General features: G+C 48.1%; 39 protein-coding genes and 1 pseudogene. 20 read left to right on the top strand and 20 right to left on the bottom strand.

The features are described from left to right. From EQY_RS0106570 to sstT, 3 genes and pseudogenes are all read left to right on the top strand, one after another. A pseudogene (locus tag EQY_RS0106570) lies at nt 1-417 on the top strand (gfo/Idh/MocA family oxidoreductase); the annotation flags it as partial. Between the two features lie 283 nt (nt 418-700). Continuing rightward, nucleotides 701-1666 (top strand): TerC family membrane protein Alx, encoded by a 966-nt coding sequence (gene alx / locus EQY_RS0106565; RefSeq protein ID WP_001098822.1) that lies wholly within the window; start codon nt 701-703, stop codon nt 1664-1666. Nucleotides 1667-2059: 393 nt separating this feature from the next. Beyond that, nucleotides 2060-3304 (top strand): serine/threonine transporter SstT, encoded by a 1245-nt coding sequence (gene sstT, locus EQY_RS0106560; protein ID WP_000211391.1) that lies wholly within the window; start codon nt 2060-2062, stop codon nt 3302-3304. Between the two features lie 3 nt (nt 3305-3307). Here sstT and EQY_RS0106555 read toward each other — a convergent pair whose 3' ends face one another. The 3 genes from EQY_RS0106555 to uxaC all read right to left on the bottom strand — a co-directional run bounded on the left by EQY_RS0106555 (nt 3308) and on the right by uxaC (nt 6856). Next, nucleotides 3308-3859 (bottom strand): YgjV family protein, encoded by a 552-nt coding sequence (locus tag EQY_RS0106555; protein ID WP_000128128.1) that lies wholly within the window; start codon nt 3857-3859, stop codon nt 3308-3310. 82 nt (nt 3860-3941) lie between these two features. Continuing rightward, a complete protein-coding gene (gene uxaA, locus EQY_RS0106550; protein WP_001199358.1) occupies nt 3942-5429 on the bottom strand; it encodes an altronate dehydratase in 1488 nt (495 codons plus the stop codon). Nucleotides 5430-5443: 14 nt separating this feature from the next. Further along, nucleotides 5444-6856, bottom strand: coding sequence for a glucuronate isomerase (gene uxaC / locus EQY_RS0106545; protein ID WP_000187442.1), 1413 nt, complete (start codon nt 6854-6856; stop codon nt 5444-5446). A 478-nt stretch (nt 6857-7334) separates the two neighbouring features. On the opposite strand from uxaC, the gene exuT reads away from it, so the two are divergent. Further along, the gene (gene exuT / locus EQY_RS0106540; RefSeq protein ID WP_024165155.1) at nt 7335-8633 is read left to right on the top strand and encodes a hexuronate transporter ExuT; all 1299 of its coding nucleotides are present in this window, start codon (nt 7335-7337) and stop codon (nt 8631-8633) included. A gap of 77 nt (nt 8634-8710) precedes the next feature. Here exuT and EQY_RS0106535 read toward each other — a convergent pair whose 3' ends face one another. The 4 genes from EQY_RS0106535 to EQY_RS0106520 form a co-directional block, all read right to left on the bottom strand. Beyond that, complete coding sequence (locus EQY_RS0106535) at nt 8711-9796, bottom strand: CblD like pilus biogenesis initiator family protein (RefSeq protein ID WP_024212442.1); 1086 nt, start codon at nt 9794-9796, stop codon at nt 8711-8713. Beyond that, nucleotides 9793-12477: a TcfC E-set like domain-containing protein gene (locus EQY_RS0106530; protein ID WP_000358690.1), complete on the bottom strand. Its 2685-nt coding sequence runs from the start codon at nt 12475-12477 to the stop codon at nt 9793-9795. Before EQY_RS0106530 ends, EQY_RS0106535 begins: the two co-directional genes overlap by 4 nt. Before the next feature lie 90 nt (nt 12478-12567). Then, on the bottom strand, nt 12568-13068 hold the full coding sequence (locus EQY_RS0106525) for a CS1 type fimbrial major subunit (protein ID WP_000708860.1): 501 nt from the start codon (nt 13066-13068) through the stop codon (nt 12568-12570). 29 nt (nt 13069-13097) lie between these two features. After that, nucleotides 13098-13814, bottom strand: coding sequence for a fimbria/pilus periplasmic chaperone (locus EQY_RS0106520; protein WP_000225830.1), 717 nt, complete (start codon nt 13812-13814; stop codon nt 13098-13100). Between the two features lie 295 nt (nt 13815-14109). Here EQY_RS0106520 and exuR point away from each other — a divergent pair, with 295 nt between their 5' ends. From exuR to EQY_RS0106470, 11 genes are all read left to right on the top strand, one after another. Further along, complete coding sequence (gene exuR / locus EQY_RS0106515) at nt 14110-14886, top strand: transcriptional regulator ExuR (protein WP_000406033.1); 777 nt, start codon at nt 14110-14112, stop codon at nt 14884-14886. A gap of 187 nt (nt 14887-15073) precedes the next feature. Further along, a complete protein-coding gene (locus EQY_RS27430; RefSeq protein WP_432758335.1) occupies nt 15074-15208 on the top strand; it encodes a hypothetical protein in 135 nt (44 codons plus the stop codon). Between the two features lie 21 nt (nt 15209-15229). Next, on the top strand, nt 15230-15892 hold the full coding sequence (yqjA, locus tag EQY_RS0106510) for a DedA family general envelope maintenance protein YqjA (protein ID WP_000422149.1): 663 nt from the start codon (nt 15230-15232) through the stop codon (nt 15890-15892). Nucleotides 15893-15895: 3 nt separating this feature from the next. Beyond that, nucleotides 15896-16279: an EnvZ/OmpR regulon moderator MzrA gene (gene mzrA / locus EQY_RS0106505; protein WP_001166774.1), complete on the top strand. Its 384-nt coding sequence runs from the start codon at nt 15896-15898 to the stop codon at nt 16277-16279. A gap of 146 nt (nt 16280-16425) precedes the next feature. Continuing rightward, nucleotides 16426-16794, top strand: a complete 369-nt coding sequence (gene yqjC, locus EQY_RS0106500; RefSeq protein ID WP_010346332.1) for a DUF1090 family protein YqjC — start codon at nt 16426-16428, stop codon at nt 16792-16794. A 37-nt stretch (nt 16795-16831) separates the two neighbouring features. Further along, a complete protein-coding gene (locus EQY_RS0106495) occupies nt 16832-17137 on the top strand; it encodes an ElaB/YgaM/YqjD family protein (protein WP_000031409.1) in 306 nt (101 codons plus the stop codon). A gap of 2 nt (nt 17138-17139) precedes the next feature. Beyond that, on the top strand, nt 17140-17544 hold the full coding sequence (locus EQY_RS0106490; RefSeq protein WP_000785727.1) for a phage holin family protein: 405 nt from the start codon (nt 17140-17142) through the stop codon (nt 17542-17544). Beyond that, nucleotides 17534-17833: a YqjK-like family protein gene (locus EQY_RS0106485; RefSeq protein ID WP_000015589.1), complete on the top strand. Its 300-nt coding sequence runs from the start codon at nt 17534-17536 to the stop codon at nt 17831-17833. The genes EQY_RS0106490 and EQY_RS0106485 overlap by 11 nt, the downstream gene beginning before the upstream one ends. Before the next feature lie 185 nt (nt 17834-18018). Next, entirely contained in the window at nt 18019-18411 is a 393-nt protein-coding gene (locus tag EQY_RS0106480; RefSeq protein ID WP_000732221.1) for a DoxX family protein, read from the top strand. A 138-nt stretch (nt 18412-18549) separates the two neighbouring features. Further along, nucleotides 18550-19536, top strand: coding sequence for a glutathionyl-hydroquinone reductase YqjG (yqjG, locus tag EQY_RS0106475; RefSeq protein ID WP_000531183.1), 987 nt, complete (start codon nt 18550-18552; stop codon nt 19534-19536). Nucleotides 19537-19828: 292 nt separating this feature from the next. Further along, nucleotides 19829-20197, top strand: coding sequence for a DUF805 domain-containing protein (locus EQY_RS0106470; protein WP_000384146.1), 369 nt, complete (start codon nt 19829-19831; stop codon nt 20195-20197). A 33-nt stretch (nt 20198-20230) separates the two neighbouring features. Here the strand turns inward: EQY_RS0106470 and yhaJ are convergent, their stop codons facing one another. Continuing rightward, entirely contained in the window at nt 20231-21127 is an 897-nt protein-coding gene (yhaJ, locus tag EQY_RS0106465; protein WP_001041002.1) for a DNA-binding transcriptional regulator YhaJ, read from the bottom strand. A gap of 104 nt (nt 21128-21231) precedes the next feature. On the opposite strand from yhaJ, the gene EQY_RS0106460 reads away from it, so the two are divergent. Further along, nucleotides 21232-21933 (top strand): pirin family protein, encoded by a 702-nt coding sequence (locus EQY_RS0106460; protein ID WP_000633570.1) that lies wholly within the window; start codon nt 21232-21234, stop codon nt 21931-21933. 22 nt (nt 21934-21955) lie between these two features. Then, a complete protein-coding gene (locus tag EQY_RS0106455) occupies nt 21956-22120 on the top strand; it encodes a protein YhaL (protein ID WP_010346326.1) in 165 nt (54 codons plus the stop codon). A 140-nt stretch (nt 22121-22260) separates the two neighbouring features. Here EQY_RS0106455 and cyuA read toward each other — a convergent pair whose 3' ends face one another. From cyuA to tdcA, 9 genes are all read right to left on the bottom strand, one after another. Beyond that, nucleotides 22261-23571: a cysteine desulfidase gene (gene cyuA, locus EQY_RS0106450; protein ID WP_000460496.1), complete on the bottom strand. Its 1311-nt coding sequence runs from the start codon at nt 23569-23571 to the stop codon at nt 22261-22263. Nucleotides 23572-23598: 27 nt separating this feature from the next. Continuing rightward, nucleotides 23599-24930, bottom strand: a complete 1332-nt coding sequence (locus tag EQY_RS0106445) for an SLC5/6 family protein (RefSeq protein WP_000401618.1) — start codon at nt 24928-24930, stop codon at nt 23599-23601. 277 nt (nt 24931-25207) lie between these two features. Next, nucleotides 25208-26572 (bottom strand): L-serine ammonia-lyase, encoded by a 1365-nt coding sequence (gene tdcG / locus EQY_RS0106440; protein ID WP_000622149.1) that lies wholly within the window; start codon nt 26570-26572, stop codon nt 25208-25210. Nucleotides 26573-26640: 68 nt separating this feature from the next. Next, entirely contained in the window at nt 26641-27030 is a 390-nt protein-coding gene (locus EQY_RS0106435) for an enamine/imine deaminase (RefSeq protein WP_000719986.1), read from the bottom strand. 13 nt (nt 27031-27043) lie between these two features. Then, nucleotides 27044-29338: a 2-ketobutyrate formate-lyase/pyruvate formate-lyase gene (tdcE, locus tag EQY_RS0106430; protein ID WP_000861699.1), complete on the bottom strand. Its 2295-nt coding sequence runs from the start codon at nt 29336-29338 to the stop codon at nt 27044-27046. A 33-nt stretch (nt 29339-29371) separates the two neighbouring features. After that, a complete protein-coding gene (gene tdcD / locus EQY_RS0106425) occupies nt 29372-30580 on the bottom strand; it encodes a propionate kinase (RefSeq protein ID WP_024212441.1) in 1209 nt (402 codons plus the stop codon). Nucleotides 30581-30605: 25 nt separating this feature from the next. Continuing rightward, nucleotides 30606-31937, bottom strand: a complete 1332-nt coding sequence (gene tdcC, locus EQY_RS0106420) for a threonine/serine transporter TdcC (protein ID WP_000107715.1) — start codon at nt 31935-31937, stop codon at nt 30606-30608. A 21-nt stretch (nt 31938-31958) separates the two neighbouring features. Continuing rightward, nucleotides 31959-32948, bottom strand: a complete 990-nt coding sequence (gene tdcB / locus EQY_RS0106415) for a bifunctional threonine ammonia-lyase/L-serine ammonia-lyase TdcB (protein ID WP_000548353.1) — start codon at nt 32946-32948, stop codon at nt 31959-31961. A 99-nt stretch (nt 32949-33047) separates the two neighbouring features. Further along, a complete protein-coding gene (tdcA, locus tag EQY_RS0106410) occupies nt 33048-33986 on the bottom strand; it encodes a transcriptional regulator TdcA (protein ID WP_000104199.1) in 939 nt (312 codons plus the stop codon). Nucleotides 33987-34299: 313 nt separating this feature from the next. Between tdcA and tdcR the strand changes: the two genes are divergently transcribed. From tdcR to EQY_RS26750, 3 genes are all read left to right on the top strand, one after another. Continuing rightward, nucleotides 34300-34518, top strand: coding sequence for a transcriptional activator TdcR (gene tdcR / locus EQY_RS0106405; protein ID WP_038808901.1), 219 nt, complete (start codon nt 34300-34302; stop codon nt 34516-34518). Nucleotides 34519-35349: 831 nt separating this feature from the next. Then, complete coding sequence (locus EQY_RS0106400) at nt 35350-36135, top strand: OB-fold protein (RefSeq protein ID WP_024212440.1); 786 nt, start codon at nt 35350-35352, stop codon at nt 36133-36135. Between the two features lie 95 nt (nt 36136-36230). Then, entirely contained in the window at nt 36231-36863 is a 633-nt protein-coding gene (locus tag EQY_RS26750) for a zinc ribbon domain-containing protein (RefSeq protein WP_001185565.1), read from the top strand. Nucleotides 36864-37231: 368 nt separating this feature from the next. Here the strand turns inward: EQY_RS26750 and EQY_RS0106390 are convergent, their stop codons facing one another. From EQY_RS0106390 to EQY_RS26480, 3 genes are all read right to left on the bottom strand, one after another. Next, nucleotides 37232-38461: a Shedu immune nuclease family protein gene (locus EQY_RS0106390; protein ID WP_000564859.1), complete on the bottom strand. Its 1230-nt coding sequence runs from the start codon at nt 38459-38461 to the stop codon at nt 37232-37234. Between the two features lie 283 nt (nt 38462-38744). After that, complete coding sequence (locus EQY_RS0106385; RefSeq protein ID WP_001177764.1) at nt 38745-39326, bottom strand: recombinase family protein; 582 nt, start codon at nt 39324-39326, stop codon at nt 38745-38747. A gap of 549 nt (nt 39327-39875) precedes the next feature. Further along, nucleotides 39876-41321 (bottom strand): primase-helicase family protein (locus EQY_RS26480; protein ID WP_000296019.1); only part of this gene is annotated, 1446 nt, incomplete at its 5' end.

Below are 41321 nucleotides of genomic sequence, written 5' to 3'. Positions count from 1 at the left end.
TTATTTGGTGAACCGAAAAGCGTGCAGGCAACCGCCAGTTTGCTGGCAAGCGGCGTGGATGCCCACGGCGTGGTGGTGATGGATTACGGTGATTTCAGCGTTACGTTGCAGCACTCAAAGGTCAGCGATTCTGTGCTGGCAAGCGAGATTCAGGGCGAAGCGGGATCGCTGGTGATTGAAAAACTTTCTGAATGCCAGAAAGTCTGCTTTGTGCCACGCGGCAGCCAGATGCAGGATCTCACCCAACCGCAGCATATTAATACCATGCTCTACGAAGCAGAGCTGTTCGCTACCCTGGTGGATGAGCATCTGGTGGATCATCCAGGGCTGGCGGTCAGTCGCATCACTGCCAAACTGCTGACCGAGATCCGCCGCCAGACTGGAGTTGTTTTTCCTGCCGATAGCGTAAATCTATAATTGTTACCGTAAAGCAGTGTAAAAGGCATGTAACAGACCATTGACTGGCTGAATGGTCTGTCATACTTTGTTACCTGCAAAGGGGAGTAACTTCATTGCCGGTCGATCGTCATTACGATGTGTGAAAAAACACATCCGGTCACCGGGCAACCCGAAAGGAATACGCAGACGTATTCCTTTTTTGTTGTAAGTGAGACCTTGCCGGAAGGCGAGGTCTATGCATAAAAAGCAGCGGCTGACGTCTTCCGACGTTGGCCGTTTTTTTTATGTGTAAGGAACTTCTATGAATACTGTCGGCACGCCGTTGCTATGGGGCGGATTCGCTGTTGTTGTCGCCATTATGCTGGCTATCGACCTGTTGTTGCAGGGGCGTCGTGGGGCACATGCCATGACCATGAAACAGGCTGCGGCCTGGTCGCTGGTCTGGGTGACGCTGTCGTTACTCTTTAACGCCGCTTTCTGGTGGTATCTGGTGCAGACACAGGGGCGCGAAGTCGCTGACCCGCAGGCGCTGGCCTTCCTCACGGGTTATCTGATTGAGAAATCGCTGGCGGTCGATAACGTCTTCGTCTGGTTAATGTTGTTCAGCTATTTCTCTGTTCCGGCGGCATTACAGCGCCGCGTGCTGGTGTATGGCGTGCTCGGGGCGATTGTTCTGCGTACCGTCATGATCTTCACCGGTAGCTGGCTGATTTCGCAGTTCGACTGGATCCTATATATCTTCGGTGCATTCCTGCTGTTTACCGGCGTGAAGATGGCGCTGGCTCATGAAGATGAATCAGGAATCGGCGACAAGCCGCTGGTGCGCTGGCTGCGCGGTCATTTGCGCATGACCGATACCATCGACAACGAGCATTTCTTTGTGCGTAAGAATGGCTTGTTGTACGCCACACCGCTGATGCTGGTGCTGATTCTGGTGGAATTGAGCGATGTGATTTTCGCCGTGGATAGCATTCCGGCTATCTTCGCTGTTACCACCGATCCGTTTATTGTGCTGACCTCAAACCTGTTTGCGATCCTCGGCCTGCGTGCGATGTATTTCCTGCTGGCAGGCGTAGCAGAACGTTTCTCGATGCTCAAATATGGTCTGGCGGTGATTCTGGTGTTTATCGGTATCAAGATGCTGATTGTCGACTTCTACCATATTCCGATCGCCGTCTCGCTGGGCGTGGTGTTTGGCATTCTGGTGATGACGTTTATTATCAACGCCTGGGTGAATTATCGGCATGATAAGCAGCGGGTAGAATGATTTTTAATCTGCCTGAGCCGTGTACCCTGTCATCAACATGAGCACCGTTTTCTCCCTCTCCCTTCCAGGGAGAGGGTCGGGGTGAGGGTAATTTTTCGCACCAATGCTGGCCTGTTCCCCTCACCCTCTCCCCAAAAGGGGCGAGGGGACTGACCGGGTACTTTTTTGACGTTGTCATCAGTCTGGAAGCCGCACGTTGGGCTTTATTTTTATGTCAAATAAATGTAACCATTAAGTTGCAAAACATGACCTCCCTTTAAAATCCAGCATTTTTCGCTTCCCGAAGCTGTAACTTTCCTTATACTCGACCTTGCAAACACTTTGTTACATCCTGAAAGATGCGTCGAAAGAACGTACCAGGGATGTACGACAACACAATGAAAGGATCGAAAAATGACTACGCAACATTCACCGGGGCTATTCCGGCGTCTGGCTCATGGCAGCCTGGTAAAACAAATCCTGGTCGGCCTTGTTCTGGGGATTATTCTGGCATGGATCTCAAAACCGGCGGCTGAAGCTGTTGGTCTGTTAGGCACTTTATTTGTTGGCGCCCTGAAAGCCGTAGCACCCATCCTGGTGCTGATGTTGGTGATGGCTTCCATCGCTAACCACCAACACGGGCAGAAAACCAATATCCGCCCTATTCTGTTCCTCTATCTGCTGGGTACTTTCTCCGCCGCACTGGCCGCAGTCGTTTTCAGCTTCGCCTTCCCTTCTACCCTGCATTTATCCAGTAGCGCAGGCGATATTTCGCCGCCGTCAGGTATTGTGGAAGTGATGCGCGGACTGGTAATGAGCATGGTTTCCAACCCCATCGACGCGCTGTTGAAAGGTAATTACATCGGGATTCTGGTGTGGGCTATTGGCCTCGGTTTCGCGCTGCGTCACGGTAACGAAACCACCAAAAACCTGGTCAATGATATGTCGAATGCCGTCACCTTTATGGTGAAACTGGTGATTCGCTTCGCACCAATCGGTATTTTTGGTCTGGTTTCTTCTACCCTGGCAACTACCGGTTTCTCCACACTGTGGGGCTACGCGCAACTGCTGGTCGTGCTGGTTGGCTGTATGTTGCTGGTGGCGCTGGTGGTTAACCCACTGCTGGTGTGGTGGAAAATTCGTCGTAACCCGTTCCCGCTGGTGCTGCTGTGCCTGCGCGAAAGCGGCGTGTACGCCTTCTTCACCCGCAGCTCTGCGGCGAACATTCCGGTGAATATGGCGCTGTGCGAAAAGCTGAATCTGGATCGCGATACCTATTCCGTTTCTATTCCGCTGGGAGCCACCATCAATATGGCGGGCGCAGCAATCACCATTACGGTGTTGACGCTTGCTGCGGTTAATACGCTGGGTATTCCGGTCGATCTGCCTACGGCGCTGCTGCTGAGCGTGGTTGCTTCCCTATGTGCCTGTGGCGCCTCCGGCGTGGCGGGGGGTTCTCTGCTGCTGATCCCACTGGCCTGTAATATGTTCGGTATTTCGAACGATATCGCCATGCAGGTGGTTGCCGTCGGCTTTATCATCGGCGTGTTGCAGGACTCTTGCGAAACCGCACTGAACTCTTCAACTGACGTGCTGTTCACTGCGGCTGTTTGCCAGGCAGAAGACGAGCGTCTGGCAAATAGCGCCCTGCGTAATTAATGTTTAACCCCTTTCGTCAACGGCGGAAGGGGTTTTCTCTACTTTAAATGGATCAATTCCCCTTTTCTGCATCCGCCAGAAACGAATGATATTCAGGCCATTCATTAGCAGAAAACTGCCCTCAATCATCGTGCCGCCAATCGACCCCGCCCAGAAGTTGTGAATCACCCAGCAACACGTTGAAAACCACATTACGCAGCGCATGGTCAGCCCTTTACAGCGGAACAGCGCCCAGGTACTGACAATCGTGCCAATAACCGGCAATAGTTCAACAGGATGATGGAACTTCGCCAGGCCGATTCCGCCAGTCAGCACAATAAATATCGCCATTACCCATAAGCTGCGCGTGCGTAAGGTAATCAACGTACGAATAGCATTAAGGATGGCACTGGCACCGGCAGGATAAGTGCCCAGGAGGAAAAAATGCACGCCAATAACGGCGCTATAGACCGAAAGCTGCTTTTTGAAGTGACGTTCGTCACGGTTAAAAAATGTAGTGATACCAATCAGAAAGGCGATGACACCCACGCCCTGGGCCAGCCAATACGCGGTCATGATAAATCCTTAACAGGTATGGAAAAGCAAACGGCGCTTCACATTATGAAACGCCGTTTTTTATTAACAACTCATTTCGACTTTATAGCGTTACGCCGCTTTTGAAGATCGCCAGTTCGCGGAAGTCGTTACGCTCGTTGCAAGTTTGCTTACCGTTGGCAAACTCAACGATGGTATCGATAAATTCTTCCAGCAACTGCGGCATCGCTTTTCCGTGAATCAACTGACCCGCGTCAAAGTCGATCCAGTGTTTTTTCTTCGCCGCCAGTTCACTGTTAGTGGCAATTTTCACCGTCGGCACAAAACCACCATACGGCGTACCGCGACCGGTACTGAACAGCACCATGTGACAGCCAGCGCCTGCCAGGGCGCTGGTCGCTACGGCATCGTTACCCGGCGCACTTAACAAGTTCAGCCCCGGCGTTTTCAGACGCTCGCCGTAACGCAGCACGTCAACCACTTCGCTGGAACCCGCTTTCTGAGTACAACCAAGTGATTTATCTTCCAGCGTGGTGATACCGCCCGCTTTGTTCCCCGGTGATGGGTTTTCGTAAATGGGCTGGTCATGAGCAATAAAGTACTGTTTGAAATCGTTGACCATGGTGACCAATTTTTCAAACGTTGCTTCGTCGCGGCAATGATCCATCAGCAACTGCTCTGCGCCAAACATCTCCGGCACTTCGGTCAGTACGGTAGTACCGCCGTTAGCAATCACGTAGTCAGAAAAACGCCCCAGCATCGGGTTAGCAGTAATACCAGAAAGACCGTCAGAACCGCCGCACTCCAGACCAAACTTCAGTTCGCTGAGTTTGCCTGGCTCGCGTTTATCGTTGCGCATCACGTTATACAGCTGATGCAAATGCTCGATCCCGGCTTCGATTTCATCGTCCTGCTGCTGGCAGATCATGAAATGGACACGTTCAGGATCGATGTCCCCCAGCGTTTCACGGAAGACATCGACCTGATTGTTTTCACAGCCCAGACCAATCACCAGCACCGCACCTGCATTCGGGTGGCGCACCATGTTTTGCAGCATAGTGCGGGTATTGATGTGATCGTCACCCAGTTGTGAGCAGCCGTAGGTGTGGCTGAAGAGGAACACGCCGTCAGTACCTTCAGCGTTGTTGGTCTCTTTCAGGAAACGGTTCTGGATCTGCCGCGCGATGCCGTTGACACAGCCCACGGTTGGCAGGATCCACAGCTCGTTACGCACCCCGACATCGCCGTTAGCGCGACGATAGATCTGCACTTCACGATCTGCCGCTTGTGCTGGCAGATCGTGAAAATCAGGTTGATAGCGATACTGATCCAGATCGCTCAGATTCGTGCGCGTATTGTGGGCGTGAACGTGTTCCCCCGCCGCAATATCCGCCAGTGCATAACCAATCGGCAGGCCATATTTGATGACGTTGGCCCCTTTTGCGATATCCGTTAACGCAAATTTATGTCCACGAGCAACATCCTGGCGCAGCGTAACGGTTTGGTTATCGACACTGACTTCTGTGCCTTCAGCCAAATCTGCTAAAGCAACCGCGACGTTATCCAGTGCATGGATCTTGATGTATTGCATATCAACCCCAGACCTTAGTTCAGTTCAATGGCGAAATAGTCACGCGCATTGTTAAAGCAAATGTTTTTCACCATCTCGCCCAGCAGGTTGATGTCCGCCGGTGCTTCGCCCGCTTCCACCCAGCGACCGATCATCTGGCACAGAATGCGGCGGAAGTATTCGTGACGGGTGTATGACAGGAAGCTACGGCTGTCAGTCAGCATACCGACAAAGCGGCTCAGCAGACCGAGCTGCGCCAGTTGGGTCATCTGACGTTCCATACCGTCTTTCTGGTCGTTAAACCACCAGCCGGAACCGAACTGCATTTTGCCCGGCATACCTTCGCCCTGGAAGTTACCGATCATGGTGCCCAGCACTTCGTTATCGCGCGGGTTCAGGCAGTAGAGAATGGTTTTCGGTAGCAGGTTTTCTTCGTTCTGTTTGCTCAGCAGTTTAGACAGCTCTTCTGCCATCGGACGGTCGTTGATGGAGTCAAAACCAACATCCGGCCCCAGCAGTTTGAACTGACGCAGGTTGTTATTACGCAGAGCGCCGATGTGGTACTGCTGCACCCAACCGCGACGTGCGTATTCGGCACCAAGGAACACCAGCACCGCAGTTTTAAACTGTGCCACTTCGTGCTCACTCAGGGTTTCGCCTGCCAGGCGGCGTGCCAGAATGCTGTCCAGTTCCGCTTCGTTCGCTTCAGCAAACATCACCACATCCAGCGCGTGGTCAGACACTTTACAGCCGTGAGCGGCGAAGTGATCCAGACGTTTGGTCAGGGCGGTTTGCAGGTCTGCAAAGCGGCGAATGTCGGTATCAGAAACTTCACCCAGCTTCGCCATATAGTCGTTAAAGGTCGCCTGTTCGATGTTGAAGGCTTTATCCGGACGCCAGCTCGGAAGCACTTTAATGGTGAAAGAGCCGTCTTTGGCGATCTCTGCGTGATGCTCCAGAGAATCGATCGGGTCATCGGTGGTGCCGACCATTTTCACGTTCATCTGCTGCATGATGCCGCGCGCGGAGAAGTTATCCTGCGCCAGCAGTTCGTTACATTCGTTCCAGATTTCATCGGCAGTCGACGGAGACAGCAGTTTGCCCGTGATACCGAATGGACGACGCAGTTCGAGGTGCGTCCAGTGGTATAACGGGTTGCCGATAGTGTGCGGAACGGTCGCCGCCCAGGCGTCAAACTTTTCACGGTCAGAGGCATCACCGGTACACAGGCGTTCAGCTACACCATTGGTGCGCATTGCACGCCATTTGTAGTGATCGCCTTTCAGCCAGATGTCATACAAATTCTTAAAGCGATAGTCTTCTGCAATCTGCTGCGGCGGCAAATGGCAGTGGTAGTCGAAAATCGGCTGGTCTTTTGCGTAGTCGTGATACAGACGGCGGGCAAATTCAGTATCTAACAGGAAATCTTCAGTCATAAACGGAGTCATTATCGTCTTCCTCTTAACGAGTGAGCTAGCTTGCTTATGGTGCGATGCTGACAAAGTTATCACACCAATTTCCAGAGCCAGAAGATATTTTCGTGAGTTAGATCAATAAACGTAGTTAAAAAAATTACTCTCAAAGTGGTAAATATCGCTGCAAGCCGCGCCGTTACTGGCCTCGCTATCATCGTGTAATGTCCCTACAAATATTCGCACATTTGTGATGGCTCTCACCTTTTAAAGTTGTATGACAAGTTATCTTTTTGCCGTCGCAAATAATAAGTCGACGGAATGCAAATTGCCGATTCATTCTCTGGATGGATTGGATTGACCGGTACGGAAGCCGAATTAGCACGAAACTTTCATGGCAACGTTCGGGGCGTGCCGGTTTTTTTTCGGTTACCCGGTCGTAAGTAACATCTTCAGCCTCTGGCGGGATGATGGCCGCGATTACTGCGGATATAACAAAACGATGAGGTTTTACATGCGTAAAATTAAAGGGTTACGTTGGTATATGATCGCACTGGTGACGCTCGGCACCGTGCTCGGTTACCTGACGCGTAACACTGTGGCGGCAGCTGCGCCAACTCTGATGGAAGAGTTAAACATCTCCACCCAACAGTATTCCTACATCATCGCAGCTTATTCTGCTGCTTATACGGTCATGCAACCGGTAGCGGGTTATGTACTGGATGTTCTGGGTACAAAAATCGGTTACGCGATGTTTGCCGTGTTGTGGGCTGTGTTCTGTGGCGCTACCGCGCTGGCAGGTAGCTGGGGCGGCCTGGCGATTGCTCGTGGTGCGGTAGGTGCTGCTGAAGCAGCAATGATCCCAGCGGGTCTGAAAGCCAGTTCCGAATGGTTCCCGGCGAAAGAGCGTTCCATCGCAGTAGGTTACTTTAACGTTGGTTCTTCAATTGGTGCGATGATTGCACCGCCGCTGGTGGTATGGGCAATTGTGATGCATAGCTGGCAGATGGCATTTATCATCTCCGGTGCGCTGAGCTTTATCTGGGCGATGGCATGGCTGATTTTCTATAAACACCCGCGCGACCAGAAACATCTGACTGATGAAGAACGCGAATACATTATTAACGGTCAGGAAGCCCAGCACCAGGTTGGCACGGCGAAGAAAATGTCCGTTGGTCAGATCCTGCGTAACCGTCAGTTCTGGGGTATCGCGCTGCCGCGTTTCCTGGCTGAACCGGCGTGGGGGACTTTCAACGCGTGGATCCCACTGTTCATGTTTAAAGTTTACGGCTTTAACCTGAAAGAGATCGCGATGTTCGCCTGGATGCCGATGCTGTTTGCTGACCTCGGTTGTATCCTCGGTGGTTACCTGCCGCCGCTGTTCCAGCGTTGGTTTGGCGTGAACCTGATCGTCTCCCGTAAGATGGTAGTCACGCTGGGTGCGGTGCTGATGATTGGCCCAGGTATGATCGGTCTGTTCACCAATCCATATGTGGCGATTATGCTGCTGTGTATCGGTGGTTTTGCTCACCAGGCACTGTCTGGCGCACTGATTACGCTCTCTTCTGACGTGTTCGGTCGTAACGAAGTGGCAACGGCAAACGGTCTGACCGGGATGTCCGCATGGCTGGCAAGTACGCTGTTTGCCTTGGTTGTTGGTGCTCTGGCTGACACCATCGGCTTCAGCCCGCTGTTCGCAGTGCTGGCAGTGTTCGACCTGTTAGGCGCGCTGGTTATCTGGACGGTATTGCAGAACAAACCGGCGATTGAGGTGGCGCAGGAAACACATAACGATCCCGCCCCGCAACATTAACGCTTAGCGTGAGTTTTAATGTCGAAGCCGCCTGTTCAGGCGGCTTCGTTGTTTATGCGTTTGTCCGGCCTGGAGGGTTAATTGATGGTTGGTAGAGATGGAGTAAAAATTACCGATAGTTTCCCCATGTAATACCCTGCCTGTTTATCCATCACGCTAAATTTATCGACCGCCAGGGTTAATGGCGTCGGCACACACATGACAGCGTAACGAATTCCTGGCAGCACAACCGGACGAACGCGCTTCAGGTTGATGCTGTTCCAGACCATATTTTCATTGTTGCGAACATCAATTTGCCCGCCCGTTTCCGGGTTATACATTTTTACCCGGTAATCAATGCGTTCTGAGGCATCTGTCGATGTTCCTCCCTGACGATAAATCGAGAAGTCGCCATCTCTTCGCCCGGCAGCCGGGCGACCTTCATCTTTAAGCTGGATTTCATAACTGATGGCGTTGCCGTTAAAACCATCGTACAGGCACATATCCAGCGTGGTCAGATCCTGAGCATAGTTACTGCCATTGACGCTCCCCGTCGGGTGTAGATCCAACTGTACCCGTGGCGTGGCGTGGGCAAACTCCGGAAAGAAGATATCGATATGGTTGGGATCGAGCGTATTAAGCGTGATATCCGCAAAATAATCTGCTCCAGGGTAGGTAAAATGCATTTTAACGGAACCTTCCCAGACGCCACCAATCGGTAATTTTTTCATTTCTGCTTGCTCAAGATAGAGCGTTAACAGTTTTACATTGGCATTATAAGCACCGCTATTAGCTATACATCGACGAGTAGTTGTACTATCTAAAGGGAATTGCGCCGACCAGCCATCACAGTCCCCTCCGGGATTGCGGACCACAAAATTCGTATATCCTTTAAGGTTAACTGGCCAACGCATACCACTGCGCTTTTCTGTCATATAAATTTTCACGTTTGAATAATTACCAGATGGTGTACAAATCTGCTGTCGATCAGGAAAATTGCACTGATAACTTGACCATGCGGTGTCGTAGTTTATAGCAGGGGGTTCTTCCTTGTTCCAGATGTAATAATCTGCCCTACCGACTGCCAAATCATAAGTAATTTCAGCCGTAACGTTGGGCGATGCCTGAACACCTGCAACCGAGCCCAAAAAGCAAAATAGTATGGCAATCAATCGCTTTCTCATGGTGCAACCTCCCTTTGCGCCGTTTGTACGCTCTCACGTAATTTAGGCTGTTTTAACTGCGCCTGAACCTGAATCGACTCTGGCAATTGCGAATAACTCACGACGCTACAAGTCACATCGCCGCTGTAACGAATGCTGGCGCGTTTCTTCACAACAGTCAGCGGACATTTAAGGAATTCGTGTCCGGAAAGCAGATACAATTCTTTATCATTGCCGCTAATTTCCAGCGTAAATCCGCCATCTTCAGCCACCAATAACATGGTGCTGTTCAGACCAATCAGCGGGAATTTCTCTACTGATGCTGGCAATAACAAGCGACCAATATAGTTGTAGTTAAAGCTGGCAGTGACTTCGCGATAACGTAACTTACCGGGCAGCAACATTAATTCCCGGTTTCCCGCGCCATTGATAATATTGGTTGTTCCCTGCTGGTTGCCCTGGTTGCTGTCCCTGACGTCAACAAAGCCCGACTGGAATCCAGCATAGGGGAACAACACACTGTCACTTTGACCAAGTTGCAGAGTTCTGCTGCCCGCAACCCGAGCTTCGAATTGCAGATCCTGGCTCTCTTCATCCTGTTCAGTAAATCCTTTTACATCGACTAATACAGCGCCGAGCAGATCATCTGTTCCACTGGCTCCCAGATTAATTCCGTAACGACTCACCGCCAGTGTGGAACTGTAAGACCCTGTAAAGGCAGAAAGATGATCATGGTTCTTGCGATCGTAACTGTCTGATACAGTTCCGTTGAGATTACCGTACTGCCCTTCCCAGCGACCGTTAACCGCGCTGTTTATGGTATCGGTGTTCAGACCACCGACGGTCACGCCAAGTTCTTTATGGCTGAATGAATCGTTATAAAAGGTATGCGATAACTGCCATGAAGTTTGGTCGCCATCCTGATCGCTATAGCGATAGTCAGTCGAAACATTGGTTGAGTGACTGTTATTATTGCTGTCCATCGTTGGTGTATCAGATAACGAAAACGATAAGTACAATCCGTTGTCGTCGTTATCTCCGCCGTTGTCGTTACGATGGAAAACCCCGACAGAAGTGCTCAAAATCCAGTCACGCATTACAAAAGCGCGAGACGCGCTAAGCTGTACGGTTTCAGAAATACTTTGCGCAGAAGTCTGGCGAAGATAGTTATTTTCAAAACTCTGCTGTTTGTCCCAGCGTAAGCTGTCGTCGGTGTTATTTTGCGTGCGGGTATAACCCAGCATCATGTTCCAGCCGATAAGATTCTGTGAAATCGTAGCGGATATGCTTTCATAACAGCTTAAGGCGTTGTAGCTATCTCTGCTGTCGGTTGTACAAGCATCTCCGTCGGAGTTGGTACGATAAAAGCCCAGCGTCGGCCATCCCGAATTACTCCAGTTAACCTGCTGCATATCACCTTTGCCGCCATCGTCATTGCGGAACAGACTGGCACCTATGGCAAGATTCCCCACCCCGCCTAAATCCGCCGTCCAGTTATTACCTAACTCGAAAGCATTCACATCATCGGCATTCGCCAGCCCTGCGTAGAGCTCATATTGTGGATGTAACGGCAGGCGAAAACCCAGTTGATAAGCTGAACTTTCGTCATCGGCAGCCTGGGAGGTGGTTTTACCGGCCTGTAAGAACCACTGCGCATTTCCGTCCGTCAGCCCCCCTGTTTTGGTAAAAGGGACAAGTTCAGTGCGGGTGAGTTGGTTGTTCTCATAAACTTTTAACGCCACGCTGTAGCTGCCTGGCGGAAAGGAACCAGTATCAATAAATTGCGAACCACTATTGAGATAAAACGATCCCAGAAGTTGTTCATTACGATAAGCGTCAACACGAGAATTGCGCGAAAGCAGGACCATTACTGGCGTTCCTTGCTGACTCTGCGCCTGGTTTAAATAACTGAGTGTTGACCCGATACGCATTCCATCGATTGCACCGAGTGGCAGAAAGTTAAAAGTAAAATTCCCGCCTTGTGCATTAAATAGCGTGCGGTTGTCCATTCGCCCCGCCTGCACATAATAACGACGTAAAAAATCATAACGATAATAGAGATCGCTGACATCAGCATTATTATCGCTGACATCTTCTGCCTCATAGCCATTGAAATTCCAGTGCCCGCCAATATAACTATTCTCTGTGACACCCAGCGCACCATTGCCCTGAATGGAGAACGATTGGTAATCATCCTGCACCAGCACGTTAATATCCTGCTGATGAATAAATGCATTAATCGCGTTTCTGTCTGGATTTAAATATAGCGATTTTGAATTTAACGAAGAACTCCATTGGGGATTCAGAAAGAGGGTGGCGGAACTCTCTTCATCATTAAAAATAATGTCAACAGAATCGGTATTGAGAAAGCCACATCCTGAATCGGTCTGCGCAAAACCACAAGCCAGTTCACCATGACGCGCCAGTGGTTGTGCCAGTCTCGCTTTTACGGCTTGAGTGATTTTTTGGTCTTTGGTATCCAGCTCCAGCTTATTATATAAACTTGCTGAATCCAGAAATGTTACCGCATCAAGATTAACCATTGCATAATATTTACCGAGACTTTTCCCGGCATAATAGACTTCAATATACTCCTGCTGTCCCTGTGCAATAACCTCAAACCCAGCGGGAATTTTAGTTAATGCTGCCTTTGCCGGGCTGAGACTCGCCAGGATCAAAAGAGCCAGTAATTTTTTATCCATGGCAACCCTGAAATCCATAATAACGACTAAAATAGTTAAAATAAGGGAGGACAAGCCCCCCTTTATTACGTATTAATTCTGTTATCCGGATTAGATATCCTGGGACAGATAGATGCTTACCACGCCACGGTAAATACCGGTTTCCAGTACACCTTTGGTGGTCTGAGCAAACATCAGGTTTTTAGCCAAAGAACCGTTGGTTAAAGCATCGGAAGCAAAAATTTTGGTTGCTTCAAAAGTGGTAGCGGCATCGGACTTGATTTCAGTACCACCCCAGGTCACAGTCAGCGGAACAGTTTTGCTGCCGTCCAGGTTATGAACCAGTTGCGCAGGGGAAACCAACTGCATTTTAATGTCTTTAGTCACATCGTTAGACCAAATTTTAGTCATCAACTGATAAGATTGCAGACCCTGACCCGGCAGATATTGCATTTCAACTGCTTTCGGCAGTGCGCTGTTATCGGTTTGCGTCATATCCAGAGCGGCATCAACGTTAGCTGTTACAGTAATATCTTTTTGTACTGCTAACGCGGAGCCTGCTACAGAGAATAACGCTGCTACCAGAAGAGATTTTGCAAATGCCTTTTTCATTACTATTCCTTCGTTTATGACAATGATAATTAATGGATCGCCAGCTCAAACTCGCCATTATCCTTAGTGATCCAGTTATTATATTTGACAACGATCTTGTCGTAGCCAGATATGCTTTCAAGATTTATTTCCTGACCAGGGAAGATATTTTTATTTACGGTCTGCATCTTACAATTATCTTTGCTATTATTTTTGCAATAAGCGATCGTTAAAAGTTTTAAACGTTGATTCCCTGCATTAAATAATTTTTTGGCAGGATTTACTTCTAACTTAGCAATAGGTTGTTGGGGTGGAACACTAACAACAATCCCCCAAATCAAGTTAACTGTTAACTGCATAGAGAGATCTTTTTTATCTGTGGCAACGTCATCAATACTGGGAACTGCTTCAAATTTAACGCGGTAATTTTTCTCTTTTTGCTCTGGTTCCATTGCGACAAAGCGCACGGTTTTGCTGCTACCGGCTGGTAAGGCGAATTTGGGTGGCATAACGACCAGATGATTTGCATCACCGGATTTAATCTCAACTTCATTTTCCTGAGGCGTCGATGGATTATCGATACGGAATACTGTCGCCTTGATATACTGAACTTCATTACTTTTAGATATTACACGAACGTTGCCTTCACCCTGACTATTAATAGAAACAGCCATAGGATAAACAGTCATATTTGACTGTGCAAAAAAAGGAGCGAACACGAATAAAAGCGGCGTAAGCCGTGATAAGAGTTTAATTTTCGCCACCATATAGAATTAATCTTACAAAATTGTTTCAAAAAAGTTAGTGCATTAGAAATGTAGATTTATTGTAAGTCAATATAAAAAAGCATTTTTAGTTAATATTAATTTAAAAAGCGAAAAATTAAGTTACTGAAACATAGTAATTTTCACAATATCGACGCTTAATTTTTAGGAATTTATAAATATTCACAATGTTAATTAAATACATTATTTCAATCACCATATCTATATATGAACAATGGCATACCCATAAATAAAGTGGTATGATAACTTTGTCCGCATTCCATTCCGGGAGACGCATATGGAAATCTCTGAACCACGCCGTTTGTACCAACAACTTGCTGCTGACCTGAAAGAGCGCATTGAGCAGGGCGTCTATCTGGTGGGTGATAAACTGCCCGCCGAACGTTTTATTGCCGATGAAAAAAACGTCAGCCGAACGGTAGTTCGTGAAGCCATCATCATGCTGGAAGTTGAAGGCTATGTGGAGGTGCGTAAAGGTTCAGGTATTCACGTGGTTTCCAACCAGCCGCGCCATCAGCAGGCGGCTGACGATAATATGGAATTTGCCAATTACGGCCCGTTTGAACTGCTACAGGCTCGCCAGCTTATCGAGAGCAATATTGCCGAGTTTGCCGCAACCCAGGTGACCAAACAGGACATCATGAAATTGATGGCCATCCAGGAGCAGGCTCGCGGTGAACAATGCTTCCGCGATTCCGAGTGGGATTTGCAGTTCCATATTCAGGTTGCCCTGGCGACGCAGAACTCAGCCCTGGCAGCCATCGTTGAGAAGATGTGGACCCAGCGTAGCCATAACCCGTACTGGAAAAAACTCCACGAACACATTGATTCCCGTACCGTCGATAACTGGTGTGATGACCACGATCAGATCCTTAAGGCGTTAATTCGCAAAGATCCCCATGCCGCTAAGCTGGCAATGTGGCAGCATCTGGAAAACACCAAGATAATGTTATTTAACGAAACCAGCGACGATTTCGAGTTCAACGCCGACCGTTACCTGTTCGCAGAAAACCCGGTTGTGCATCTGGATACGGCCGCCAGCGGCAGCAAATGAAATTCCCATCGGGCAGGCGCTACAACGCGCCTGTACGCTTTGTCAGTAAGCAAAAAGTATAAAGTGTCAGCCTGTGTAAATCCTCTCGCCACCCTCCCCTGCAATCAGCAAAATCAGACTCCACGGACATGTAATTTTGATAACGAACAACGTTGACCTTTGTTACAATTAGATTCAATTTGAATTTATGCTATTAAATGTTTTCTTATCTCACGTTTTAACAGGGAATAGTTCAGGCCGTGTTGGTGCTCCGACCCGCAATCCATACAAAAACAGCAATAATCTGGCGGGAGTGCATCATTTAAAACCGGCGTGGCGTTAACCGATTCACCAGGAATAATGAATGGAACTTTTGACCCAATTACTGCAGGCCCTGTGGGCGCAGGATTTTGAAACGCTGGCCAATCCGTCGATGATTGGCATGTTGTATTTTGTCTTGTTTGTAATTTTGTTCCTTGAAAACGGCTTGCTTCCGGCAGCCTTTTTACCGGGCGACAGCTTACTGGTGTTGGTCGGCGTATTGATTGCTAAAGGCGCGATGGGTTATCCACAAACGATTTTGCTATTGACCGTAGCCGCCAGCCTTGGCTGCTGGGTCAGTTACATACAGGGGCGATGGCTGGGCAATACCCGCACTGTGCAAAACTGGCTTTCCCATTTACCCGCGCACTATCACCAACGCGCACACCATCTTTTTCACAAACACGGTTTATCGGCGCTATTAATTGGTCGCTTTATTGCGTTTGTCAGAACACTGCTGCCGACCATTGCCGGGTTATCAGGGCTGAATAACGCACGCTTTCAGTTCTTCAACTGGATGAGCGGTTTGTTGTGGGTGTTGATCCTGACAACCCTGGGTTACATGCTCGGCAAAACGCCGGTATTTTTGAAGTACGAGGATCAGCTAATGTCATGCCTGATGCTGCTCCCGGTGGTACTGCTGGTATTTGGCCTGGCAGGTTCTCTGGTCGTGTTATGGAAAAAGAAATATGGAAATCGGGGGTAAAGGATGCAAATACCTCGCATGTCGCTTCGCCAGCTAGTCTGGTTCGGCGCTGCTTTATTGCTGGTCGGCACGCTGTTGCTGGCCTGGTCTGCGGTTCGTCAGCAAGATTCAACGCTGGCGATCCGTGCCGTTCATCAAGGCATGACGATGCCAGACGGTTTTTCCATCTGGCATCACCTTGACGCTCACGGCATTCCTTTCAAAAGCATTACCCCCAAGAACGACACTCTGTTAATTACGTTTGACTCCAGCGACCAGAGTGCCGCCGCAAAAGCAGTCCTCGACAGAACATTGCCCCATGGCTACATCATTGCGCAGCAGGACGATAACAGTCAGGCCATGCAGTGGCTGACCCGGCTGCGGGATAATTCTCATCGCTTCGGATAACTTCCTGTTATCCGAAACATATCACTCACTTTGGTGATTTCACCGTTACTGTCTATGATTAATGAGGCGGTGGTTAACACTACCGCTTCGTTGTCTGGACAATCGTTCCTTTGTAATAGGTTCGAGTCACAATGGAAGGTTCAAGAATGAAATACCGCATTGCTTTAGCTGTTTCTCTTTTTGCTCTTAGTGCCGGTAGTTATGCCACTACCCTGTGTCAGGAAAAGGAGCAAAATATCCTTAAGGAGATCAGCTATGCCGAAAAACACCAAAACCAGAATCGTATTGACGGTCTGAATAAAGCCCTGAGTGAAGTCCGGGCCAACTGTTCAGATAGCCAGCTTCGCGCCGATCATCAGAAAAAAATCGCTAAGCAGAAAGATGAGGTGGCGGAACGCAAGCAAGATTTAGCCGAGGCGAAGCAAAAAGGCGATGCGGACAAGATTGCCAAACGCGAACGGAAACTGGCAGAAGCGCAGGAAGAGCTGAAAAAGCTGGAAGCGCGCGACTACTAATTCACAATAGTCATTACTTACTCACCTGGAGAAAACTATGTCGAAAGAACACACTACGGAACATTTGCGTGCAGAGTTGAAATCCCTGTCTGATACGCTGGAAGAAGTACTAAGCGCCTCAGGAGATAAGTCGAAAGAAGAGTTGAGTAAGATTCGTAGTAAAGCAGAGCAGGCGCTAAAACAGAGCCGCTATCGCCTGGGTGAAACTGGCGAGGCAATTGCCAAACAGACTCGTGAAGCGGCGGCGCGTGCCGATGAGTACGTGCGTGAAAATCCGTGGACGGGTGTGGGCATTGGCGCTGCAATCGGTGTAGTGCTCGGCGTTCTGCTGTCGCGTCGTTAATTATGGCGGACACTCATCACGCGCAAGGGCCCGGTAAAAGCGTTCTGGGCATCGGGCAGCGAATAGTCACCATCATGGTCGAAATGGTGGAGACACGTCTGCGGCTGGCGGTGGTGGAGCTGGAAGAGGAAAAAGCCAATCTCTTTCAACTGTTACTGATGCTGGGCCTGACGATGCTTTTCGCTGCATTTGGTCTTATGAGCCTGATGGTGCTGATTATCTGGGCGGTTGATCCGCAATATCGCCTGAATGCGATGATTGCCACCACCGTGGTGTTGCTGCTACTGGCACTGATTGGCGGTATCTGGACGTTACGCAAGTCACGGAAATCGACACTGTTGCGCCACACGCGCCATGAACTGGCGAACGATCGGCAACTGCTCGAGGAGGAGTCCCGTGAGCGGTAAAGTCGAACGTGAACGCCGCAAGGCACAACTACTTAGCCAGATCCAGCAACAACGGCTGGATCTTTCCGCCAGTCGTCGAGACTGGCTGGAAGCAACAGGCGCTTACGATCGTCGCTGGAATATACTGTTGAGTCTGCGCTCCTGGGCGCTGGTTGGCAGTAGCGTGATGGCTATCTGGACAATTCGCCATCCGAATATGCTGGTTCGCTGGGCCAGGCGCGGTTTTGGCGTATGGAGTGCCTGGCGTCTGGTTAAAACCACCCTCAAACAGCAACAGCTGCGCGGTTAACGTCTTTCTGGCCGGAGCCATTCCGGCCTTATCCCTCAAAATTTTTGAAAAAATTTGACAGTTTTCCTTGCTAACAATCACCATTCACTACGTTTATGCTTCTCTCCATCGACAGCAACGACGCTAATACCGCGTCAATGCACAAAAAAACAATCAGCAGCCTGAGCGGCGCAGTGGAGAGTAAGATGAAAAAATTAGAAGATATTGGTGTACTGGTAGCGCGTATTTTAATGCCGATTCTGTTTATTACGGCAGGCTGGGGAAAAATTACAGGCTACGCGGGTACACAACAATATATGGAAGCAATGGGCGTCCCCGGCTTTATGCTGCCGCTGGTGATTTTGCTTGAGTTTGGCGGTGGTCTGGCAATTCTGTTTGGTTTCCTGACTCGTACCACGGCGCTGTTTACCGCTGGCTTTACACTGCTGACTGCGTTTTTATTTCACAGCAATTTTGCAGAGGGCATGAACTCGCTGATGTTTATGAAAAACCTGACCATTTCTGGCGGATTCCTGCTGCTGGCAATTACGGGGCCGGGCGCATTCAGCATCGACCGCCTGCTGAATAAAAAGTGGTAAGCAGAGACTATACTTAACGATATTTGTTGGTCGGATAAGATGCGTAAGCATCGCATCCGACAATCAAAAATGTGCACTTTGCCAGCAATCTGAAACGAGGAGAAACACTCCTCGTTTTTGCTATTGGAGGAGAGAAAAATGGGTCAACTGATTGACGGCGTCTGGCATGACACCTGGTACGACACCAAATCCACCGGCGGTAAATTTCAACGTTCAGCTTCCGCATTTCGTAACTGGCTCACCGCTGACGGCGCACCAGGACCTACCGGCAAAGGCGGTTTTGCCGCAGAAAAAGATCGCTACCATCTCTATGTTTCACTCGCCTGCCCGTGGGCGCACCGCACGCTGATTATGCGTAAACTCAAAGGTCTGGAACCGTTTATCTCCGTTTCCGTGGTGAATCCGCTGATGCTGGAAAACGGCTGGACCTTCGATGACAGTTTTCCGGGTGCAACCGGTGATACGCTCTATCAACATGAGTTTCTGTATCAGCTTTATCTCCACGCCGATCCACACTATAGCGGACGTGTCACTGTTCCCGTGCTATGGGACAAAAAGAACCACACCATTGTCAGCAACGAATCGGCGGAAATCATCCGCATGTTCAATACCGCGTTTGATGCACTGGGCGCGAAAGCGGGAGATTATTATCCTCCTGCGCTGCAAACTAAAATTGACGAACTTAACGGCTGGATTTACGACACCGTCAACAATGGCGTGTATAAAGCCGGTTTTGCTACCAGCCAGGAAGCCTACGACGAGGCGGTGGTGAAAGTGTTTGAATCGCTGGCGCGACTGGAGCAGATCTTAGGTCAGCATCGCTATCTGACCGGTAACCAGTTAACCGAAGCTGATATTCGCCTGTGGACCACGCTGGTGCGTTTTGATCCGGTGTATGTCACCCACTTCAAATGTGATAAGCACCGCATCAGCGATTACCTGAATCTGTACGGCTTCCTGCGCGATATCTACCAGATGCCGGGGATTGCCGAAACTGTCAATTTTGATCACATCCGTAATCACTACTTCCGCAGCCATAAGACCATCAACCCTACGGGGATTATTTCGATTGGTCCGTGGCAGGATCTTGATGAACCGCACGGGCGGGACGTTCGCTTCGGCTAGACAAAGGCACCCTTCGTGGTGCCTCTGATTGCTGGCTAAGTGCGTGTTGTTCATGTCGGATGCGGCTTGAACGGCTTATTTGACCTAAAAATATTGTACATTCAATATATTGCAGAGAACTCACAGGCCAGATAAGCGTAGCGCATCTGGCGATTTTGCGCTTGCCATCAGTCTGAAGTTCCGTTCATTGCACCTCATTAATTCACCGTGGTGATATTTACTGCCATTTCATTCATGTCTATTCTTAATTTGCTGCTTTAAAAACAAGTGATTGAGCAAAATTGAGGCAAAAATGGACTGGTATCTGAAAGTACTAAAAAATTATGTCGGATTTCGGGGTCGTGCGCGGCGCAAAGAGTACTGGATGTTTATTCTGGTCAACATCATCTTTACGTTCGTGCTGGGACTACTGGATAAAATGTTAGGCTGGCAACGCGCCGGTGGCGAAGGCATCCTGACGACAATCTATGGCATTCTGGTGTTTTTACCGTGGTGGGCAGTTCAGTTCCGCCGCCTGCACGACACCGACCGCTCGGCGTGGTGGGTACTGCTGTTCTTAATCCCGTTTATCGGCTGGCTGATTATCATCGTCTTTAACTGCCAGGCGGGTACACCGGGTGAAAACCGCTTTGGGCCAGACCCGAAACTGGAACAGGAATAATAATTAAGCACCTTGTGAAAGGTGCTTAATCGTTTATTTTCCGGCGAACAACTTTGGAATTTCCCGCAAACACCAGGATTTCGCTTCCCCCATACTGTCACGACGCCAGGCCATAATGATATCGATCTCGCTGGTCGATTCCGGGCTAACGACACGTAGCCGTCCTTCAGCAATATCTTTTTCCACCATCGGATACGGCATAGTTGCGACACCCAGCCCCGCCAGTAACGCCTGGCGTTTATCTTCAATGGTGCTGACCGTTAAGCGCGGCTGTTTGTCCAGCAACTGCACCGTCAATACCGGACGCTCACGAGCGGTATCCGCAACCGCAATTCCGCGATATTTCACGCGCGTCACCTCAGAAAGCGGTTCCGGCTCCTGGTGAATCGGGTGATCCGGCGCGGCAACGTAGACGTTCATTAAGGTATAGAGCTTGCGCGAGTTGATCTCCGACGAGGAACGAAAATGCATATCCGGCGCGATAACTATATCTGCTCGCCCCTGCTCCAGCCGCTCCCACGCGCCCGCCAGCACTTCGGTGATAATTGCCAGTTGGGTATTGGCTTTCACCGCCAGTTTGTCGATCAAAGGGAAAAAGGCAGCCGTCGGCACCAGCGCCTCGGTCACAATGGTGAGATGCGTTTCCCAACCGCGCGCGAGGGCTTCCGCATCAGTAGTCAGTTTATCTGCCGCTTCCAGCAGAACGCGTCCTCGCTCCAGCAACATACGCCCGACATTGGTGAATTTGGTGCGATGGCCAGAGCGGTCAAACAGTACCACATCCAGCTCTTCTTCCAGTTTTTGCATGGTGTAGCTAAGCGCAGAAGGCACGCGTCCCAGCTCATCTGCTGCTGCCGCAAAACTGCCACGGCGATCGATCGCGTCCATAACACGCAGTGCTTCCAGCGTTAATGCCCTTTCTTTGGCCATGTCGTTCTCATTCAGGAAATTTGAACATACCGGGCAGAATATCTGGCTAACAATGTAGCGTCTAGCCCCTTACCATAAAAGGAAGTAAAGAGAGGTCAATAATTATGATTACTACCCGAACTGCCAGGCAGTGTGGACAAGCAGACTACGGATGGTTACAGGCCCGGTATACTTTTTCCTTTGGACACTACTTCGACCCTAAATTGTTAGGCTACGCCTCCCTGCGCGTGCTCAATCAGGAAGTGCTGGCTCCAGGAGCCGCCTTTCAGCCACGAACCTATCCAAAAGTCGATATTTTGAATGTGATTCTGGATGGAGAAGCAGAATACCGCGACAGTGAAGGCAATCATGTTCAGGCCAGCGCCGGTGAAGCCTTATTGCTTTCTACTCAGCCGGGCGTGAGTTATAGCGAACATAACATTAGCAAAGACAAACCGTTAACGCGAATGCAGCTTTGGCTGGATGCCTGCCCGCAGCGAGAGAATCCGCTGATTCAAAAACTGGCGCTTAATATGGGCAAGCAGCAATTAATCGCCTCGCCCGATGGCACAGAGGGTAGCCTGCAACTGCGCCAGCAAGTGTGGTTGCATCATATTGTGCTCGCTAAGGGCGAAAGTGCGAACTTTCAACTTCACGGCCCGCGCGCCTATTTACAATCGATTCACGGCCAATTTCATGCAATTACGCATCATGAAGAGAAAGCGGCACTGACCTGCGGTGATGGTGCATTTATTCGTGACGAGGCTAACATTACGCTGGTTGCTGATTCCCCGCTGCGCGCTTTACTGATAGATTTACCTGTCTAGTTGTTTTTACAGGGAGAAGATGATGAGTAAAAAATCGGCGAAGAAACGCCAGTCAGTGAAGCCCGTTGTGGCGAAAGAAACCACTCGCGCAACTAAAAACTTTGGCTATGAAGAGATGTTGAGCGAGCTGGAAGCGATAGTAGCCGACGCCGAAACGCGGTTAGCCGAGGATGAAGCCGCCGCATAAAGACAGGTTGCCGGATGCGGCGTAAACGCCTTATCCGGCCTACAAAACCCAGCAATATCAATAAATTGCACCACTCGTAGGCCGGATAAGATGCGCCAGCATCGCATCCGGCTTCAGGTACGATACCCAAGACTCGCCGCTTATCTGGCCTTGCTCGCCATAATCTCGATAATCTGCCGATCCGTTTGCTGCATCGAATGGCTTGCCAGCGCACACAGATTGGCAATCGACTGCTCAACATCATGCGCCACAATCCCTTCATTGCCGGTCACGGCGGTATCATCCAGCGCCATTAACACCGCTTTCCACGCTGCCGAAGCACTGGTCGAAACCTTCATCGCACAACTGTTCGACGCACCATCGCAAATCATGCCGCTGACATCGCCGATCATACTGCTGATCGCCATAGAGATCGTTTCATAACGCCCATCCACCAGCCACGCCATCCCAGCGGCAGCCCCCATTGCTGCCGTCGTCGCCGCGCACAGCGCGGATAAACGCGGCAACTGGTTATGGATGTAAATCGCGCTCAAATGCGAAAGCATCAGCGCGCGTGCCAGCCGTTCATCATCCACCCCGAAGTGTTCCGCGACCACCACTACGGGCATTGTCGCGGTGATCCCCTGGTTACCAGAACCGGAGTTACTCATCGCCGGAAGCGTTGCGCCGCCCATACGCGCATCAGATGCCGCGCTGGTACGAATCACAATCGACGAGGAGAGATCCTTCGCCAACAAACCGCGCGCACACTGTTTTTCCAGCGTTGCGCCAATATGCAGCCCCCAGTTGCCACTCAAACCTTCCTGCGATAATGCACAGTTTAACTTCGCAGAATCGAGAATAAAGCGGATCGCCTCAAACGGGACTTCATTGACGAACTTCAGGATCTCGGCGAGCGTCGTTCTGGAGAGCACCGCCAGCGGCGACTCTTGCTCCCCCTCTGTCACACATGCCTGCTGGGCAAATACCACGCCATTGTGCGTCTCAATATGCACAATGTTGGTATGTCCACCGACGATGGTGACACACGCCCACTTCTCGCCGTTCCAGACTTTGGCGCGTGAGAAGAGGATCTCGTCGCAAGGTTCCTGGATCTTAACCGAGACTTTCCCCGCCGCCAGCAATGCTTTGGCATCGGCAATCGCCTGCGCAGTTGCGTCTTTCAGCACTTCCAGCCCGGCTTTGGCATTTCCACCTAACGCTCCCAGCGCCGCCGCAATCGGCAGTCCCACCATTCCCGTGCCGGGAACAGTAACGCCCAGACCGTTCTTCATCAGATTTGGCGAAACCCAGGCTTCTACACGTTCAACCGGACCTTCCAGTTCTGCCGCAGCAACCGCCGCTGCCAGCGCCAGTGAAATAGGTTCAGTACATCCCAGCGCCGGTTTTACTTCCTCCTGAACGGCGAGGATGTAACGCTGCCATAACGGATTTAAAGTCGAATCAAACATAATAAAAACCTTAAAATTTCAGGTAAATCAAGAAAATGCCAGGAACGGAGAAACGCAAAGCAACAAACCGGTGACGATAATCAGGTACAGAGACATCCCTTTGTATTTGTGCAATGCCGGTACTTTGTAAACCAGCCACGCCGGGATCAGGCACCCTACCATGCCGAATATCGGGCTACAGATAGAGGTGAAGCTCAACACCGGCGCGTTCAGTACGATGGCGCTCCAGGCCAGTAAAATGGCGAAAATCATGATGCCGCGCTGAACGAGAGTTTCGTTAATCTTCTCGGCCGGTATCTTGCGGCGCAGGATGTTCATTACGATCCCTTGCGTTGCTTCACGGAAGCCTAAATAGACGCCAAAAAACGCGGTCATTACGGCAAAGATATTGAGAATGACACTAACCACTTTTACCCACGCTGCACCGTCACCGCTAATAAACTGTGCGGCAATCGCCAGCGCGGAAATATTCTGCTCGTAGGCTTTTACCGCTTCGTCATGTCCCATCGCCAGCGTGAACGACACGGCGTAGAAAAAGACGGTAACAAACAGAATGCCGAACGCGATGTTCATTGCCCGCAACGCTTTATGCCGCGCTACTTCAATCGATTTTTCCCGCGAGCGATAGGAAATCACCATCGGGCTTAATGTCTGGATAAACAGAATCGACGTCAGGGTAAACGGCAGCGTAATAATGGCGTTTTTCACCAGTAGCCCCAGCGGCGGCAGCGAACCCACGTTATACAGATGCCACATTCCCACCATCGACACGCCCAGCGCCGCGACCACCAGTAGCTTGGTCAGAACCATGCCAGTCGAAATCTTGAATAACAGTTTCTCGCCGCGTGAGGAGATGGCTACCAGAATGCAAATCAGTACCAGTCCATAAAACGGATTGTCTGATAGCACGCTTTCCGTCACGCCAAAAGTATGTAAATAGGAGGCGCTATCGTTGGTGATGGCGGTGGAATAGACGAACATCCAGATCACCAACATCACGAAATAGAGTGCACCTAACAGGATGCCCCAGTTTTTACCTAAATAACCGCTGATGACGCTGGGGTAATCTTTACACTCCGGTGATTCTGCCAGCGTATTAATAAACAACCGCTGAAACAGATACATTGCCGGGTAACCAATCACTGATGAGAGCAAAAATACCCACAATCCCATCAAACCGACCTGTACCGGGAGAAAAACAATCCCCGCGCCAATCGCCATCCCGATACTCATAATCACCCAGCCGGTGTCGGTACTGTCGAATTTGATTGCTTCACGCCATTCACTTTCACTCATTCCAGCACGACCCGCCGGGGTCGAAGCGTCTGCAATAACGCCTTTATTCGTTGCAATTTCCATAATTTCTCGCTCAATATTTTGTAGGGCTTTTTATTTTTTTCGAGCCGCATCAAGGCGATACGCGGTCTACGTTTTTTTGCAGGCGAGTTATTAGAATGAAGAAATGATACGCGTGAGGTTAGAGAAAATCTTCACAATCAAGACTTTGAAATAGCAGTTATGGATAATAATTTTCTATCAAATAAATAGAAAAGAAACAATTATTCTCTATTTGCGGCAGATCACAATAAAAAAGGGTGCACATTTTGTGCACCCAAAGATAAATGCGGATGAAATATCAGCCGCAGACCACTTTTATCGCCAGTCCTCCGCGTGAAGTTTCGCGGTATTTATCGTTCATATCTTTGCCGGTTTCATACATCGTCTCGATCACTTTATCGAGCGAAACACGCGGTGCAGAGGTACGCCGCATTGCCATCCGCGCGGCGTTTACCGCTTTCACAGCGTTGATAGCGTTACGTTCAATACACGGAATTTGCACTTGTCCGGCAACCGGATCGCAGGTCAGCCCAAGGTTATGCTCCATAGCGATTTCCGCCGCATTGCATACCTGCGCCGGGCTGCCGCCCAGCAGTTCGGTTAACCCTGCCGCCGCCATAGAACAGGCCACGCCAATTTCGCCCTGACACCCCACTTCCGCACCAGAGATGGAGGCATTCATTTTATACAGCGCGCCAATAGCGCCAGCCGCCAGTAGAAAACGGGCGATGGATCGCTCATTGAGCGGACGGCGGAATTTATCGTAATAGGCCAGCACTGCCGGAATAATACCGCAAGCGCCGTTAGTTGGTGCTGTCACTACACGTCCGCCAGCGGCGTTTTCTTCGCTGACCGCCAGAGCAAACATATTGATCCAGTCGATGACGTTCATTGGATCGTTAGAGATATTGTCACTAGAGACCAGCAAACGGCGCAGCGCCACCGCCCGGCGTGGGACATTGAGCGGGCCAGGCAATACGCCTTCGGTATTCATGCCGCGTTCAATACCGTCGTGCATCACCTGCCAGATACGAGCAAACCCTGCATCAATTTCCGCTTTGCTGCGCAGCGCCAGCTCGTTATGCATCATCAGGCCAGAAATAGACAGGCCGTTGTAATCACACATTTTCAGCAGTTCGCCTGCCGAGTGGAAGTCATAAGGTACGGGTGTTTCGACATCGTGCGACAGGCCGAAGTGTTCTTCTTCAACGATAAACCCGCCGCCGACAGAGTAATAGGTTTTGCTTAATAGCTCTTCCTGCCCGTTCCAGGCAGTAATCCGCATCCCGTTCTCATGACGAGACAACATTTCGGGATGGAAGATAATGTTCTTTGCTACAGGAAAATCAACAATATGCGCACCAGAAGCCACCGGCAGTCGCCCACTGCGCGTCACAAGTTCAATAAATGCAGGGATCTCATCAATAACAACATCCTGCGGGCTGTTTCCTGCCAGTCCCATAATGATGGCGATATCCGTGGCATGGCCTTTGCCCGTCAGTGACAACGACCCGTAAAGATCGACCACAATATGACTTGTTGCAGTTAATAAGCCACTACTCACCAGTCGGTCGATAAAACTTTTTCCAGCATTCATTGGCCCCACGGTATGCGAACTGGAGGGGCCAATACCAATTTTGAAAATATCGAATGCACTAATCATAACCACACTCTCGGATTGCCATTCTGTGAAGAGGGCGGGACGACTCTGCAATCGCCCCGCTCCGGGCTTTACACGCTACGTACTGCGATAGCTTCAATTTCCAGCTTCACATCTTTCGGCAAACGCGCGACCTGCACGCAGCTACGGGTCGGGTAAGTCGCCTGATGCTCATCGAAGAACTGCTTATAGACTTCATTGATGGTGGCAAAGTCGTTCAGATCGGTGATGAATACCGTCATCTTGATGATATCGCCCACGGTGAGGCCAGCAGCAACCACGATCGCTTTGACGTTTTCAAGGCTTAAACGCGCCTGATCTTTCACATCAGCCGGGATCTCGCCAGTCTGCGGGCAAACCGGAATTTGTCCGGAGGTGAAGACCATGCTGCCTAAATCAACGCCCTGAACATAAGGGCCGATTGCGCCAGGGGCACGTTGCGTTTCGATAATCTTTTTCATACATCCTCCGGCGTCAGAGCGCCTGGGTAAAGGTACGTGAAATCACATCCTGTTGCTGTTCGCGAGTCAGCGCGTTAAAGCGCACAGCGTAGCCAGAGACACGGATTGTCAGGTTCGGGTATTTTTCCGGGTGCTCAATGGCATCCAACAACATTTCCCGATTCATAACGTTAACGTTGAGATGTTGACCGCCTTCGATGTCCGCTTCGTGATGGAAATATCCATCCAGCAGACCAACAAGGTTAGTTTTGCGTACCGGATCTTCTTTACCCAGCGCCGCCGGGACGATCGAGAAGGTGTACGAAATACCGTCTTTGGCGTAAGTGAACGGCAGTTTCGCCACGGAAGTCAGCGAGGCTACCGCGCCTTTGCGGTCACGACCGTGCATCGGGTTAGCGCCCGGCGCAAACGGCGTACCCGCGCGGCGACCGTCCGGTGTGTTACCGGTTTTCTGTCCGTACACCACGTTAGAAGTGATAGTCAGGATCGACTGGGTCGGCACGGCGTTGCGATAGGTTGGCAGTGCTTTAATTTTCTTCATAAAGCGTTCAACCAGGTCACAAGCAATACTGTCTACACGCTCGTCGTTGTTGCCGTACTGTGGATATTCGCCGTCGATTTCAAAGTCCACCGCCAGACCGTTTTCGTCACGGATGGGTTTCACACGGGCATATTTAATAGCGGAAAGTGAATCCGTCGCCACCGACAGACCCGCGATGCCGCAAGCCATGGTGCGATAGACATCACGATCGTGCAGCGCCATCAGCGAGGCTTCATAGCTGTACTTGTCGTGCATGTAGTGGATGATGTTCAGCGCGCTGATGTACTGCACCGCCAGCCAGTCCATGAAATGGTCGAGGCTGTCCATGACTTTGTTGTAATCCAGCACGTCGTCCATCAATGGTGCCGTTTTCGGGCCGACCTGAATCTTCAGCTTCTCGTCCACCCCGCCGTTGATTGCGTACAGCAGTGTTTTCGCCAGGTTAGCGCGTGCGCCGAAGAACTGCATCTGCTTACCAATCACCATTGGGCTGACACAGCAGGCAATCGCGTAATCGTCGCTGTTGAAGTCAGTACGCATCAGATCGTCGTTTTCATACTGCAAAGAAGAGGTGACGATAGATACTTGCGCCGCATATTTTTTGAAGGCAATCGGCAATGCTTCCGACCACAGAATAGTCAGGTTTGGTTCCGGCGCTGGTCCCATGGTGTGTAGGGTATGCAGATAGCGGAAGGAGTTTTTAGTCACCAGAGTGCGGCCATCCAGCCCCATCCCGCCGATCACTTCCGTCGCCCAGATGGGATCGCCGGAGAACAACGAATCAAATTCCGGTGTACGCAGGAAGCGCACCATGCGGATCTTCATGATGAAGTGGTCGATCAGTTCCTGCGCCTGCTGCTCATTAAGCACGCCGGCTTTAAAGTCGCGCTCAATGTAGATATCGAGGAACGATGCGGTACGACCCAGAGACATTGCGCCGCCGTTTTGCGATTTCACCGCCGCCAGGTAAGCGAAGTAGAGCCACTGCACCGCTTCCTGCGCATTCTGCGCCGGACGGGAGATGTCGAAGCCGTATTTCGCTGCCATTTCCTGAATCTGCAACAGCGCATGACGATGTTCTGCCAGCTCTTCACGCAGACGGATGGTGGCTTCAAGATCCTCACCTTTTTCCAGACGAGACTGGAGATCGGCAAATTGCAGTTCGCGTTCACGTACCAGATAACTGATGCCGTACAGCGCCACGCGGCGATAGTCACCAATAATGCGCCCACGACCATAACCGTCCGGCAAACCGGTCAGAACGCCAGATTTACGGCAGCGCAGCATATCCGGTGAGTAAACATCAAATACGCCCTGATTATGGGTTTTACGCAGATCGGTAAAGATGTACTCAAATTCGCTGTCCATTTCACGGCCATATGCGTGGAATGAACTTTTAATCATATTAATGCCGCCAAACGGATGCAGCGCGCGCTTTAACGGCGCATCGGTTTGCAGACCAACAATTTTTTCCAGCGGCTGATTAATATAACCAGCATCATGGGCGGTAATGGTAGTGGCAATATTAGTATCGAAATCAACCGGCGCGTGGGTCGCATTTTCGATACGAATGCCTTCCATTACTTTTTCCCACAATGCCGTGGTCGCTGGCGTTGCTTCAGCAAGGAAAGATTCATCACCTTCATAAGGCGTATAGTTGTGTTGAATAAAATCGCGGACATTAATTTCGTTTTTCCAGTCCGTACCTTTAAAGCCAAACCATGCGTCGGCGTACAGCTTATCGCTGGTATCAATATCTACCTTCATGAAAAATAATCTCTCTACAAGACTTCAACTAAATTATGCAAATTCTGCGGGAGCGTTAACTTTGCCTAAATGAATTGCATCTAAGGCAATCATTTTTTCTTCATTAGTCGGAATAACGGCGCAAATTACGCGCGCATTTTCACTGGAAATAATACGTTCACCGTAGGAATTAGATTGATTATTCATTTCCACATCAATCTCAACGCCTAATACGGCTAAATGTTCCATGACCAGACGACGAATTAAAATTGAGTTTTCGCCTATTCCGCCGGTAAATATAATGCCATCCAGACGATGTAATGAGGCAGCGTGTCCGGCAATATGACGGGCAATTCGATGAACAAAAGTTTTAATTGCCAGTTGTGCGCGCTCGTGTCCTTCATGCCAGGCTTTTTCCAGTACGCGCAGGTCGGAAGAAAGACCGGAAATACCTAATAATCCCGACTCTTTATTCACTATGCGTTCCAGATCGCCCAGGCTCTGATTGGTTTGACTGGCAACCCAGGACATCGCGCCGAAGTCGACATCACCACTGCGCGTCCCCATCATCAAGCCTTCCAGCGGCGTCATTCCCATTGAAGTATCTACGCTCTGACCGTTACGAACCGCGCAGATTGACGCGCCATTGCCAAGATGCGCCACAACCAGCCCGGAGTCATCTTCCACAAGGTCCAGCAGCGAATGGGCGCGCTGGGAAACATAGCGGTGCGAGGTTCCGTGGAAACCATAACGGCGCACACCTAACTCTTCATAATATTTCCACGGCAGGCCGTATAAATAAGCCTCTGGAGCCATCGTCTGGTGGAAACTGGTATCAAATACCGCCACCTGAGTTACGCCAGGAAATAATTGCTGCGCCGATTCAATGCCACTTAAATTGGCGTAATTATGCAGCGGCGCCAGTGGAGAAACGCGGCGGATATTATCAATGACCTCATCGGTAATAATAGCGGACTCGGTAAAAATACTGCCGCCGTGGGCGATGCGGTGGCCAATTAAGGCCACACTGTCATTTAAATTCCGTTTTTCCAGTTCAAATGCGATTGCCTTCAATGCACCTTCGTAGCTGTGGTGAGCCAGCGGTGCTGGCTCTCCCCCATTTACGGATAAGAATGCATTTTCCGAGTTAATACCATCGGCAATACCTGACATTAATACTTCACAGTCACAGGTATCGAGCACGGAAAACTTAATCGAAGACGAACCACAGTTAATAACCAAAACAACCGGAAATTCATTCATCTCTTTTCTCATCCTGAGTTATGGATTAAAACAGTTTGTATACGATGTTCAGGATGGTCAGCAGACCAATCACAGTAACAAACACGTTATCCAGACGACCACGGTATTTCGCCAGAGACGGCGCCTTACGGATGGCGTACATCGGCAACAGGCACAGCAGGGATGCGATAATCGGTGCGCCCATGGCTTCAATCAGATCCAGGATGTTCGGGTTGGCGTAGGCAACAACCCAGGTTGAACCCATAATGAAGATCATGCTGAGAGTATTCAGTTTACCCAGCGACACTTTGGTTTTGTCGCCTTTATAACCGAACTTCAGAATCAGACCGTTCAGACCTTCCAGCGTCCCCAGATAGTGACCGAAGAAAGATTTGAAGATAGCAACCAGCGCGATGATGGACGCCGCATATTCCAGAATAATAGCGAACGTCGTTTTGGTGCCGGTCATGGATGCAAAGTGGTTAGCCAGGTAAGAAAGCACCGGAATATTCTGCGCTTTTGCTTCCGCCATGTTCGCCGGAGACAGCGTAAACAGGCAGCTGAAGGCAAAGAACATGACCACTGCAACCATCAGCATACTGGCGCGAGAGATGATTTGTGAACATTTCTGCTCAGTGAAGTCGCGACCAAAGTCTTTCTCATACTCTTCACGCTTAGAAACGACGAAAGAAGAGACGATTGGTGAGAAGTTAAAGGAGAAAACCATGATGGAAATCCCCAGCCAGACGGTGATCAGGATACCGTCATGACCTGTTAACGACAGCGCACCAAGGTCAACTTGATCGATAACCGCAGAGTTCCAGTAAGGGATCAGCGACAGAGAAATCAGCACCAGGCTGGCGATAAAAGGCCATACCAGGTAGCTCATCACTTTAACCATCAGATCTTTACCAAACCAAATGACGAACGCCATCAGCAGCAGCAGGAACAGCGCCACGAAGCCACGGTTCAGCGGCGCAAAACCGAGCTGGTTTTCCCAGAAGGTCATAAAGGTGTTGGTGATGGTAACGCCATAAATCCACAACAGTGGGCAAATCGCGAAGAAATACAGGAACGTGATGACCACACCGCCGGTTTTACCAAAATGCTCTTCTACCGTTTCCGTAATGTTGCCGGAAGGGTTAGAGCCAGAGAGACACAGACGCGCCAGCGCCCGGTGGCAATAAAACGCAATCGGGTATGCCAATACCAACATCAGAAGAATCGGGATCAGTCCGCCAAAACCTGCGCGGATAGGGAAGAACAGCACCCCGGCGCCGATTGCCGTACCAAACAAGCCTAACGTCCATGTGGTATCTGATTTACGCCAGGACGATTGTTTTGTCTGGCTGGATACAATGCTATCTGAAGTACTCATATCCTATCCTCAACGAATTAATTAAGCGTCAACGAAACCGGTGATTTGAGAGACGCGAGAAAGATCGATATTACCGCCAGAAATAATACTGACGGTTTTTCTGTTTTGAATATATTGGTCTAATTTACCGCTTAATAATGCAGCACATGCCAAAGCGCCTGCACCTTCGGTAACGACTTTATTACGCTGAATTAAGGCAATCATACTGTTTCTGATTTCGTCTTCACTAACCAGCACGATGTCATCGACTAATTCACGAACGATTTCGTAAGTTAAATTACCCGGGCGGGCGACATCACAACCATCCGCCAGGGTGCCGGTAGTTCGGTGCGTGGTTATTTCTCCGGAGTGGAAAGAAGCCGCCATGCCGTGAACGTTTTCTGACTGCACACCAATAACACGAATAGTCGGGTTAATAGATTTAATTGCCACCGCAATACCGGCAATTAAACCGCCACCGCCAATTGGCACAATGACGTTATCAACATCATAAAGATCTTCCATAATTTCCAGCCCAATGGTTCCCTGACCGGCAATCACTTTCGGATCATCATAAGGTGGAATAAAGATGCGACCTTCCGTTTCGACAATTTCGCTCACTTTGGCGATGGTGTCGTTGAAGTTGTCGCCGTGCAGTACCACTTCAGCAGAGTAGTCACACGTTGCCGCAACTTTGGATTTTGGCGCGCCTTTCGGCATTACAACTTTACCATCAATCCCCAACATCGCACAGGAGAGCGAAACCCCTTGCGCGTGGTTCCCTGCTGAACAGGCCACTACACCTTTACGTTTCTCAGCATCAGTTAAGGAGCTTAATTTATTAAATGCGCCACGAATTTTAAATGACCCGGTACGCTGCATGTTTTCGAACTTAAGGAATATTTCACCTTTGCAACGTTCGCTAAAATAGTTAGATCGAGGCATGCCTGTTTTATAAATTCGCCCAGCCAGACGTTGTTTTGCTTCAATAATGTCATCAATAGCAACCGGCAGATCGTATGTAATATGCATTATAAAACCTCTTAGCCTGAATTAAATATGTAGGTAACCGTAACCAGCACCTGCAAAAAGGCAGGTGGATTATTTATGTTTAAATAAAAAAACAAATAACTAACAAGATTCTATTAATTGCTTTCGTCTACACCCATTATAAGATGAATATTCTTTGGCTAATTCCACCAAAACCGATGCTGCTTTTTTAATACGATAATTTTTCGACCATACTGCGGCATATTGCGCTACCGGTAATGTTTCCTCAACCGGAATGGTAATAAATTGATTAGAACCAAAAGGTGAAGTCATATCGCAGGGAATCACGGTTAAGAAATCAGCATTGAGAACAAGATTATAAATTGTCACGACTGAGTCGGTTTTAACAATGTTTTCAATACTGATGCCATTTCTTTGTAACGTGGTGAGTAGTTCGCTGTAGTATCCCATATTCGTTTGCGGCAACACCCACTGTTCGTTTTTCAAAGACTCCAGCGTGGTGGTGCCGGTGGATGTTCGGGACTTACTGGCAACCAGTACGAACTCTGACTCGAACAGCGGCTCGACATGCAAATCCTGAAGCTTCATTTCTGCACTTAACGTACCTATCGCAAAATCCAGACGCCCGTCGCGGATAGCCGGTAAGAACGAGGACAATTGCGCTTCATACATTGAGACCTGCGCTTTCGGGAACACCTCTTTGAATTTGTTGATCATCCCGGACATAAAGGTAAAGCCGATCAGCGATGGAAAACCAAATGAGACCTCCACGACTGCATCAGAGGACATACCGCTAATCTCATTAACCATATTTTTCATTTCGCGGGTAATGGATTCGGAGCGTGAGAGCAACAATTGACCAGCTGGCGTCAGCGTTACGCCGGTATTTTTCCGCACCACTAATTCCACGCCAAAATAATCTTCGATATCGTTAATGATTTTACTGACCGCTGGTTGAGTTAACCCTAATTCTTTTGCAGCCGAGCCAATAGAGCCACTTCTAATGACTTCCTGAAAGACTACCAGGTGTTGCGTTTTAGGAAGAAGAATAGTGCTCATAACAACCCGCGTTAATTACCTCATTGACGGTATGAAGTGTATCAAAATGCAATGAATAGGATATGTGCGACCACTCACAAATTAACTTTCATTAGTTTTCCAGGTATATCCTTAAAGGCATATAATCATTTAATATCAATGAGTTATATAAATAAAATCAACACAAAGGCTGACTTTTATCAAAAAAACAAGGGGGGATAACCATATTTTATGGCGATAACGACACACTTAATTTTTGTTATTAAAAAATGCTCTTAGACGATATTTCAAGCAATTATCGTGTATTTCGCAGACGACTTTTAAGTTAAATTTAATTAGCAAGTTATCAAATTTTATTATAAATAAATCATTTCCACAGATAAATAATGCGGTACATCACATTTTTTTGCGCTATTTGTTGGAGATAGAACATTTATTTTATCAATATTTTAAAATCTCGAATACAGATATTGATCATCTCGAACAATTGATTAACGTCATTCATTGTCTCTTTTGCAGAACGTCATTTTGTGAATGCAATCGTTTTCCATGATTTATTCTTGCATTCCAGTTGCGGAACAGCATTTTGTGTTGAGGATCACAAAACTAATAATTGCCATTCGAAGTAAGCTATCAGAAGAGAGCACGGGGTAACTAAAAAGAGTGTTTATATTGAACCAACAGGCCGCTTTCTTTTGGGTATAGCGTCGTGGACAGTCATTCATCTTACCGCTCGCTCCAAAAGCAAAAACCCGCCGGTTTGCACTGGCGGGTTTTCGTTAAAACAGGTGAAACTGACCGATAAGCCGCTTTCTTTTGGGTATAGCGTCGTGGGCAGTCATTCATCTTACTGCCTGCTTCAAAAGCAGAAACCCGCCAGTTTTGCACTGGCGGGTTTCTGTTGAAGAGGTGAAACTGACCGATAAGGCGGCTTCGTTCAACAATACGTTAGGCATCAGCGGCGCTGAGGTTATCGTGTGCCACAGACTGTATCTCATTTTGTAACCCAATAAAAGCCCCAAAACTTCATTCATTTACCAACAGGATAGAGCTTAGATTTGATTGCTTAGGCAAAGGTGTAGATGCTGTTGGGGTAGACATACAAGGTTTACCCGTTAGCCATGGTTGCCTACTCCAAATTGCTCATAGTTATACATCCTGCATCGTCGTTGAACGGCAACAGTAAACCACTAACTTCCTCCCTCCCTGATTGTTCGTTATCCCCTAATGATTGGCTACTTCTCTCCGTTCTCTCTTAGTGAATTTTCAGCGACTTAATTGATCAGTTTTACCGATCGATTTTATAATATTGATCGATCAAAATGATCGATAGTATTGTTTTGTATTAATATCAATGTGTTACACATATTCATGGAGGCTAAGTTTGAGAAAGTTCTTGGTGTTATCTTTCATGCTCTTTCCGTTCATGTCTTTCGCTGATGGGGGAGCTACTTCAGGCATACAGCCATATCCTGAGTACGTGGCGAATTATCTCAAAACGCTGTTTACTGTAAGTTGTGAACGGGCACTGAAAGGTGATTCGAAATCTGAAGATGTAGTTGTAAAGCAGGCAACACAGAGGATGAAGAAAGATACAGAGAGTTACGCTACGATACATAAAGCCGTTGTTTTCGGCTCAGCAATAGGTAAATACCTCAAAGAGGGTAGTGTAATCTTCGAAGATCAAAAAGATAGGATTGAGGTTAATAATTGTGATGAAGGAGCAAATTACTTCACGACGCAAAAATTTTTTATGAAAAAGATTGTTGCTACAATGGTGAGTTTGGAACAACAGCAAACTGCTGATGATGAATCAAAGGAAGCAGCTTCTGATATTAATATTTATCAAAGAACGGCAAAAGTTTATCGAACAACGGCAAAAGCCCTAGCTGAGCTGTATGACGCCAATGAAGTTGCCGCCGATGATAAAATTGGTGGGCGTAAAGTAGAAATCACAGGTACAGTCCAGGAAGTAACTAAGAATTTTACAAATAATGTAATCGTTCGGCTAGAAAGTGGCAACCGTTTTTTACCTGTAATGTTAAGCATGGAAGATTCAGAGAAGTCAAAAGCCTCAAAACTGAAGAAAGGGCAGAAGATAGTCGTTACTTGCGAAAAGATGCAGTTATTTGTTCGTGCCCCATCAGGTAGTAACTGTACATTTAATTAATTGTTCAGAGATTCAGTGATGATGTTTATTTGTACACAATCAAAGACAAAGAAAAACAGAAAATTGTCGAAATTGATGACTAAGGATGAGCAATTATGGCGCTGAAGACTTGTAGGGAGTGCGGTAATAAGGTTTCCTCTGAAGCCAAAGTATGTCCTAATTGTGGCGTAAAAGAGCCGTATCAATCCCCAGTTAGAGGGTTAATTTTCATTGCTATCGTTATTATCGCCATCTATAAAGGATGCAGCGATGACGGAAGTAGCGCAAGTAATTCCTATCACTCAAACGATGTTGCCAGCAGTAATGCACCAACAAGCCAGCCTTTCATTTCACCGGACGTTGCTAAATTAAAAAGGGCATCTCCTGTCAATTTGCCACCAGCCAGTACCACGCCATTCACAGCAATCCAGGTGTGTAAAGCCGCGATTGCAGGAATGTTTGGGCGAGATATTAGCAGTATGAAAGCAGCTAAGACTGGGACAAAAGGGGTTTACACTATTTCGTATCGTCGCCCATCGGATAATCAGAAATTTTCATTCGACTGTAAACTCTCTGATGATAATGTCATCTGGCGAGAATCTGGGCAAAGTACTGATCGGTGGAATGGAGTCGGTAATGTTGAATACAATGTGGTATATGCAGTAAAGAATTCAACGCTGACTATTACAGAATTACATGCTGGTCTTGATGATGTAACTTACAAATTTTCAATGAAAGATTTTCAATAGAGTGTTTTATGGGGTAGCTTTCGGGCTTCCCCAACACCTTCCTCCCGGTGCGAAGACTTCGGAATCCCCCTTATCAAAATTGTACACAGGCGAAAAATATCAATAGCGCATGAGCAGCACGGACTAGCGTCGGTCATCTGCTCGCAAGCATCACGCTAACTAATTATCAAATATCAGTTATAACTCTCAGCAACTATTAGCTACAGACTCATGTTGCTGGTGGATTGATGTGTATTAGCTCAAACTTGATATTACACTTTTACTGCATAGGGCTTAACCTAAGCTGACAGTCCGCTCTGTGCCAGTAGCGGACATTTTCAAAATTATACTAACGTATTGTAACTAGGCATTCGTTTCTAAAATGCCCCTTACTTTTTAAGTGCTGAAATTGTACGGTTAAGCCGTCTCAATAGGTCATCGTAGGTAATGATGTCCATCATATTGGTATACTTCCGCTTGATAATTTCGAAATCAAGTTTTTGATTTTCTGTCATATTTCCATTATCAATTTGGTCACGTCCAACTATGATGATAGCCTTGGGGTTAGAAATATGAATGCTCATCCCAGATGGTAGTTCACTTGCATATTTTCTTGTAAGGTTGTCTTCACCTTTTGTTCCCCATTTTGATAAATGGAAGAGATATTTTTCAGCTTGCATGATACCGCCGCTTAGCTCAGACGTTGGTATGCTATTTCCTCTATACTTTGTCCTGCGCAAGATTTTGTCGTCAAATGGCTTTTTAACTTCGATAATATCTAAATTACCATTAGAATCAACCAAGCCTATATCTATGTATCGATCTTTTTTCTTGCCTGGGATGCTGTAGTAATCATGGATGGTAATATTTTCAATAACATGAATATACTTTGGAAATAAAAGAAGAAGGAATTGCACCATCAATTTTTGCCAATCTTTTTCGGACCAGTGCTGTTTCGTATTTAAAGCATTCTCAATGGTATCTCTAATTAAAGTGTATTTTTCTATTTCTAATTTATTGATAGTTGTTAAGTCGAGATTACTTTTTCTACTTTTTCTAATTGGTTCTATTTTATTGAGATATGTTTCGTAGAGGCCTCTGGCATCTTTCATGCCTTCCAAATATTGCTCAAGAATCGTATGTACTCTAGCATCGGCATATTTATTTACTTCGTGCGTGTTAGGAAATTTTCTTAATAACTCTTTAAAAATTTTAAAAGGTATTGCCTCCGCAGAATCCCCGCCAATATAAATTGGATTGCTGTGATTCAATATTCGCGAGAGTCGACCAAAAATAGAAATATTACGCTCTGCAGCAAAGAATCTCCTACTAAGATGGATTTTTTTACTTATATATATATCATTTTGAATATTTAAAATATAACTTGGTATAACAGTATAATCACCCCTAAAAGTTCCAAACTGAAACTCATAAAAATAACTATCAAAATCTTGATTTGGTGACGGAGGGTTGAGCAGACTGCTAATATTAAAATAAAAAACTTTAGAAATTTTTACAGTTGAATGAGTTTTTAATTCATTCCAAACCCAAGATGTATCTGCTGTTTCTGGCTCATATTTCAATACAATCCCTGTATTAGTAGTAATGAAATCAATCATTTCTCTCTCCAGAACTAAAACAAACCATAAACCAAATTTATGATAAGCATCCCGCTCAGCCGCGTAGAGTTATTTTCGATAATTTTCATCTCTGTGTAAAGATTTCTTCCGCTGCTCGCTCAAAGCAGACTGTCAGATTTGGTTGCATTTTGCCTACGCAAACTGTCAGTTCGAGCCTGAGCTAATACAATTGATTTCCTTCTACAAACCAACATCACAGATACTCCCTCTGACGTTCCTATGCAAAATCTGTTGCCAGATGTGGGAATCACCACACCAGATTTTAAACAACTGCGCCAATCAGCTCTTTTTTGAGATTCATGACAGTACGAGTGCTCAAGTCAAACTGTGCAGCAATGGCTCTAATGCTTTTACCTTCCAGTAAGGCTTTTCTCACACTATCTTTTACTTCCAACACATGGCGGCCTTTGCCACGAGTAACAATCCGACCTTCTTCCTTAGCTGCAGCGTATCCCTCAAGCTGACGCTGTTTAATCAGATTAACCTCCAGTTCTGCAACCACAGCAAAGATTTGCAGCATCGCCTGACTCATTGGATTGTCATTTTCTCCAACAGTCAGTCCTTCTTTAACAAAGTGAATGACCACGCCTCTGGCAGTCAACTCCTCAATGCTGGTAAGGATGCCTTTTAAGCTGCGTCCCAATCTGTCCAGACTATGCACGTACAAATCATCCCCGGCACGGGCACACTGCAACATCTGTTTGTATGCTGGTCGGTCAAAATTGCGACCAGTGGTCTTATCCTCAAACACCAAATGATTGGCATCGCTCTCGTAGGGCATGTCTGGCAACTGGCGAGCAGTAACCTGTTGTGCAGAACTTACACGACGGTAAACAAGTTGCATGGTGGACCTCCTTATGTGCTCTGGTTGTTGTAATTTGTCTTCTATAACCAATGTACCACACAGTGTTGTATTTTGAATATCAAATTAACACGGTTTTAGCCTGTTTTAGTTGTTGTAATTAAGGATACTTTTTTACAACATACAGGTAATACTCGCTTGTGAGATTAGTTAATCTCAAATCATACAAGTTTGATTAACAACTGGTTAAATCAGTTTTTTCCTGTAATACATTGCAGAGGGGAGAAAAACATGTTAAACACATAAACCTGTTGTGTTTTGTAACCTCCTCAGTCGCTCTCTGGCGAGCTAATCAGTCGTTAGTAGCGAAATTCATTACCTCAAGCAATTGAGCTCGCCGTAAGGCTTCCTGTTGTAAGCTCATGCCTTGTTAAACTCCACTTAAACCAAAGGCATGTAATTTCATGGCTGGCAGGATAACCTGCGCCATAAGAACGAGAGAGGGGGTGGGTGTTTACTGTGACAAAAACCTCAACACCCCCCATATCACAAGGCCCAGAGCCTGTACACAGCTACTGAAACAAAAGTATGTCAAAAAATAAAACTTTGTGTGTCATCATCTGGAGGGTCATTAGCCGCATCAGCTTTGTTACAGGTCCCGTAAATTAAATTATCCATCCTTGTAAGTTCGTTACGCACCTGTTTTGTCACTAACACACCATCCAGAGATAGTCGTTTCTTGTTAATCCAACAACGACAACGCCTGGTAACTCCTTCATGGTCAACGTACCGGACAGCCTCTTTTGCGGCAACATAGCCACGCTCACGCAAAACACCTCTGATCTGTTCCTCTGTAAATCTGTCACCATCCCGCATGTGCTCTTTAATCCAGCCTGGCAGCACAACAGCAGGATTGCCGAACTCTTCTAACTGGTCATCAACAAAAAGTTGTAAATCTGTCTTACCGCCCTCAATCCATGACCGTTTGTAATCCGTCAATGGTGCACCTCTAAACAAGGCTTGCTTGTTGTAAGCCATATGTAAGTACCTGTACAAAATTGCCTCATCCCACAACTCAGGCCCTACCAACTCACGCTGGTTGAGATAACCCTGGATAAAATCGGACACCTCACGTTGACACTCCTGCACCGTCAAGCGATGCCCATCATCTGGGTCAAATCTGATGGGGTAGCTAACCTCCTCAGGTATAAACCAACGGCGGTCATCTTTAGGCAACTGCATATCTGCGTGGTTTTCAGGATTAATTAATAACACTGTGTGACAAAACAGCGAATACATTACGGAGGGGAGGTACTTGGCCTCCCCCTTAACCTCCGGCTGGCTCACCAGTGAGGTTAATCTCATTAACGTGTCTTTGGTTAAATTGCATGGGTCATCAAAGACCATCAGCAGACAATCAGCCCACGAGTAGGCAATTGACCGCTCTCCCCAGCGAACGGACGTAGAGACCTGTGTTTTGAGAATCTTAGACAGCACATTAGTAAGGTAAAAACTCTTACCTGTTCCACCAGCGCCGCACAAAATTGTGCCTACGGGGACACGCTCCTCTGGGCACTGAACAAGGTGAGCTATGATTGACTGCCAGTACATACGCTCCTCAGGCACCGGAAAGATCATCTCTTCCAATTGGTCAAATAAACTCAGGTCCACAGCCTGCAATTTTGCATCAGAGTGATGCAACACAGGTGAACGCCAACTGTTTAACCAGAGCATCCCTTGTTGGTTAATTAACTCCCTGTAGCCTGCGGCAAACATCAGGCCCTTAACAACAGGCAAATGGTCGCTAAGCAAGTGTAAAGCCGTTGACCTTACTTTGTTGAAAATCGAGTAGTCGAGGCCTGACTCGCCGTTAAACCAGTCACTAAAAACCTGACTAGCGAGTAACTCCTGACCATCAACAAACAACACCTGACTGTCACGTGAAAACATCTGTGCATCCTTTAAACAAGCGTGACGATTACGTAAGTACGTCACAAAAGCAAAAGCAGCTTGAATTTCTGCCTTGGCATTGGCAGG

The organism is Escherichia sp. TW14182, from assembly GCF_000208525.1.
Taxonomy (GTDB): domain Bacteria; phylum Pseudomonadota; class Gammaproteobacteria; order Enterobacterales; family Enterobacteriaceae; genus Escherichia; species Escherichia ruysiae.
The sequence above is the reverse complement of the archived record's forward strand: the minus strand, read 5'-3'. Positions and strand labels throughout refer to the sequence as shown.

Coding starts and splice junctions, on each gene's coding strand:
- alx (WP_001098822.1), top strand. CDS start 701: ATGAATACTGTCGGCACGCCGTTGCTATGGGGCGGATTCGCTGTTGTT.
- sstT (WP_000211391.1), top strand. CDS start 2,060: ATGACTACGCAACATTCACCGGGGCTATTCCGGCGTCTGGCTCATGGC.
- EQY_RS0106555 (WP_000128128.1), bottom strand. CDS start 3,859: ATGACCGCGTATTGGCTGGCCCAGGGCGTGGGTGTCATCGCCTTTCTG.
- uxaA (WP_001199358.1), bottom strand. CDS start 5,429: ATGCAATACATCAAGATCCATGCACTGGATAACGTCGCGGTTGCTTTA.
- uxaC (WP_000187442.1), bottom strand. CDS start 6,856: ATGACTCCGTTTATGACTGAAGATTTCCTGTTAGATACTGAATTTGCC.
- exuT (WP_024165155.1), top strand. CDS start 7,335: ATGCGTAAAATTAAAGGGTTACGTTGGTATATGATCGCACTGGTGACG.
- EQY_RS0106535 (WP_024212442.1), bottom strand. CDS start 9,796: ATGAGAAAGCGATTGATTGCCATACTATTTTGCTTTTTGGGCTCGGTT.
- EQY_RS0106530 (WP_000358690.1), bottom strand. CDS start 12,477: ATGGATAAAAAATTACTGGCTCTTTTGATCCTGGCGAGTCTCAGCCCG.
- EQY_RS0106525 (WP_000708860.1), bottom strand. CDS start 13,068: ATGAAAAAGGCATTTGCAAAATCTCTTCTGGTAGCAGCGTTATTCTCT.
- EQY_RS0106520 (WP_000225830.1), bottom strand. CDS start 13,814: ATGGTGGCGAAAATTAAACTCTTATCACGGCTTACGCCGCTTTTATTC.
- exuR (WP_000406033.1), top strand. CDS start 14,110: ATGGAAATCTCTGAACCACGCCGTTTGTACCAACAACTTGCTGCTGAC.
- EQY_RS27430 (WP_432758335.1), top strand. CDS start 15,074: ATGCTATTAAATGTTTTCTTATCTCACGTTTTAACAGGGAATAGTTCA.
- yqjA (WP_000422149.1), top strand. CDS start 15,230: ATGGAACTTTTGACCCAATTACTGCAGGCCCTGTGGGCGCAGGATTTT.
- mzrA (WP_001166774.1), top strand. CDS start 15,896: ATGCAAATACCTCGCATGTCGCTTCGCCAGCTAGTCTGGTTCGGCGCT.
- yqjC (WP_010346332.1), top strand. CDS start 16,426: ATGAAATACCGCATTGCTTTAGCTGTTTCTCTTTTTGCTCTTAGTGCC.
- EQY_RS0106495 (WP_000031409.1), top strand. CDS start 16,832: ATGTCGAAAGAACACACTACGGAACATTTGCGTGCAGAGTTGAAATCC.
- EQY_RS0106490 (WP_000785727.1), top strand. CDS start 17,140: ATGGCGGACACTCATCACGCGCAAGGGCCCGGTAAAAGCGTTCTGGGC.
- EQY_RS0106480 (WP_000732221.1), top strand. CDS start 18,019: ATGAAAAAATTAGAAGATATTGGTGTACTGGTAGCGCGTATTTTAATG.
- yqjG (WP_000531183.1), top strand. CDS start 18,550: ATGGGTCAACTGATTGACGGCGTCTGGCATGACACCTGGTACGACACC.
- EQY_RS0106470 (WP_000384146.1), top strand. CDS start 19,829: ATGGACTGGTATCTGAAAGTACTAAAAAATTATGTCGGATTTCGGGGT.
- yhaJ (WP_001041002.1), bottom strand. CDS start 21,127: ATGGCCAAAGAAAGGGCATTAACGCTGGAAGCACTGCGTGTTATGGAC.
- EQY_RS0106460 (WP_000633570.1), top strand. CDS start 21,232: ATGATTACTACCCGAACTGCCAGGCAGTGTGGACAAGCAGACTACGGA.
- EQY_RS0106455 (WP_010346326.1), top strand. CDS start 21,956: ATGAGTAAAAAATCGGCGAAGAAACGCCAGTCAGTGAAGCCCGTTGTG.
- cyuA (WP_000460496.1), bottom strand. CDS start 23,571: ATGTTTGATTCGACTTTAAATCCGTTATGGCAGCGTTACATCCTCGCC.
- EQY_RS0106445 (WP_000401618.1), bottom strand. CDS start 24,930: ATGGAAATTGCAACGAATAAAGGCGTTATTGCAGACGCTTCGACCCCG.
- tdcG (WP_000622149.1), bottom strand. CDS start 26,572: ATGATTAGTGCATTCGATATTTTCAAAATTGGTATTGGCCCCTCCAGT.
- EQY_RS0106435 (WP_000719986.1), bottom strand. CDS start 27,030: ATGAAAAAGATTATCGAAACGCAACGTGCCCCTGGCGCAATCGGCCCT.
- tdcE (WP_000861699.1), bottom strand. CDS start 29,338: ATGAAGGTAGATATTGATACCAGCGATAAGCTGTACGCCGACGCATGG.
- tdcD (WP_024212441.1), bottom strand. CDS start 30,580: ATGAATGAATTTCCGGTTGTTTTGGTTATTAACTGTGGTTCGTCTTCG.
- tdcC (WP_000107715.1), bottom strand. CDS start 31,937: ATGAGTACTTCAGATAGCATTGTATCCAGCCAGACAAAACAATCGTCC.
- tdcB (WP_000548353.1), bottom strand. CDS start 32,948: ATGCATATTACATACGATCTGCCGGTTGCTATTGATGACATTATTGAA.
- tdcA (WP_000104199.1), bottom strand. CDS start 33,986: ATGAGCACTATTCTTCTTCCTAAAACGCAACACCTGGTAGTCTTTCAG.
- EQY_RS26750 (WP_001185565.1), top strand. CDS start 36,231: ATGGCGCTGAAGACTTGTAGGGAGTGCGGTAATAAGGTTTCCTCTGAA.
- EQY_RS0106390 (WP_000564859.1), bottom strand. CDS start 38,461: ATGATTGATTTCATTACTACTAATACAGGGATTGTATTGAAATATGAG.
- EQY_RS0106385 (WP_001177764.1), bottom strand. CDS start 39,326: ATGCAACTTGTTTACCGTCGTGTAAGTTCTGCACAACAGGTTACTGCT.